General features: G+C 66.1%; 54 protein-coding genes and 4 tRNA genes (2 of these 58 only partly in view). 28 read left to right on the forward strand and 30 right to left on the reverse strand.

All coding sequences use genetic code 11. The annotated features are described in order from the left end of the window. Together ASF32_RS15735 and ASF32_RS15740 are read right to left on the reverse strand one after the other, a co-directional pair. Nucleotides 1-583 carry the 5' portion of a sigma-70 family RNA polymerase sigma factor gene (locus tag ASF32_RS15735; protein ID WP_244478095.1) on the reverse strand. Its footprint begins 182 nt before the window's first position, so 583 of the gene's 765 nt are visible here — the first part of the coding sequence; its start codon is at nt 581-583; its stop codon lies off the left edge, out of view. Nucleotides 584-840: 257 nt separating this feature from the next. After that, nucleotides 841-2232 carry a PLP-dependent aminotransferase family protein gene (locus ASF32_RS15740; protein ID WP_056430196.1) on the reverse strand — a complete coding sequence of 464 codons (1392 nt, stop codon included), beginning with the start codon at nt 2230-2232 and terminating at the stop codon, nt 841-843. Between the two features lie 186 nt (nt 2233-2418). Here ASF32_RS15740 and ASF32_RS15745 point away from each other — a divergent pair, with 186 nt between their 5' ends. The 4 genes from ASF32_RS15745 (at nt 2419) to ASF32_RS24665 (ending at nt 5489) form a co-directional block, all read left to right on the forward strand. Continuing rightward, on the forward strand, nt 2419-2823 hold the full coding sequence (locus ASF32_RS15745) for a DUF983 domain-containing protein (protein WP_056430199.1): 405 nt from the start codon (nt 2419-2421) through the stop codon (nt 2821-2823). Nucleotides 2824-2915: 92 nt separating this feature from the next. Then, nucleotides 2916-4334: a cytochrome ubiquinol oxidase subunit I gene (locus ASF32_RS15750; RefSeq protein WP_056430202.1), complete on the forward strand. Its 1419-nt coding sequence runs from the start codon at nt 2916-2918 to the stop codon at nt 4332-4334. 10 nt (nt 4335-4344) lie between these two features. Continuing rightward, entirely contained in the window at nt 4345-5352 is a 1008-nt protein-coding gene (gene cydB / locus ASF32_RS15755) for a cytochrome d ubiquinol oxidase subunit II (RefSeq protein ID WP_056430205.1), read from the forward strand. Next, nucleotides 5352-5489 (forward strand): DUF2474 domain-containing protein, encoded by a 138-nt coding sequence (locus ASF32_RS24665; RefSeq protein WP_082470398.1) that lies wholly within the window; start codon nt 5352-5354, stop codon nt 5487-5489. Before cydB ends, ASF32_RS24665 begins: the two co-directional genes overlap by 1 nt. A gap of 61 nt (nt 5490-5550) precedes the next feature. On the opposite strand, the gene ASF32_RS15760 is transcribed toward ASF32_RS24665, so the two are convergent. Beyond that, nucleotides 5551-6777 carry a PHB depolymerase family esterase gene (locus ASF32_RS15760; RefSeq protein ID WP_056430545.1) on the reverse strand — a complete coding sequence of 409 codons (1227 nt, stop codon included), beginning with the start codon at nt 6775-6777 and terminating at the stop codon, nt 5551-5553. Nucleotides 6778-6839: 62 nt separating this feature from the next. After that, complete coding sequence (locus tag ASF32_RS15765; RefSeq protein ID WP_056430548.1) at nt 6840-7259, reverse strand: hypothetical protein; 420 nt, start codon at nt 7257-7259, stop codon at nt 6840-6842. Nucleotides 7260-7591: 332 nt separating this feature from the next. On the opposite strand from ASF32_RS15765, the gene ASF32_RS15770 reads away from it, so the two are divergent. Next, entirely contained in the window at nt 7592-8386 is a 795-nt protein-coding gene (locus ASF32_RS15770) for a DUF4239 domain-containing protein (RefSeq protein WP_244483665.1), read from the forward strand. 50 nt (nt 8387-8436) lie between these two features. On the opposite strand, the gene ASF32_RS15775 is transcribed toward ASF32_RS15770, so the two are convergent. The 3 genes from ASF32_RS15775 to ASF32_RS15785 form a co-directional block, all read right to left on the reverse strand. Then, on the reverse strand, nt 8437-8634 hold the full coding sequence (locus tag ASF32_RS15775) for a hypothetical protein (protein WP_056430554.1): 198 nt from the start codon (nt 8632-8634) through the stop codon (nt 8437-8439). Between the two features lie 267 nt (nt 8635-8901). Then, a complete protein-coding gene (locus tag ASF32_RS15780) occupies nt 8902-10005 on the reverse strand; it encodes an alpha/beta hydrolase (protein WP_244483666.1) in 1104 nt (367 codons plus the stop codon). Between the two features lie 304 nt (nt 10006-10309). After that, complete coding sequence (locus tag ASF32_RS15785; RefSeq protein WP_056430211.1) at nt 10310-10819, reverse strand: MarR family transcriptional regulator; 510 nt, start codon at nt 10817-10819, stop codon at nt 10310-10312. A gap of 96 nt (nt 10820-10915) precedes the next feature. On the opposite strand from ASF32_RS15785, the gene ASF32_RS15790 reads away from it, so the two are divergent. From ASF32_RS15790 to ASF32_RS25995, 3 genes are all read left to right on the forward strand, one after another. Continuing rightward, complete coding sequence (locus ASF32_RS15790; protein WP_056430214.1) at nt 10916-12082, forward strand: MFS transporter; 1167 nt, start codon at nt 10916-10918, stop codon at nt 12080-12082. A gap of 16 nt (nt 12083-12098) precedes the next feature. Beyond that, entirely contained in the window at nt 12099-12392 is a 294-nt protein-coding gene (locus ASF32_RS25990) for an alpha/beta fold hydrolase (protein ID WP_200919149.1), read from the forward strand. Between the two features lie 267 nt (nt 12393-12659). Then, nucleotides 12660-12929, forward strand: a complete 270-nt coding sequence (locus ASF32_RS25995) for an alpha/beta hydrolase (protein ID WP_200919150.1) — start codon at nt 12660-12662, stop codon at nt 12927-12929. 118 nt (nt 12930-13047) lie between these two features. Here ASF32_RS25995 and ASF32_RS15800 read toward each other — a convergent pair. The 6 genes from ASF32_RS15800 to ASF32_RS15825 all read right to left on the reverse strand — a co-directional run bounded on the left by ASF32_RS15800 (nt 13048) and on the right by ASF32_RS15825 (nt 20215). Further along, a tRNA-Ser gene (locus ASF32_RS15800) sits at nt 13048-13139 on the reverse strand. Nucleotides 13140-13151: 12 nt separating this feature from the next. After that, nucleotides 13152-13982 (reverse strand): glycosyltransferase family 2 protein, encoded by an 831-nt coding sequence (locus tag ASF32_RS15805; RefSeq protein WP_056430216.1) that lies wholly within the window; start codon nt 13980-13982, stop codon nt 13152-13154. Between the two features lie 100 nt (nt 13983-14082). Then, nucleotides 14083-15621, reverse strand: coding sequence for an AMP-binding protein (locus ASF32_RS15810; protein WP_056430219.1), 1539 nt, complete (start codon nt 15619-15621; stop codon nt 14083-14085). Between the two features lie 123 nt (nt 15622-15744). Beyond that, entirely contained in the window at nt 15745-17127 is a 1383-nt protein-coding gene (locus tag ASF32_RS15815; RefSeq protein WP_056430222.1) for a methyl-accepting chemotaxis protein, read from the reverse strand. A gap of 512 nt (nt 17128-17639) precedes the next feature. After that, a complete protein-coding gene (locus tag ASF32_RS15820; protein WP_056430558.1) occupies nt 17640-19784 on the reverse strand; it encodes an HWE histidine kinase domain-containing protein in 2145 nt (714 codons plus the stop codon). Nucleotides 19785-19909: 125 nt separating this feature from the next. Next, a complete protein-coding gene (locus ASF32_RS15825; protein ID WP_056430561.1) occupies nt 19910-20215 on the reverse strand; it encodes a SelT/SelW/SelH family protein in 306 nt (101 codons plus the stop codon). 271 nt (nt 20216-20486) lie between these two features. On the opposite strand from ASF32_RS15825, the gene ASF32_RS15830 reads away from it, so the two are divergent. The 11 genes from ASF32_RS15830 to rpmG all read left to right on the forward strand — a co-directional run bounded on the left by ASF32_RS15830 (nt 20487) and on the right by rpmG (nt 33825). Further along, complete coding sequence (locus ASF32_RS15830) at nt 20487-21068, forward strand: LemA family protein (protein WP_056430563.1); 582 nt, start codon at nt 20487-20489, stop codon at nt 21066-21068. 7 nt (nt 21069-21075) lie between these two features. Next, entirely contained in the window at nt 21076-21864 is a 789-nt protein-coding gene (locus tag ASF32_RS15835; RefSeq protein WP_056430225.1) for a TPM domain-containing protein, read from the forward strand. Between the two features lies 1 nt (nt 21865). After that, nucleotides 21866-22477, forward strand: coding sequence for a hypothetical protein (locus ASF32_RS15840; protein WP_056430227.1), 612 nt, complete (start codon nt 21866-21868; stop codon nt 22475-22477). Between the two features lie 107 nt (nt 22478-22584). Next, nucleotides 22585-24645 (forward strand): carbon starvation CstA family protein, encoded by a 2061-nt coding sequence (locus ASF32_RS15845; RefSeq protein ID WP_056430231.1) that lies wholly within the window; start codon nt 22585-22587, stop codon nt 24643-24645. A 5-nt stretch (nt 24646-24650) separates the two neighbouring features. Further along, complete coding sequence (locus tag ASF32_RS15850) at nt 24651-24875, forward strand: YbdD/YjiX family protein (RefSeq protein ID WP_056430233.1); 225 nt, start codon at nt 24651-24653, stop codon at nt 24873-24875. Between the two features lie 249 nt (nt 24876-25124). Beyond that, nucleotides 25125-26417, forward strand: a complete 1293-nt coding sequence (locus ASF32_RS15855; protein WP_056430237.1) for a YjgN family protein — start codon at nt 25125-25127, stop codon at nt 26415-26417. Further along, entirely contained in the window at nt 26417-27514 is a 1098-nt protein-coding gene (locus tag ASF32_RS15860; protein ID WP_056430239.1) for a M48 family metallopeptidase, read from the forward strand. The genes ASF32_RS15855 and ASF32_RS15860 overlap by 1 nt, the downstream gene beginning before the upstream one ends. A 159-nt stretch (nt 27515-27673) precedes the next feature. Then, a complete protein-coding gene (locus ASF32_RS15865; RefSeq protein WP_056430242.1) occupies nt 27674-30901 on the forward strand; it encodes an efflux RND transporter permease subunit in 3228 nt (1075 codons plus the stop codon). Continuing rightward, nucleotides 30898-32253: an efflux RND transporter periplasmic adaptor subunit gene (locus ASF32_RS15870; protein ID WP_244478097.1), complete on the forward strand. Its 1356-nt coding sequence runs from the start codon at nt 30898-30900 to the stop codon at nt 32251-32253. The genes ASF32_RS15865 and ASF32_RS15870 overlap by 4 nt, the downstream gene beginning before the upstream one ends. A gap of 123 nt (nt 32254-32376) precedes the next feature. Continuing rightward, nucleotides 32377-33558, forward strand: coding sequence for an MFS transporter (locus ASF32_RS15875; protein WP_056430246.1), 1182 nt, complete (start codon nt 32377-32379; stop codon nt 33556-33558). 99 nt (nt 33559-33657) lie between these two features. Then, nucleotides 33658-33825 (forward strand): 50S ribosomal protein L33, encoded by a 168-nt coding sequence (rpmG, locus tag ASF32_RS15880; RefSeq protein WP_056255359.1) that lies wholly within the window; start codon nt 33658-33660, stop codon nt 33823-33825. Between the two features lie 80 nt (nt 33826-33905). On the opposite strand, the gene ASF32_RS15885 is transcribed toward rpmG, so the two are convergent. After that, nucleotides 33906-34541: a general stress protein gene (locus ASF32_RS15885; RefSeq protein ID WP_056430249.1), complete on the reverse strand. Its 636-nt coding sequence runs from the start codon at nt 34539-34541 to the stop codon at nt 33906-33908. Nucleotides 34542-34591: 50 nt separating this feature from the next. Continuing rightward, entirely contained in the window at nt 34592-34978 is a 387-nt protein-coding gene (locus ASF32_RS15890; protein ID WP_056430254.1) for a hypothetical protein, read from the reverse strand. 397 nt (nt 34979-35375) lie between these two features. On the opposite strand from ASF32_RS15890, the gene gor reads away from it, so the two are divergent. The 5 genes from gor to ASF32_RS15915 all read left to right on the forward strand — a co-directional run bounded on the left by gor (nt 35376) and on the right by ASF32_RS15915 (nt 42632). Continuing rightward, nucleotides 35376-36761, forward strand: coding sequence for a glutathione-disulfide reductase (gor, locus tag ASF32_RS15895; RefSeq protein ID WP_056430257.1), 1386 nt, complete (start codon nt 35376-35378; stop codon nt 36759-36761). Between the two features lie 84 nt (nt 36762-36845). Beyond that, entirely contained in the window at nt 36846-39143 is a 2298-nt protein-coding gene (locus ASF32_RS15900) for an FdhF/YdeP family oxidoreductase (protein WP_056430569.1), read from the forward strand. 82 nt (nt 39144-39225) lie between these two features. Beyond that, entirely contained in the window at nt 39226-39525 is a 300-nt protein-coding gene (locus ASF32_RS15905; RefSeq protein WP_056430260.1) for an RNA polymerase sigma factor region1.1 domain-containing protein, read from the forward strand. A gap of 228 nt (nt 39526-39753) precedes the next feature. Next, on the forward strand, nt 39754-41154 hold the full coding sequence (locus ASF32_RS15910) for a 3-deoxy-7-phosphoheptulonate synthase class II (RefSeq protein WP_056430263.1): 1401 nt from the start codon (nt 39754-39756) through the stop codon (nt 41152-41154). A gap of 119 nt (nt 41155-41273) precedes the next feature. Further along, nucleotides 41274-42632 carry an IS4 family transposase gene (locus ASF32_RS15915; protein ID WP_056430264.1) on the forward strand — a complete coding sequence of 453 codons (1359 nt, stop codon included), beginning with the start codon at nt 41274-41276 and terminating at the stop codon, nt 42630-42632. A 239-nt stretch (nt 42633-42871) separates the two neighbouring features. Here the strand turns inward: ASF32_RS15915 and ASF32_RS15920 are convergent, their stop codons facing one another. The 12 genes from ASF32_RS15920 to rpmI all read right to left on the reverse strand — a co-directional run bounded on the left by ASF32_RS15920 (nt 42872) and on the right by rpmI (nt 53967). Continuing rightward, entirely contained in the window at nt 42872-43615 is a 744-nt protein-coding gene (locus ASF32_RS15920) for an NUDIX hydrolase (protein WP_056430267.1), read from the reverse strand. Further along, complete coding sequence (locus ASF32_RS15925; protein ID WP_056430270.1) at nt 43572-44051, reverse strand: DUF983 domain-containing protein; 480 nt, start codon at nt 44049-44051, stop codon at nt 43572-43574. The genes ASF32_RS15920 and ASF32_RS15925 overlap by 44 nt, the downstream gene beginning before the upstream one ends. A 103-nt stretch (nt 44052-44154) precedes the next feature. Beyond that, nucleotides 44155-46467, reverse strand: coding sequence for a ribonuclease R (gene rnr, locus ASF32_RS15930; RefSeq protein ID WP_056430274.1), 2313 nt, complete (start codon nt 46465-46467; stop codon nt 44155-44157). 138 nt (nt 46468-46605) lie between these two features. Further along, nucleotides 46606-46932, reverse strand: a complete 327-nt coding sequence (locus ASF32_RS15935; protein WP_056430572.1) for a hypothetical protein — start codon at nt 46930-46932, stop codon at nt 46606-46608. Between the two features lie 296 nt (nt 46933-47228). Next, nucleotides 47229-47807, reverse strand: coding sequence for an NADPH-dependent FMN reductase (locus ASF32_RS15940; RefSeq protein WP_056430277.1), 579 nt, complete (start codon nt 47805-47807; stop codon nt 47229-47231). Nucleotides 47808-47928: 121 nt separating this feature from the next. Then, nucleotides 47929-48765, reverse strand: a complete 837-nt coding sequence (locus ASF32_RS15945; RefSeq protein ID WP_056430280.1) for a DUF1186 domain-containing protein — start codon at nt 48763-48765, stop codon at nt 47929-47931. Between the two features lie 38 nt (nt 48766-48803). Continuing rightward, nucleotides 48804-51227 (reverse strand): phenylalanine--tRNA ligase subunit beta, encoded by a 2424-nt coding sequence (pheT, locus tag ASF32_RS15950; RefSeq protein ID WP_056430283.1) that lies wholly within the window; start codon nt 51225-51227, stop codon nt 48804-48806. Between the two features lie 17 nt (nt 51228-51244). Beyond that, nucleotides 51245-51730: a hypothetical protein gene (locus ASF32_RS15955; protein ID WP_056430285.1), complete on the reverse strand. Its 486-nt coding sequence runs from the start codon at nt 51728-51730 to the stop codon at nt 51245-51247. Further along, a complete protein-coding gene (locus tag ASF32_RS15960) occupies nt 51730-52038 on the reverse strand; it encodes a hypothetical protein (protein WP_056146206.1) in 309 nt (102 codons plus the stop codon). The genes ASF32_RS15955 and ASF32_RS15960 overlap by 1 nt, the downstream gene beginning before the upstream one ends. Nucleotides 52039-52060: 22 nt before the next feature. Then, nucleotides 52061-53143, reverse strand: coding sequence for a phenylalanine--tRNA ligase subunit alpha (gene pheS / locus ASF32_RS15965; protein ID WP_056430288.1), 1083 nt, complete (start codon nt 53141-53143; stop codon nt 52061-52063). Nucleotides 53144-53342: 199 nt separating this feature from the next. Beyond that, nucleotides 53343-53717, reverse strand: a complete 375-nt coding sequence (rplT, locus tag ASF32_RS15970; protein WP_018044556.1) for a 50S ribosomal protein L20 — start codon at nt 53715-53717, stop codon at nt 53343-53345. 46 nt (nt 53718-53763) lie between these two features. Continuing rightward, nucleotides 53764-53967, reverse strand: a complete 204-nt coding sequence (gene rpmI, locus ASF32_RS15975) for a 50S ribosomal protein L35 (protein ID WP_018044555.1) — start codon at nt 53965-53967, stop codon at nt 53764-53766. 318 nt (nt 53968-54285) lie between these two features. Here rpmI and ASF32_RS15980 point away from each other — a divergent pair. From ASF32_RS15980 to ASF32_RS15995, 4 genes are all read left to right on the forward strand, one after another. Then, nucleotides 54286-54362: transfer RNA gene (locus ASF32_RS15980), tRNA-Asp, on the forward strand. A 57-nt stretch (nt 54363-54419) separates the two neighbouring features. Next, a tRNA-Asp gene (locus ASF32_RS15985) sits at nt 54420-54496 on the forward strand. A 127-nt stretch (nt 54497-54623) separates the two neighbouring features. Further along, nucleotides 54624-54839, forward strand: a complete 216-nt coding sequence (locus ASF32_RS15990) for a hypothetical protein (RefSeq protein WP_056430291.1) — start codon at nt 54624-54626, stop codon at nt 54837-54839. Between the two features lie 178 nt (nt 54840-55017). Beyond that, the gene (locus tag ASF32_RS15995; protein WP_056430296.1) at nt 55018-55533 is read left to right on the forward strand and encodes a CAP domain-containing protein; all 516 of its coding nucleotides are present in this window, start codon (nt 55018-55020) and stop codon (nt 55531-55533) included. A gap of 25 nt (nt 55534-55558) precedes the next feature. On the opposite strand, the gene ASF32_RS16000 is transcribed toward ASF32_RS15995, so the two are convergent. The 3 genes from ASF32_RS16000 to lon form a co-directional block, all read right to left on the reverse strand. Continuing rightward, a complete protein-coding gene (locus ASF32_RS16000) occupies nt 55559-55813 on the reverse strand; it encodes a hypothetical protein (protein ID WP_056430299.1) in 255 nt (84 codons plus the stop codon). Between the two features lie 45 nt (nt 55814-55858). Further along, nucleotides 55859-55934: transfer RNA gene (locus tag ASF32_RS16005), tRNA-Val, on the reverse strand. Nucleotides 55935-56066: 132 nt separating this feature from the next. Further along, on the reverse strand, nt 56067-56262 hold the end of the coding sequence (lon, locus tag ASF32_RS16010) for an endopeptidase La (RefSeq protein WP_056430302.1). The gene runs 2234 nt beyond the window's last position; 196 of the gene's 2430 nt are visible here — the last part of the coding sequence; its start codon lies off the right edge, out of view; its stop codon occupies nt 56067-56069.

Consider the following 56262-nt stretch of genomic DNA (forward strand, 5'->3'; position numbering starts at 1 on the left):
TCATGCCCTGGGCCGCGACGAGGATCAGGGCCTCCCGCTGCGACGGCGGCAATTTGCCGAGATGCTGCCAGACCCGCTTGAGGTCGCTGCTCGCCTCCTGGGCTGCCGGCGCGGCGACCTGTGCGGCCATGACCCCATCCGCGTCTTCGACCTCGCGCTTCCGCTTGCGGCACTCCGTATAGAAGTGGTTGCGCAGGATGGTGCAGAGCCAGGCCATGAGGTTGCTGCCGGGCTCGAACCGGTGCCGGTTCTGCCATGCTCTCAGGAGCGTCTCCTGTACGAGGTCGTCCGCCGTCGCCGCGTTGATGGCCAGCGACAGGGCGAAGGCCCTCAGACCCGGCAGCGCGGTGAGTAGATCGGCGCTGAAGGCAGCGTAAGCCGCGGCGTCACGCCCCGTAGAAGCCTGGGTGAGGCGCGCAACCAGATCCAACAGGGCCGGCGGCTGCTCCTCGGCGAGAATGCAGGCGTAGAACGCCCTCAGTTCGGAACCCAGATGGACCCGCGCCGCGTCCGGTATCTTTGCCCCGGCAGGACGCTCCGAGGGCTGAGCCTCAGAACCGTGCGCTGGCCTCGAAGCCGTCATTCCCAGATCGCGAGCGCCCATCCATTCCCCCTTTGCCCATGCTATGCCCCATGCGCCGGGCGCATTTGGCAATGCCTGCGGGATGTTTTGGCAAAGGAAAGCTGAACGTTGGCTAAAGGAGTTCTAAACTGAGCGACAAAACCACGCTGTCTCACCGCTTCGGCGATCGATGAGAAGCCCATTCTCGGCCCTGGGCATCAAGGAGTAGCGCGGGCGGGAATGCCCGAACGCCCCGACCGATGCTTGCTTGACTCGTCTCAGACAATGCTCGTGATGGCACCGGGCGGATGCGCCAACAGGTTCGCCAGAAGGCTGAGACCGTAGCGCAAAGCCTCGCCATCGGGGGCGGCCCCGAGGGAAACGCGGATCGCATCGGGTGCCGGGCCGACCGCGAAGGCATCACTCAGAATCACGGACAACCCGCTCTGGCGCGCATGAGCGCCGAATTCTCCGCGTTGCCATGGTGGCGGCAATGGCAGCCAGAGGTGATGCCCGCAGGGATGGGCATGGACAGCGAGGCCCCGCAGGGCCTCCCGAGCAACGGCCTGACGATGTCCATTCTCGTGCCGGATGGCAGCCACGATGGCGTCGAGATCCCCATTGGCGATCCAATGGGAGGCGAGGGCGGCGGCGAGCGGCGAGGCCATCATGCTGATGGCGCGTAGCTCGGCGGCGAGGCGAACCGCTTCGTTCGTGCCGGGTACGGCGACATAAGCGATGCGCAGACCCGGGCTGACGCATTTGGACAGGGTCGCGATATGCCAGGTGATGTCGCCCGCGAATGACGCGAAGGGAGCCGGGGCATCGGGTGGCAGGGTGCCATAGGCGTCATCCTCGATGATCGCGACTCCGTGGGTTCGGGCGATCTCGGCGATCCTTTCGCGTCGATGCGTCGGGATCGTTGCCGTGGTCGGGTTGTCGAGGGTCGGTACCAGATAGAGGGCGCGCGGACGGTGAAGACGACAGCATTCGAGGAACGCGTCCGGGAGGATACCCTCGCCATCGGCTGACACGGGAAGCAGACGAGCCCCACGCCGCTCGGCCGCCATGCGGAGCCCCGGATAGGTCAGGATCGGGACGCAGAGGGCATCGCCGGGTTTCAGCACCACGGTGAGGATCGCGGCGAGCGACGCCTGCGCCCCGCCGGCGACGATGACACGCTGGACCGGCACCGGCCCCAGACGGCGGCCGAGCCAATCCGCCCCGGCGGCGCGATCCGCGAAGTTTCCGGCGCTGTCCTGGTACTGCATCCGGTCGAGGAACCCCGCCGACGCGGAAAGCCGCGACAGACCGCTCTCCATACGCTCCGCGAGCCGGGCCGCCGCCGGCTGGGGCGGCATGTTCATGCTGAAATCGACGCTGCCGGACGGGTCGGCGGTCGCGACCTTCGCCAGCGACGGCGAGGCGGCGCGAATGAAGCTTCCCCGCCCGGCGGACGCATCGATCAGACCCGTCCGCCGCGCTTCTTTGAAGGCCCGCGTGACAGTGGTGAGATCGACGTTGAGATGCTTGGCCAAGCTGCGCTGAGGCGGCAACCGCGTCCCCGGAGGAAGCCGTCCCGAGCGGATATCCTCTGCCAGGATTCTGACGATGGCCAAATATTTCGGCCCCTCCTCGTCCCGTATCGTTGGATTCCACGCCTCCATCATTGCCTCTCGCGACACAGTTTTGTATGCATACATGCAGCATACATAGTTAGGCGACTCATACGACTTCCGTGACGATATGTCCGGTTTATAGGATGTTTGTATGGATATCTAGACCATACAATCAGCTTCGCTGATCCGCATCTCCGCCGCTCGTCAGGATGGCACCGCGAAACAAGGACATCGAGAATGCACAGGACGACAGATCAATCGCTCCTCTCCGTGGGCCTTCGCTGCCGATGCCCCCGTTGCGGGGAGGGACGGCTCTTCGATGGCTTCATCACCCTGAAGCCGAACTGCGAAGCCTGCGGACTCGATTACGGTTTTGCCGACCCGGCGGACGGGCCGGCCTTCTTCATCATGATGTCGATGGCATTCCCCGTCACGGCTTTCGGCATCTGGCTGGAACTCTCCTACGATCCCCCGCTCTGGATCCATGCGGTGGTCACGCTGCCGCTGCTTCTCCTGGCCTGCGTTCCGATCATCCGCCCTCTCAAGGGTCTCTTCATCGCGAGCCAATACATCAACAAAGCCGAGGAAGGACGCTTCGCCGTCCGGGTCGCGCCAAAAGCGGAGCCGGGGACCGGCCGTTGAGCGTGATGACGCAATGGGGCAGGGTTGGTCCCGCAGACTGAGCTGCCGAGTCGTTTCCTGCCCGTTCCCAGCAACCATTCAGGTTGATCGACATGCTGTCGGACTTTGACGCTCTCCTCCTGGCGAGGATCCAATTCGGCTTCACGGTGGCGTTCCACATCGTGTTCCCCGCCTTTTCCATCGGACTCGCGAGTTACCTCGCGGTTCTGGAGGGGCTCTGGCTGGCGACCGGGCGGCAGGTCTTCCTCGATCTGTTCAAGTACTGGATCAAGATTTTCGCCATCGCCTTCGCCATGGGCGTCGTGTCCGGTCTGGTCATGTCCTACCAGTTCGGCACGAACTGGTCGGTCTTTTCGGACAAGACGGGACCGGTGCTCGGGCCGCTGATGGCCTATGAGGTGCTCTCCGCCTTCTTCCTCGAAGCCGGGTTCCTCGGCGTGATGCTGTTCGGCATGTCCAAGGTCGGGCCGAAGCTGCATTTCTTCGCGACCCTCATGGTGGCGATCGGGACCTTCTTCTCGGCCTTCTGGATCCTGTCGGTGAATTCCTGGATGCACACGCCGCAAGGCTACGGCATCAACGCCGCCGGGCAGTTCGTACCGGAGGATTGGTGGGCGATCGTCTTCAACCCCTCCTTCCCGTACCGCCTCGTGCACATGGTGCTGGCCGCCTACCTGACGACCTCCCTCGTCGTCGGCGCGGTGGGAGCCTGGCACCTGCTGCGCGACCGATACAATCTCGGCGCGCGCACGATGTTCTCGATGGCGATGTGGATGGCCGCCATCGTCGCGCCGCTCCAGATCCTGGCGGGCGACGCTCACGGGCTGAACACCCTGGAGCATCAGCCCGCCAAGGTCATGGCGATGGAAGGGCATTTCGAGAGCCATCCGGACGGCGCTCCCCTCATCCTGTTCGGCCTGCCGAACCAGGAAGCGGGCCGGGTCGACTACGAGGTCTCGATCCCCAAACTGTCCTCGCTGATCCTCAAACACGGATTGAACGAGCCGTTGAAGGGCCTCGACACCGTGGACCGCAAGAACTGGCCGCCGGTTCCGGTGGTGTTCTGGTCCTTCCGGGTCATGATCGGCCTCGGGATGCTGATGCTGCTTCTCGGCGTCTGCAGCCTCTTCGCGCGGTACAGGAAGGCCCTCTACGATTGGAAGCCTCTGCACCGCTTCGCCGTCGCCATGGGTCCGGCAGGTTTCGTCGCCGTCTTAGCCGGTTGGATCACCACGGAGGTGGGGCGGCAGCCCTTCACGGTCTACGGCCTGCTTCGAACGGCCGAATCCGCCTCGCCCCTGTCGGCGCCGGCGGTCGGCTCCTCGCTCGTCGCGTTCGTGCTGATCTATTTCGCGGTCTTCGGGATGGGGATCCTCTACATCCTGCACCTGATTGCGAAATCCCCGCATCTCGGCGAGCACGGGATCGAGCCCGGAACACCGATCCGCACCGCCGGCATCACCCCAGCGACTTCGGTCAATCCCGACCGCTCCCTCCAGCCGGCCGAGTGAGGACATCACCATGCTCGCGAGTATCGACCTGACCGTCGTCTGGGCCTTCATCATCGCCTTCGCGGTCTTCGCGTACATCGTCATGGACGGGTTCGACCTGGGTCTCGGCATCCTGTTCCCGGCCTTCAAGCCGGGGCAGGAGCGCGACACCGCCATGAACTCCGTCGCCCCGGTCTGGGACGGCAACGAGACCTGGCTGGTCCTCGGCGGGGGAGGCCTGTTCGCTGCCTTTCCGCTGGCCTACGCGGTCATCATGCCGGCCCTCTACGCACCGATCATCGCCATGCTGCTCGGTCTGATCTTTCGCGGCGTCGCCTTCGAGTTCCGGTGGCGCGACCCCCGGCACCGGGCCCTGTGGGACGTGGCCTTCACCGGCGGATCGGTGGTGGCGACCTTCGCCCAGGGTATCGCCCTCGGGGCTCTGTTACAGGGTATCAAGGTCGAGGGCCGGGCCTATGCCGGCGGATGGTGGGATTGGCTGTCGCCCTTCAGCATCCTCGTCGGCCTCGGTCTCGTCTGCGGCTATGCGCTCCTGGGGGCGACCTGGCTCGTCATGCGCACGGAAGGGTCGCTGCAGGAACGCGCCCGCACGCTCTCGCTCTGGCTCGGCGCGGCGACCATCGCCTCCGTCGCGGCTGTGAGCGCCGCGACGCCGTTCCTGAAAGGCCAGTATTGGGAGCGCTGGTTCTCGATGCCGAACGTCCTGCTCACGGCGCAGGTGCCGGTCCTCGTGGTACTGGCCTCGTTCCTGTTCTTCCATCTCCTCAGAAAAGGTGCCGAGACGGCACCGTTCCTCCTGTCCCTCGGCCTGTTCCTGCTGTCTTTCGCCGGTCTTGGGATCAGCATCTTCCCGGACATCGTGCCGGGGCGCATCACGATCTGGGAGGCGGCATCCCCGCATGCCAGTCAGGTCTTCCTCCTCGCCGGCGCGTCGATACTGATCCCCATCATCCTGGCCTATACGGCCTACTCGTACTGGGTCTTTCGCGGGAAGGTCGACGCATCGGGGTACCATTGATGGTCGATGGCTCGTCCCCCGGAGGTCCGCCCCCGCTGTGGCGGCGGCTCCTCTGGTTCGCGGCGATCTGGGCGGCGAGCATCGTCGCCCTCGGCATCGTCGCATTCGGCCTGCGCACCTGGCTGAAGGCGGGCTAGGGCGGGAAACCCGACCCTCAGTACGCTGCCTGAGGGTCAGTGACGTGAGACGGGGTGCGGATCATGACGGGCTCTTGGTGTGCGTCATGAAGAACCGCACCATCTCCCGGCTGGCATCGGGCCCACGCGGATCGGTGTAGCTTCCGTCCCTGCTTCCACCCGACCAGGCATGGCCGGCACCATGCAGAGCCCAATGCTCGAGCATGGGCCGTCCGGCATCATCCGCCCGGACGGTACGGGTGAAGGCCATCCCCTCCGTGGATTCACCCTGGTTCACGGTTTGGGAGAGCGCCGCGTTTGGCATGGCGAGAGCAAAGACCTGCTCGCCGTTGATCGGCTTCACCGTCTTGTCCGCATCCCCGTGGAAGACGATGGTGGGTATGCCCCGGTCGTCCTTCCGCGCCCTGACGGTGCCACCGCCATTCATGGCCGCGAATGCGCCGGGCATGTCGGTGGCTGCTCCGCAGGGCAACCCGGAATGGACGCCGACGGCTGCAAACACATCCGGATAGGTCGCGGCCATGATCGCCGCCGCCGCCCCGCCGGCCGACAGGCCAGCCGCATAGACCCGGTTTGGTTCGGCCGAGAACTCCCTCACCACCTCCAGCGCGATCCCCGAGATCAGGGACGGTTCGCCGCTTCCGCGTTGCTGGTCGCCGGCATTGAACCAGTTCCAGCACTTCTGCATGTTGGCCGATTGCGGCTGGCCGGGATACGCCACGATGAAGGTCTGCTCCTCGGCCAAAGCGTTCATGCCGGTTCCCAGGGCGAAATCATCCGGGTTCTGGGTGCATCCGTGCAGCATGATCACGACCGGAAGCGCTTGGCCCTCGTAGCCGCTCGGGACATAGACCTTGTAGGTCCGACTGCCCGCCGCGTTGGCGAAACTCCGCTCCTCGAACCGCGCTCCCGCCGGAACCTCGACCGTCGCCCCGCGGGAGGACCTCGTTCCACCTCCGATATCGGGCATGCCTTTCCCGAAATCGGGCATATCGCCCATTTTCGGAAAGCGCTCGCGCAGGGCTCGGATCGTCTCGGCGAGGCCGGGGCGTGCGGAGGCTCGGCCCGCCGAGTGCGCCGCATGGTCGGTGGCGGTTGGGCCGGCGGCGGGGGCCGTCCAGGCGCCGCCGTGGAAAGCGGGCGCCACCATGTCGATGGTCTCGCCGGCCACCTCGTCGCTCGTCGGCGGTACGGATTGTCCCTGCAGCAGGGCCATCGCCTCGCTCAGTTGTCCGGCACGGGTGAGACGTGTCACCTCGGCCATGTCGATCTTGGGAAAAGCTTTCATCATCATGATCCTGGCGGCGCTGGGGCTGTGGAACGACGATCCACGCGGGTCTCTGCGAGGGGTCAGGCGATACGGTCGGCCAAGGCCGCCTTGACGTCGGGACTGGCCTGGAAGGCGCCGAGAACCTGCACGGAGGCGATGGCCTGTCGGGCCAGTTCGGGAGTCACATCGAACGCGATGCTCGCGAGGCCGAGCACCTGAATATGCAACGGGGCGCCCGCGTCCCGCGCGGCTTCGAGGTCGCGGGCGGTATAGTGCGACAGGCCGAGGCTGAGCTGCTTACGGGCGACCGATTGCTTCACCGCATCGCCCTGACGGTCGAGCTGATTGCGCACCGCCGTCCGGATGAAATCGGCACGGTTGGCATAGAATCCATCCCGAACCAGTAGGTCGATCTGCCCGAGATCGACGAAGCCGAGATTGAGGGTCAGCTTCTCGCTGTCCGGCACTTTCGGGCGCACCTCACGAACTCGATCCACCATACCGACCATCCCAGAACCATCCCATTGGATGGTCTATAGATGGTTATCGATGAGATCGGTGCAAGGCCCTTGGCTTCGTCTCCTGTCGTCCGGCTTTAGCATCGACGGTGTGTCGACAGGCTGACGCAACGATGCCGCCTCGCCTTATGGCCACTGCCATGATGAGGACGTGAGCGTCCTGTGAGGTTGATGTTCCGAAATCCGGCGGATGAAGGATGGCCCCGCGCCATCCGAGCCGGTCGTGCCAGAGCCCATCACGGACAGGCGCGAACGCCGCATATCGCTTCGCCGGCGGCTGCTTTATCGAAGTCCGCGCCAACCGACCCGGACCCATGCAGATGCTCACGTTCTGGCTCGATCAGCCGATCTGGTTGATTTTCGGAAGTCTCGCCTGTCTCGTCCTGGCCTGGTGCCTGATGCTGATCGCCCTGACGAACATGAAGCGGACGCGTCCCTTCATCGTCGGTGTTTCGACCGGCATCGCTCCCGCCTTCGTCGGCGTGGTCTCGGTCCTGCTGTCGCTCCTGATTGGCTTTGTCGCCAACGATGCCTGGGAGCGTCAGCGCCAAGCGTCCCGCGTCGTACAGACGGAGAGCGCCCAGGCGCGTGCCGTCTACAATCTGAGCCGATCCGTATCCAAGGATCTGCCGGACTTCCGCATTCTGCTCGCGGATTACATCGAATCGATCGTCGACGAGGAATGGCCCGCCATGGCGAAAGGCGGAAAGGCGTCGTCACGGGCCGACCATGCCTTCGGCAAACTGCTTCAGGCGGTGGTTGCGCCGAATTTCGACGTGGTCGTTGGGAAAGCCAACCATTCGGCCCTCCTCGCAGCGGTGCTCAACCTGCAGACCGCGCGCAGCGAAAGGCTCGCCCTGAGCGAGATGGAGGGCGACGACAGCAAATGGGTGACCCTATTCGCTCTCTCGGCTCTCGCTCTTCTGGTCATCGCCGCCATTCATGTGGAGCGTCCGTCGTCTCAGGCCGCTTCCCTGAGCATCTTCGGCTCCGCGCTGGTGATCACCCTGGGGGTGATCGCCATGCACGAACGTCCGTTCGATGGCCCGCTCGCCCTCGGCCCGAGCTTGTTGGATCAAGTCCGCACGCTCGTCGTAGCCGCCGGCTGAGAGCGACGCTTCGCGCCATATGAGCGGATCCCAGCCGGTCTGCCGTCGGGCTACCGCAGGGTGGGAGACTCCCCGGGCTGAAGAGCGCGCTGCTCATCCGCGTCGCTGACGGCGTTGAGGCGCTCGAGATGCTCGAAAACGTGCTCGAAGGCTTGCGTGACGGCCTGCTCGAAGGAACCGTCGCCCTTGCCCTGGGCGGCTTTGAGCGCGGCCAGGAGAGCCTTGTGTTTCTCGGTGTCGCTCGACATCGCCATCTCCGAGGCCGGGCGGAATGCCGGCTCGAAGGGGCAAGCACGGGGTCGGCGTCGGGTTCCCATGCAGGCGGTGCTACCGGCGAGGCCATGAACTCGTCCGTCGGATTGTCACCGATGATGGCCGGTTTGCGCAGACCCATCCAAGATGGATCGTGAGATCAAAATACCGCGCAGACTTCGCCCCCACAACGGGGGAGGGCGAAGCCTCCATCGACGGAGACCGCCTCCGCGAAAGACCATAGTCCGAGGATGGGAAGGTGGTCAGAGGTCCGACTTCGGGTCGGCTTTGCCACCGCCTCCGGGGATGGGTCCCCCGAGCGTCGCCTTGAACCATGCGACGACCCGATCGATCACCGGCTGCTGAAACCAAGTGAGGTCGCCATGGCCCGCTCCTTCGACCAGCACATAGTCCGCCTTGCCGCCCTTTGCCCGCAGGCCTTCGAACAATTGCTTGCTCTGCACCGGCGAGACGAGCCTGTCGGCGGTTCCGTGCATGATCAGGAAGGGCGGCTCGTCGCCGCCAAGGTGGCCCATGGGACTTGCAGCCAGCGCCTTGTCGGGATCGGCTGAAATCGAAGCACCGGGAAAGTCACGAAAAGCCGGCCCGTTGACGAGAAGCGCCTCCGTCACGGCAGGCGATTGGTGCATGAGTTGGACCGCCGGCGAAAATCCCTCACCGATATTGAGGAGGTTCGAAATTCCGTAGAGGGTGACGGCCGCCTGCACATCAGAGGGCTGATCGAGATGATCGCCCTTGTCGAAGGCTTTCTCTCCACCGGTGACGCCGACCATCTGGGAGAGATAGCCGCCAGCGGAATCACCGAGGACGCCGATCCGGGTCGGGTCTATGCCATACTCGGCCGCGTGAGCCCGCAGGTAACGTACGGCGGCCTTGCCGTCCTCCACCAGCGCCGGGAACCTGTCGGGGACGACACGATACTCGGCGGCGGCAACGACGAAGCCGGCCGCGGCCAGAGCCGAGCGCAGCTCGAAGTATTTCTCATGATCAGCCGAGGTGAAACCACCGCCCGGGAAATACACGATCGCAGGCTTCTTGTCTTTGGTGCGCGGCACGAGCAGCGACATGCGCAATTGCCGGATCGCACGCATCGAACGGATCTGGGAATAGATCACACCACTGATCTGATCGACCTGGCTCCGGTTTCCTTCTACCCGAACGACCTGAGCCCCCTCGGAATAACCTGGCAGCTGGGCGTCGCCTGCCGAGGCCTGCTGGGTAAGAACACTCACAGCGATGACGCCTCCCAAACTAAGGGCCTGGATCATTCTCATGTGATGCGCCTTTGTCGGTTGCGGTGCGACCCTTCTACACCACGAACCGGCAAGGACATGTGTCAGCGCCATAGCCTCAGCGGTGCAGCCGAACGGAAGCGATAGAAGGCCCGTCATCCGTCGCAAGTCGCTCAGGAAGCACGCCGACATGTTCGGAATGTCTGAGATCCAGCGAGGCAATGAGGTCGCGCCATGCGGCCTTCGCTCGCGGCCGAACGCTCGATCCGGCAACGCCGGTCACGATGCCGGCTTAGCTGAGACGCGAAAGAGCCAGGGAGGGGAAATCGACGGCATTCGGAAACCGAACGGTCGTGTACGTCGTCAGCTTGGCCAAGATGGCGGGCCACGCCCGATGATGATGAGCACTACGTCTACGCTATAGCCCTCTAACGCCGTCCGCGTGCTGTTGAGATCGGATCAATTTGCCGAGGAGCGCGGCAAGCTGACCTCGCTCCTGCTCATCCAGACCACTAACGATGCTCTGCTGATTTGCGATGTGAGCCTCTACCGCGCGATCAATCAACGCCAGACCATCGGCTGTCAGCGCCACCAACGTTCCCCGTTTATCCGCCGGGTTGGGCCTCCGCTCGACCAGTCCGCCATTCTCGAGCCGATCGAGGCGATTGGTCATGCTTCCAGATGAAATCATCGCCGCCTCATAGAGCGCGGTGGGCGTGAGCGCATACGGTGTGCCACTGCGCCGGAGCGTCGCCAGCACGTCGAATTCGCCGGGTTGCAGGCCAAATTCCGCAAATAGCGGATTGAGCCGATCCCGCGAGATCAGCAGCGCTGCTTCACCCAGCCGTCCCAGCAGCACCATCGGCCCGATATCGAGATCGGGCCGTTCGCGGGCCCATTGTTCCGCAGCCATTGCAGCCCTGTCCATTCCGCGCCCCTATCTTGACGTCGAGATACATATCTCTATGTAGAGATAATATTGAACGCGGCGACCCTGACAAGGTCATATTGCTCGGAGACCATCATGCGGGAAACATCAGGTCGTATGCTGTTTCCGGCCGCAATCCTGCTCGTCGGCATCAATCTGCGCCCGGCACTGGCCTCGGTCGGCCCACTGCTCGACGCGATCCAGCGCGACACGGGCCTTGGCGACATCGGCGCGAGTCTGCTGACCACGTTCCCGGTTTTATTGATGGGCATCTGCCTGCTGGGAACGGCATGGCTGCGCGGATGGATGGGAGAGAGGGCAGGCATCGCCTCTGGTGTCCTGCTCATTCTCCTCGCCTGCCTGGGCCGCTGGGTGTGGCCGCAGGAGGCAGCTTTGGTGTTGACCGCCATCGTTGGCGGCGTCGGCATCGCCATCGTTCAGTCGCTGATGCCGGGCGCCATCCGCCGTCGAGCGGGACCACGGAGCGGGCGCCTGATGGGCTTTTACTCCACCGCGATCATGGGTGGAGCGTTGATGTCGAGCATGGCGGGAGCCTGGATCGCGCGGGCATTGGGGTGGCCGACCGCACTGGGCATTTGGGCATTGCCTGCCCTCCTCGGGCTGTGCGTCTGGCTTCTGGTACCGCGGGGACCGCAAGAGAGAATAGGATTGGTGCAACGCAGCCCGGTGCACCATGCGCCGCGCGCCTGGCTGTTGATGCTGTTCTTCGGCTTCGGCACGGGTGCCTATACGCTCGTGCTCGCCTGGCTGCCGCCCTTCTACACCCAGCTCGGCTGGTCCGAGCAGGCGGCCGGCGCGATGCTTGGAGCCGTCACGCTGTCGGAGGTGGTCGCAGGCATTACCGTCTCGCTTTGGGTTGATCGATCGCAAGATCGTCGCGCGGTGTTGTTCACCGCGATTGCCGCGCTGCTGACGGGAATGCTCTGCCTCTGCGTGGCGCCACTACAGTTCGCATGGGCGGCGGCGCTGCTGGCGGGGCTCGGCATTGGCGCGCTCTTCCCGCTCTCGCTGATCGTCGCGATGGATCATGGCGACGATGCCGATCAGGCAAGCGCGCTCGCCGGCTTCGTGCAGGGTGGGGGCTATGTCCTCGCCGCCGCGCTGCCGCTGGTCGCCGGACTGCTGCGCCAGCATCTGGCGGACCTCACCCCCGCCTGGTGGCTGATGTCGGGACTGTGCCTCGCGCTCGCGCTCATCGCCGCGCGCTTTCGCCCCGGTGACCGTCTCTTCCTCCGCCTCTGACGACAGGAGTCTTACAATGGCCTTTTACGACACGGCTAGCCGCACCAATTATTTCATCGAATTCGGCGCTGGCCGCCCTATCGTCCTTCTGCATGGCATCAGTAATTCAGGCCGCGCCTGGGGACCACAGATCGCTCCGCTGGTCGAGGCAGGCTATCGGGTGACCGTGCCCGATCATGCCGGGCATGGCGCGTCGGGCAAGCTGACGGCGCCCATAGGCGTCGCCGCGCTCGCGGGCGATATCGAAGCACTGCTCACTCATCTGGATATAGGGCCTGTCGATCTGGTTGGCCTCCACTGGGGGGCATGATCGCGCTGGAGCTTGCGCTCCGAGACCCAGAACGTATCGGCCGACTGGTCGTCGCGAACAGCTTCGACAAGACAAGCACGCCCGTCTTCCACGCGCTGGCGGAAGGCTGGGCGACGATTTTCGAACGCCCCGGTGGTCCGGTCCAACGGTTGGAACAAAGCTGGCCGTCGCTTGTCTCTCCCGCGTTCCAGACGACACCGGAGGGTTTGCGGACCTATCAAGTCCGGCATGGCATAGCGGCGACGGCCGATGGCGCCTCGCTCGCCCATGTTGCGCGCGGCATCCGCGTTCGACGTCACCGAACGCATCGCCTCGCTCGCCATGCCGACGCTTTTCATGGCAGGCAACCTCGATGGGATGTCCCCGCCCGAGACCAGCCATCGCATGGCCGAGCGCGCGCCACAGGGCCGCTACGCCGAAATCGACGGCGCCGCACACATCTCCAACGTCGATTCAGGGGATCGGTTTTCAGCCCGACTGCTGGAATTTCTGGGTGAAGGGACGGAGAGGCCCGATATACCCGGATCAAATGGATAGAAGAATCTGCGGTGCGGGTGGATGGCGCCTGCCCCCACGGACTGCGCCCAATCAGAGACCCGCGGTGGTTGTGTATCGACCGCGCAGAATGGCGCACCATGGCGTAGAAGCGGCTAAATGGCGGAGACGGAGGGATTCGAACCCTCGATACCCCTTTCGGGGTATGCTCATTTAGCAAACGAGTGCCTTCAGCCGCTCGGCCACGTCTCCGTAGGGGTGGCTCTAGAATTTCGCGTCGGACGGGTCAACCCGCTTGGCCGGTTCAATAGGCGGCAACGGGGTGGAAATCAGCGCGCTGCGCCGTTCATAGTGCTTGGCGACCCGGAGATGGCGGGAGATCGCGTAGTTCGCGGCGGTGAGGAAGCCGTAGACGCCGCGGACGAAATGGCGCCGGCCGAGATAGGCCTTCAGGAAATTCAGCGGCAGTTCGACGAAGATCCGCCAGGTGGGAATCGTCACGCCGCGGGCTTCGAGGTCCCGGGCCTGCTGGTCGGAATAGCGGTTGAGCTTGTCGAGCTGATCGCCGAGCGAGCGCACGGAAAAGTGGTGGATGACCCCCTTCAAGCGTCCGACGCTGGCGCCGGGATCGAGCTCCACCCGGTCGTGGACGGGGGAGGGCGAGTAGCGCCCCCTGTCCTTGCGGTAGAGGCGCACGGGATGCAGGGCATAGGCCCAGGGATGGGGCCTCGACTCACCGGGGAAGATCTCCGCGATGGCGATGCGATAGGCCGGGTGGGCGGGTTCGCCGGCAGCGAAGAGGTCCCGGATGGTCCGGGACAGGTCCGGCGGCACCACCTCGTCCGCATCGAGGTTGAGCAGCCAGTCGTGACGGCAGACGGTCTCGGCGAAGCGCTTCTGCGGGCCGTAGCCCGACCAGTCGTTGTGGATCACGCGTGCGCCAAGCGATGCCGCCAGCGCCTGCGTTCCATCGGTGGAGCCGGAATCGACCACGACGAGGTCGTCCGTGAGGTCGCGCACGGCTCGGATGGTCGCGCCGATCCGGTCGGCTTCGTTGAAGGCGATGAGGAAGATCGAGAGCGGCGGCGCGGACATGGGGAGGGCTCTACGGCATCGGCCCGGCTGGCCGATACTGTTTTCTCGACAGTGTCGTCATGGATCGAGGATCGTCCCCCTAGGGCCGGCGGCGTCGTGCTCAGGCCGCGACCGGCTGGTCGCCCAACCGCTTGCGTTGGACCTTCCCGTTGGCGGTGCGGGGAAGCGCCTCCACGAACCGGATCTCGCGTGGGCATTTGTAGGCCGCCAGTCTCTCGGCGCACCAGGCGAGGATCGACGGCCCGTCCGCCTCCGCCCCTGGCCTCAGGACGACGAAAGCGGCGATGACCTTCAGGTCGGCCCGGACGGCGAGCTCAGCGACGCCGACTTCGGCCACGGAGGGATGCAAGCCGACCACGCCCTCGACCTCGTTGGGCGAGACCCGGTAGCCGAGGGCATTCATCAGGTCGTCGTTGCGCCCGTGGAACCAGAGGTAGCCGTCCTCGTCCAAGCTCGCGAGATCGCCGCCCGCGAACCATTCGCCGCGCAGAACCGAGGCTTCTTCGTCGGGCCGGTTCCAGTAGCCGAGCATCAAGCCTGGCTCCGTACGGTGGATGGCCAGAAGCCCGGTCTCGCCTTTGGGCAAAGGCTCGCTCGGCCCGTCCACGGGCAGGATCGCCACGCGGCGCCCGGGCTGGGGCATGCCGGGAGAACCGGGCTTCACCGGAATGGTGGGACCGCTGGAGATGTAAGTGGAGATTTCACTCATGCCGAGCGCCTCGTAGAGCGGCTTGCCGGTCCGCCGCGTCCAGGCCTCCAGCAAGTCGGCGGGCAGGGCCTCGCCAGCGGTGCAGCCGTGGCGCAGCCGGGACAGATCGCAGGAATCGAGATCGGCATATTTCAGGATCTGTCGGTAGACGCTCGGCACGGCGGCAAACAGCGTCGCACCGTGGCGGGCGATGAGACTGGGCCAGATGGCAGGATCACGGGGCCCATCGTAGAGCACGCTCGTGGCGCCGCAGGACCACGGATCGGTGATCCCGACGCCGAGCGTGTAGGTCCAGTTCATGGTGCCGGCATGCAGCATGACGTCGGCCTCCGTCAGCCCCAGCCAATGCGCATGCATGGGACGGCGCCCCCAGATCGCCCGATGGGCATGGAGCACGCCTTTCGGCCGGCTGGTGGTGCCCGACGTGTAGACCAAGGTCGCCGGATCGTCCGCTGCGGTGTCGGCATAATCCGCGACCGGCTCGGCACGCTTCATCAGGGCGATCTCGGAGGGGCCGAGGACGATGCGGCCCTCGGCCTCCGCCGCGTCGAGACGGTGGCCCGCCCCGGTCACCACGACGGCCGCACCGGAATTCTCCATGAGGAACGCGGCCTCCGCCGGCGTCAGTTGTGGCGAGGAGGGGAGGGCCACGAGCCCGGCGGCGAGCGCGCCGAAATACACGAGGACGTAATCCGCCTCGTTGCCCATCCGGATCATCACGCGGTCGCCGCGTGCGAGACCGAGGGACAGAAAGCCGGCGGCAATGCCGCGCACGGCCCGGTCCGCCTCGGCGAAGGTGAGGCGCAGCGTCTCGCCTTCCGCGCCCGCCATGACGAGCGCCGTCTTGCCTCCCCGCAGGCGCGCATTGTCCGCAAGGCAGTGGCGGGCGGCATTGAAACGGGCCGGCAGGGAGGCGTCCGGGTGGATCATTCGAAAGGTTCGGGCTCTCTCGTGGCGATGCGCTCAAGCCATGACGAAACCTGCGGCCGGCAACAAGAGCCGGCCGCAGGATGTCGATGGGTTTGCCTGAGCGTCATCCGCGATGAGCGGCGATTACGCAGCCTTGGTGTCTAGCAACTCGTTGGCGGCGGCGAGCATCGACTTCATGGCAGCGGAAGCGGCCTGATAAGCCGGCGTCCCCACGTCCCAATTGTTCGCGGCGACGGCATCGATCATCTTCTTCGCTTCTTCGAGAGCGGTCTTCTCGGCATGGGCAAGACGGGCCAGCGCCGGGTGATCGCGCAACGGGCCGTTCCGCAACTCCGTGCAGACGCTGTGGTTCGCAATGCCCAGCATCATCGCTTCGGTGGAGGCGGCCGGAGCGAGCCCGACCAGGATGCGGGCCAGCTTGCGCTTCCACATGCCCACATCCGCCGGCAGGCAGACCAGGCCATGAGCGCTGACGCGGCCGCTTTCCGCAGCCAAAGCGGTGCGGCCGAAGCTTTCCGCCTTCACGAGGCGGGTGGTGATCTTGTCGATCTCCTCGTGGGTCTTCGCGGCCTTGCCGGCAATGTTCTGGACGCTGGTGGAGATTTCGGCGGTGGCAGAGCGCTGCTGCGAGAGCATGTGCGAGATCGCCTGATTCAGGTCGCTCGCCTGCGAGATCCGCTCGTTGGTCTGCTCGACCCGCGTCTCCAATTGCTCGACGATCGCCCGGCCGGACGTGACGGCGCTGCGGCTCTCGCCGACGGCCACCGAGATGGCTCCCATTTCGGCCGTGAGGGTGCTGAGCAGGCCGCGGATTTCACCTGTCGACTTGGCGGTCTGGGCAGAGAGAGACTTGACCTCGGCGGCGACCACCGAGAACCCACGTCCGGCTTCACCCGCACGCGCGGCTTCGATCGTGGCGTTCAGCGCGAGCAGATTGGTCTGGGCGGAAATCGACGCGATGGCGGTCGCCATCACTTCGATCTGGGCGATGGCTCGCTCAAGCACCACGACGCGCTCTGAAATGAGCGAGGTGCGGGCTTCGATCTCCTGCATGGCGGATTTCGCCTGGCGTCCGTCGCCGATGCAGGCGCTCATGGCGGTCAGCGCGTCCTGGGCAACGGTGACGACCGTGTCGGACGTCTGAGAGACCTCGGCGATGGATGCCGCCAATTCCTCTGTTGCACCCGCGATCGTCTGCGTGGCGCTCGCCACCTCGCCGACATCGTAGGTCATCCAGCCGATATTGATGGCGGCCTCCGAGGCTTCCTTCGCCATGGACGCGATGGAGGACAGGCTACGCTGCTTATCGTCATCGCCATGGCTGCGAAGGCGTTCGAGGGCGGATTTGAGCCTACCGTCGGGCAGGTCGACGGCGGTCAAACCCTGGCTCGACATCAGTGCTTCGACGGCCGTGCTCAGACGAACCTCATCGGCCTCGATCTGCTGGGCAACGGCAGGCACCGCAGTCGTGTCGGAGGCGGGACGCTTGCGGGAGAAGCCAATCATAAATCTACAACCCTGAGATATCGATAGGGCAATGTAATAAACTCTATTGTTTAATAGTGCCTTAGCATACCCGCTCTCCGCGACCGCCGGAACGCGAGAATGGTCGGCTTCTTTGAGCCAGACGCCAGTCGTCAATGGTAACCAAGCGGCTGGATTCTAATATTTTCTTCTTTCGAACAGTATCCAGTCGGCTCCCCAAAAAACAGGATTACCAATCAAACCGCTGGTTCTTCTCCAGTATCACGCGTAGACGAAAATTGGCTGGCGCATACTCCAACCATGTATGTCGTCTCGCCATAAGAATTGATGTCGCGGCGGCACCGAACAAGAAACATACTTATAGTTGAATTCAATTTCGCCCAGTGTCGCACATGGGAGAGTAACTTTTTTGCGAAGTTCGCGCGCTCGACGTGAGTGACTGCATCGGATCGAAGGGCGAGCCATGGTGGGGCACCGTCCTCACGCGCATGTTCGGGCGAGCGCGCATGACGACTTGTTTTAGGCGCGAGCGATCAGGCCGAGTGAGGGAGAAGCGGTGCGGGTCGTAGCGGGACGAGGCCGGCCTTGCGCTCGAGCAAGGTCGGCGGCGGTACGGGCGCCTCGATCGAGCAGACAACCCCGGTGGGCTCGAACAGGAGCTGAACCTCGCCGGCAAGCTCGCGCGCCAGACTACGCTCGATGAGGCGGGAACCGAAGCCGGTGCGTGTCGGCTGCGTCACGGGCGGTCCGCCGTTTTCGCTCCAGCGCAGAAGGAGGCGGGTCTCCACGTCTTTAATGACTGACCAGGTGATTTTCACAGTCCCGCCCTCTTGCGAGAGCGAGCCGTATTTGACCGCGTTGGTGCCGAGTTCATGCAGCGCCATGGCGATGGAGAGCGCAAGCCGAGGTGGCAGGCGCAATTGCGGCCCGGACACGATGAAGCGGGATTGGCCCGCCCCGGTGGAATCGAGGGGAGCGATGGCATCCGCCACCACGTTGCCGAGTTCCGCCCCCTCCCAGCTTTCGCGGGTGAGCACATCGTGCACCCGGGCGAGGGCGAGCAGCCTCGCCTCGAACGCGGCCTTTGCCGCCGCCGCCTCCGCTGTGTCGAGGCCGCGCAGGGATTGCATGGCGATGGACTGGACGGTCGCGAGCGTGTTCTTCACGCGGTGGTTGAGTTCGTGGATGAGGAGCAGGAGATGCTCCTCCGCCCGCTTGGCGTCGGTGATGTCGACGTTGCAGCCGGTATAGCCGAGGAAGGCCCCGGTATCGTCGAGGCGTGGCACGCCTTCGCAACGCAGCCAGCGTACCTCGCCGTCGCGATCCACCACCCGGACCTCCGCCCTCACGGGAAGACGCTCGGCAAAGGCCTCGGAGAACTTGGACGTGAACGCCGTCTGGTCGTCCGGATGGACGATCGTCTGCCACCCGCCGGCCGCCAGCGCGCTGGCGGGTTTTCCGAACAGATGGTCGAAATGCAGGTTGGCGAAGCTGATCTCGCCAAGCTCGTCGGTCATCCAGATCAATGCGGGGGCCGAATCCGCCATGTGCCGGAACCGCGCCTCGCTCTCGCGCAGGGCCGAGAGCCCGCGCTCCGTCTCGGCGAGCGCCGTATCGCGCTCTTCGCTTCGCGTGCGCAGGCGCAGAGATGCGTCCGCCAGAACGTCGCCGAGGCGGCGGATCTCGTGGATCGGCGAGGTGATGCGCGGAATCGCTTCGCCACGGGCGAGCGCCGGGCCGGACGCCACGAGCCGGCGCAATGGCTGCGAAACCTTCGACCAGAGATTGATGGCGAGGATCGACGACGTCGCCAGGACGAGGAGGCCGAAGCCGGTAAAGGCCCAGATCCATCCGCGCAGCCGCGCGTCCACGAGCGCCTTCGGAATCACGGCGCTCACCGTCCACCCGGTGAGGCGCGAGCGCGCCTCGACGACCGTGACGGGGCGCATGTTGAAATCCTTGCCCTCCCAGACTCCCGGCGTGTCGGTCTGGCGCTGGCGAAGAGTCGCCAGGCGCGGCCGCCCGACGATGGAGGCCGGGTCGGGGATACGGGCGAGGGCGATCCCATCCCGGTCCGAGACCCCCGTCATCCAGCCCTGGACGTATTCCCGGCTCAGGATGCCCTGGAGCCGGTTCACCGGCGCGAGAAAGCTCAGCAGGTAGACGACTTCGCCCTCGTTCTGCACCGGGACGGCGATGGCGTAGGTCGCCCGGTCGGGCATGCTGCCCGACAGGATGCCGGAGATCATGGCCCGCTGCGTTCCGGATGTCAGCTCACGGTCGAAGGGCAAGGCGGTCTTCGGCAATGGGGCCCCGCGCGGGACCGACGTATTGACCAGTTGCTGCCCGTCCGGTTGGCGCAGGAGGATGTCGAGCCCGACGGTTTCGCGAACGAGGCGTGCCTGGGCGTCGAAATTCTCGAACTCCGCATCCTTCAGGCGGGGCGACGTCGCCAAGGTCTGCAGCACGGAGACGAGGCCCGCCGTGTCGCGGTCGATGGACAGGGCGATGCCGCGAACGTTCTCGCGGGCATCCTGTTCGAACCGTGCCCGCTCTGTTCCGGCATAGCGAAACAGCAGGATCGCGGTGAACAGAAGCCCGGGCCCGATCAGCGCCACGACGAGGGCGATCAGGTAGACCTGGGTCGAGAAGCCTCGATCCCGGATGCGTGCGAACAGCCGGCCAGGTGCCGTGCCCTGCCACCCACCGGTTCTCGTCCGTTCGAAAGCAGGTTCCATTTCGCTCTTGGACTCGGCGCTCTTCGGCTCTTGGTTCTTGATCTTGGCTTTCTCCGTCTCGGCGTTCATGGCCTATCGATGTGACCGAGATCCCGGCTCGGCGCCAGCCGATCGCGGACGCGCTGCTTCAAGGTCTTCACGTCGGGAAATCCCCCGTCCCGCGTTCGGTCCCAGATCGTCTCCGACCCGCAGACGATGATGAAGACGCCGCCTGTCCCCGGCACGAGGGCGACTTCGCCGACCTCGTCGCGGAAAGTGGAAAGAAGCTCCTGCGCCATCCAGCCGGCACGCAGGAGCCACTGGCACTGCGTGCAGTAGGTGATGGAAACCCTCGGTTTTTCGACCCGGGGGGTAGGTGGCAGTTCATCCATGGCCGGCACAGCGACCCATGCACGCTGCCTTGTCAACCTGCCCTCGTGGGAGTTCGACCACGGGATGTGCGTGGAGTTTCGTCGCGGACGCATCGCGATCCGGCCTTTCACCGGCGGTATCACGCCCTATCTCAACATGCGTCGCCGGGCGGCAGGGGCGTGGACGCGCCATGCCGCGCCCGTCCACGAGGAGCCCCCGATGTTGTCAGTTCTGCGTCCCGACGCCACCGCGACCTTCGCGCCTTCGCCTCGACCCTCGGTGTTTCGCCGCATGCGGTCCGCGCTCGTCGCCGTCGCCCTGGCCACGACCCTCTCGGGCTGCGGCGCGATCAACCGGGTGCCCACGCTGGAGGAGAGCGCGAAATCCTCGTGGAGCGAGGTTCAGAATCAGTATCAGCGCCGTGCCGACCTGATCCCGAATCTCGTGGAGACTGTGAAGGGCTACGCGCAGCAGGAGAAGGATGTCCTCGTCGGTGTCACGGAAGCCCGCGCCAAGGCCTCCAGCGTGAAGGTCGATGCCTCCACGGTGTCCGATCCCCAGAAGTTCAAGGAATTCCAGGACGCGCAGAATCAGCTCTCCGGCGCCCTCGGGCGGCTCCTCGTCACCGTGGAGCGCTATCCCGATCTGAAGTCGAACCAGAACTTCCTCGCGCTGCAATCCCAGCTGGAAGGCACGGAGAACCGGATCGCCGTCGCACGCCGCGACTATATCGGCGCCGTCCAGGCCTACAACACCGAGGTCCGCACCATCCCCGGCCGCTGGATCGCCGCGTGGTTCTATCCGGAATCGAAGCCGATGGAGACGTTCACGGCGACGCCCAATTCGGACAAGCCTCCGTCCGTGAAGTTCTAGCGCGGTGATGAGGGCGGCGTTTCTTCGAGGGCGCGCGCTCGCGCCGGTCCTGGCGTTCGTCCTCGTCGTCCTGGCGGGGATGGTGCTGCTGGCGCGCGGCGAGGCTCTGGCCGCAGAGCCGACCTTCCCGTCCCTCAGCGGTCGCGTCGTGGATGCGGCCGGGATCCTCAAGCCGGACGAGATATCGGCACTGGACGCACAGCTGAAGGCCTACGAGGAGAAGACCTCCGATCAGGTCGTCGTCGCGACGGTGCCGAACCTGCAAGGGCTGACGATCGAGGATTACGGCAACCGGCTGTTCCGCTCCTGGGCCATCGGGCAATCCAAGACCAACAACGGCGCAATTCTGCTGGTAGCGCCAAACGACCGTAAGGTGAGGATCGAGGTCGGCTACGGCCTCGAAGGGGCGCTGACCGACGCCTTGTCGAAGGTCATCATCACCACGTCCATCACGCCCCGCTTCAAGACAGGCGATTACGGCGGCGGCATCAAGGCCGGAATCGATGCCATGCTGTCGATCCTCAGCGGCGATGCCGAGGAATGGCAGCGCAGGGGCAAGGTACGCAGCGACGAGGCCGAGCCGTCCCATGTCATCGGCTTCATCATCCTGTTCCTGCTGATCCTGTTCGTCGTCTACCGGATGAATCGCGGCCGCCCGGGTAGCGGATTCATCATCCTTCCCGGGCCATCGTCCGGCGGCTGGAGCGGTGGCGTCTCGGGCGGCTTCGGTGATGGCGGCGGCTTCTCGGGCGGAGGTGGCTCATCGGGAGGAGGCGGCGCCTCCGGGGATTGGTAGGATGCTGAGCGACACCGACAGGACGCGGATCGCCGGAGCGATCGCCAAGGCCGAATCGACGACATCGGCGGAGATCGTCGTTCTCGTCGCCGCCCGCGCCGGGCTGTACCGGTCCGCAGCCCTTGTGCCGGCGCTGGCCCTCGGGCTCGCGGTGCCCTGGCCACTGATACTGTTCACGCCGTGGAGTGCGGCGTCGATCGCCCTGACGCAGGCTGCGGTCGTTCTCCTGGCGCTTGCCGCAGCCTCCCATCCGCGAACCCGTCTCGGCCTCGTTCCCCGCTCGATCCGGCGGGCGCGGGCCCATGAGGCGGCGACGAGGGAATTCGCCGCGCGCGGACTGGCCGGGACGCGCGGGCGAACGGGCATCCTCATCTATCTCGCCATCGCCGAGGGGCATGCCGAGATCGTCGCCGATACGGGCATCGCCTCGCGCATCTCCCCGGCGGCGTGGTCGTCGGCGATCGACTCGCTTCTCGCCTCGCTCCGACGGCGCGAGGCGACGGAGGGCCTCGTCACGGCCGTCGAGTCCATCGGCGCCATCCTCGAGCGACACCTGCCGCGCCGGCCGGGTGATATCGACGAGTTGCCGAACCGGGTGATCGTCACGGACTGACAGCGTCCGCGTCTTTGTATTTTTCTCCTCTGGCCCCGAAAGAATTTTTGAGCCAGAAGAGCCTTGACGATCCGCCATCAAGGACGGGTCGCGGGAGCGAGACGTCGATGAGTGCGATACAGAAGCACGGGCCATGGGCCCTTGTCGGTGCGTTGGGCGCGGCAGCCCTGGCGATTGTCGCCACCAGCCGTGGCGAATCGATCAACGCCTTGTGGATCGTCGTGGCCGCGGTCTGCGTCTACCTCATCTCCTACCGGTACTACTCGCTCTACATCTCCGAGAAGGTGATGCGCCTCGACCCGGCGCGCGAGACACCCGCTCACCGTCACAATGACGGGCTCGACTACGTTCCCACCAACAAGACCGTCCTGTTCGGCCACCATTTCGCGGCGATCGCAGGCGCGGGTCCCCTCGTCGGCCCGGTCCTGGCCGCGCAGATGGGCTACCTGCCCGGCATGCTCTGGATCCTGGCCGGCGTCGTGCTCGCCGGCGCGGTGCAGGACTTCATGATCCTGTTCATCTCCATGCGCCGCGATGGGCGCTCCCTGGGTGAACTGATCCGGGCCGAACTCGGTGTGATCCCCGGCGTGATCGCGCTGTTCGGCACTTTCATGATCATGGTGATCCTGCTCGCCGTCCTGGCGATGATCGTGGTCAAGGCGCTGGCCGAGAGCCCCTGGGGCACCTTCACCGTCGCGGCCACGATCCCGATCGCCATCCTGATGGGCCTCTACGCCCGCTTCGTCCGGCCGGGCAAGATCGGTGAGGTCTCGATCCTCGGCTTCATCCTGCTCATGGCCGCCATCATCGGCGGCGGCCAGATCAACGAACACCCGGTCTGGGGCCCGGCCTTCACCTTCACCGGCACCCAGCTCACCTGGATGCTGATCGGCTACGGCTTCATCGCCTCGATCCTGCCGGTCTGGCTCCTGCTCGCCCCGCGCGACTATCTCTCGACCTTCCTCAAGATCGGCACCATCATCGGCCTCGCGCTCGGCATCGTCGTCGTCGCCCCGCACCTGCAGATGCCGGCCATGACGAAGTTCGTGGACGGCACCGGCCCGGTCTGGGCGGGCTCCCTGTTCCCGTTCCTCTTCATCACCATTGCCTGCGGCGCGGTCTCCGGCTTCCATGCGCTCATCTCGTCGGGAACGACGCCGAAGCTCCTCGACAACGAAATGGACACCCGCTTCATCGGCTATGGCGGCATGCTGATGGAGAGCTTCGTCGCGATCATGGCGCTGGTCGCCGCGAGCGTGATCGATCCGGGCATCTACTTCACCATGAATTCGCCCGGCGCCCTGCTCGGCACCTCCGCCGAGACGGCGGCGGCTGCGGTGACCAATCTCGGCTTCCCGATCACACCCGAGGTGATCACCCAGACCGCCAAGGACGTGGGCGAGCATTCGATCATCTCGCGCACCGGCGGCGCTCCGACCCTCGCCGTCGGCATGGCCCACATCATCTCGTCCGCCATCGGCGGCAAGACGATGATGGCCTTCTGGTACCATTTCGCGATCCTGTTCGAGGCCCTCTTCATCCTCACTGCCGTCGATGCCGGCACGCGTGCGGGACGCTTCATGCTGCAGGATCTGCTCGGCCTGATCTCACCGACCTTCAAGGACACCACGGCCTGGGCACCCAGCATCCTGGCCACGGCACTTTGCGTCTCGGCCTGGGGCTACTTCCTCTACCAGGGCGTCACCGACCCGCTCGGCGGCATCTACACCCTGTGGCCGCTCTTCGGCATCTCGAACCAGATGCTGGCGGCCGTGGCGCTGACGCTCGCCACCGTGGTGATCTTCAAGATGAAGCGTGAGCGCTACGCCTTCGTCACGATCATCCCCACCGTCTGGCTGCTGATCTGCACCCTCAATGCGGGCTGGCAGAAGATCTTCTCGGCCGACCCCAAGATCGGCTTCCTGTCCCATGCCGACCGGTTCTCGGCGGCGATCGCCGAGGGCAAGGTGCTGGGTCCGGCCAAGAACATGGTCGACATGCACAAGATCGTCTTCAACGACCGGATCGACGCGGCACTCGCCGTGATGTTCGTCGGCCTCGTCGTCGCCATCGCCGCCTTCGGCATCATGGCTTGCGTCAAGGCCTATCGCGCCGAGCGCTGGACGGCCCTCGAAAGCGGCGGCCCCACCGCCGTCCCGGCGGAGTAACCGATATGGCGCTGTCGTCGATGGAACTACGGGATCGGCTGAAGACCTTCTCGAAATGCGTCTGCGACGGCGCCCGCCTGATGGTGGGGCAGGGCGACTACGAGGCCTATGCCGCCCATATTCGCCGGACCCATACCGATCAGGAGCCGATGAGCGAGCGGGAATTCTACCGGAATAGGGAGAATGCCCGGTTCGGTGTGGGTAACCGGAACGGATTTCGCTGCTGCTGATCCAGTCTATCCCCTTCGGTGACGACCCCTTCGGCGAGACAGATCTTCCTCTCTATCGCGATCATGCGACGAAGACGTTTCGGGCTCCGGTCTCGGAGTTGAAATTCCAAGACCGGAGCGGGGCTTTTTAACGACGTCGGCGGCCCCATACTTCATCGGTGCAAGAGCATACCGATCTAAAGTCGTATCGGCGGGTGGCCTCATCTGGGACGATAGGCTTATATGTCGCCTCCCGAGAGAGGAGGTCTCATGTCGCAGCCGCCAATGACCGAGACGCGATCCGGGATGGACCGCTCCGGCGCGATCACCTTCGACAGGACACTCAGGGGCCTCACCGGCGTCGCCGTCCGTGGCTTCCTCCTGTCCCTCGTCACCTTCGGCATCTACCGATTCTGGTACGTCACCGAATTGCGGCGCTACTTCTGGAACAGGACCGTCGTCGACGGCAGCCCGGCCGAGTATTCCGGGACCGGCAAGGAACTGTTCCTCGGCTTCCTCGTCGCCGTCGCCATCCTGATCCCGGTCTACGTCCTGATCTTCGTCGCGACGATCTCGGCGCCCTGGCTCGCGGCCTTCGGCAGCCTCCTGTCCTTCCTCATCCTCTTCGTCCTCGGCCAGTTCGCGGTCTATCGCGGCCGGCGCTACCGCGCCTCGCGCACCCTGTGGCGTGGTATCCGCCTCGGCCAGGACGGATCGGCGATCACCTATGCGCTCATGGCCATCGGCTGGTCGCTGCTGACGCTCCTGACCCTCGGCCTCGCCTTCCCCTTCATGCGGGCGAGCCTAGAGCGGTACCGGATCAATCACACCCTGATCGGGTCGAGCCGGATGGAATCGACCGCGCGCGGGCGCTCGCTGCTGCTTCCCTGGCTGGCCTTCTACGTGGTTGTTTTCCTGCCCATCGTCGGAGCGCTGCTCGCCTTCCTCGTGGCTACCGATTTCAACATTCCCGACGACCTGTTCGTCCCCAAGGAGGGGGGCAAACCCGGCGAGACGGAGTTCAACAGCGATTACGACGGCACGCCCATCGCCACGTTCGGGGCGCTTCTCCTCAGCACGCTCGGCATCACGTTTCCCCTCGGGCTTCTGCTCATCCCCTTCTACCGGGCGCGGGAGACGCGGCTCTTCATGAACGCGGCCAGCCTCGGCTCCGTGCACCTTTCGTCCACCCTGAAGGCCCGCCAGTTCTACTGGCCCTATTTCGTCTACCTTCTCTCCGTGATCGGCTTCGTCCTGATCCTCGGCCTCGTCATCGGCGGCGGCGGTCTGCTCCTGCAGACCCAGGGCATGGAGAGCGGATTCCACTGGATGCTCGTCCTCGGCATGGTGTTCGGCTATCTCGGCGGCGCGCTGTTCTTCGCGGTGCTCTATGTCCGGGTCATCACGGCGCGGCTCTGGGCGGCGGTCGCGACGACGACGGTGGTCGAGAATGCCGGCGGCCTCGATGCCGTGCTCGCGTCGAGCCGGCGGGTGGGCAGCGGACTCAACGAGGGCCTCGCCGACGCGCTCGATGTCGGCGGCGCGCTCGAAGTGGGGTTCTAGTGCCGGCACATGCGGTCTACGGCACGTACTCCGATGGCTTGAGCGCCAGGGCCCATCCGGTGACCCTGGTCCTCGAGGACAGCCTGGAGATCACCGGGCAGGACCTACGCCTCGCCTGGACACTCGCCGACCTCGCGGCCGGCGACACGGCGGCCCCGCTCATGCGGGTCGGCCCGGCGGGACGTGCCGAGCGGGTCGAGTTCACCGACGAGGCCCTGGCCGCCGCGCTGAAGGATCGCTGTCCGGACCTATACCGATCCGACCCCTCCGCCTCGGGCGGTCGCCTGCGCCTCGTCCTGTGGTCGATCGCGGCCGGGATCTCGGTGATCGGTCTGGCGATCTACGGCGTCCCGGCCATCGCGGTGCGTCTGGCGCCCGTCGTCCCGGCAGCGATCGAAGCGCGGCTCGGCGGGGCGGTGGACGGGCAGATCGGCAAGATTCTCGGCGACCCGCCGGTCTGCAACGATGCCCCGGCGCGAGCCGTCCTCGACCGGCTGATCGAGCGGATGACGGCGAATGGCGGCCTGCCGGTCGATCCGGCGATCACCGTCAGGCGACACGCCATCGCCAATGCCCTGACCCTTCCCGGCGGGCGGGTCGTCGTGCTGTCGGACCTCATCGATCAGTCCCGCACGCCCGACGAATTTGCCGGCGTGCTGGCTCACGAATTCGGCCATGTCGCCGCGCGCGACCCGATGCGGGCTCTGCTGGCGGCGAGCGGAAGCTCGTTCCTTCTCAGTCTCGTGCTGGGCGACCTGACCGGCTCCACGATCCTCGTCGCGGTAGGCCAAGCCGCTATTTCGGCCGGTTATTCGCGCGAGGCGGAGAACGCGGCGGATACCTATTCGGTGGAGGTCATGAGCCGGTCGGGCGGGGATGCCACGGCGCTGGCGACGATCCTCGAACGCATCGCCAAGGACGACGAGAAGGCCGAGTTCGCGAGCCTGCTCCGCAGCCATCCCTTCACGAAGGAGCGCGCCAACCGCATCCGCGCGATGGCGGGCACGGAGACGGTCGGCCGGCGCATTCTCGACGAGACCGAATGGGCAACGCTCAAGGGCATCTGCCGCAACGTGCCGGCCAAAACCGCGAAATAGGCGCGGTCCTGGGCGGAGCGTATTCGCGCACCGGTTACATCCGGAAACAAATATCCTGCCCCGGTCCGCCGATTGCGTCGCGGCGTCACGTCTACAGCTGACCTCGTGGCGTGCGACGAACGTGGTACACCAGCCCGAACAGGTTTGCGCGGATACCATATGGGCCTCGTCCAGTATGCTCTGAAGTTTCGCATCACGGTCTACGTCCTCGCGGTGCTGATGATGCTCGGCGGCGCGGCCTCGGTGATCGTGGCGCCCAAGGACGTCCTCCCGACCGTGGATATTCCGGTGGTCGTGGTGGTGTGGACCTATACGGGCCTTTCGACCTCCGAGATGGAGCGTCGCATCACGACCTATGCGGAGTTCTCGCTCTCGAACAACGTCAACAACATCGCTCGGATGGAATCGACGACGCTGCAGGGCACCGCGATCCAGAAGGTCTATTTCGACCAATCGGTGAGCATCGATCTCGCCATCGCCCAGACCGTCTCGGCGATGAACTCGATCCGTTCGACCATGCCGCCGGGGGTGCAGCCGCCCATCGTCCTGCGGTTCTCGGCCTCCTCCGTCCCGGTGATCCAGCTTTCGCTCTCCTCTACCAGCGAGAGCCTGACCAAGGTCTACGATTACGCGCAGTACCGCATCCGCCAGCGCCTGACCCAGGTGCCGGGCTCGACGCTGCCCTCGCCCTTCGGCGGCACGCCGCGCCAGATCATGGTCGATCTCGACCTTCAGGCCCTGCGTGCTCTGGGCCTGACGGCGCTGGACGTCACCAACGCCATGACGGCGCAGAATCTCACCGTGCCCTCCGGCCTCGCCAAGATCGGCGAGCAGCAATACCCGATCCAGCTCAACGCCACGCCGGACGCCATCGAAGCGCTCAATCAGGTGCCGATCCGGGTGGTCGGCGGACAGCCTGTGCTGGTGCGCGACGTCGCCAATGTCCGTGACGGAGGCCCGCCGCAGGTGAACATCGTGCGGGCCGACGGCCTGAACTCGGTGCTGATGCGCATCTTTAAGAACGGTACCGCCTCGACCCTCGACGTCGTCAACAACGTGAAGAAGGCCCTGCCGGACATCCGCGCCGCCGCCCCGGAGGGAATGGCGCTACGCGAATTGTTCGATCAATCGGTCTTCGTCTCCGCCGCCATCGAGGGCGTGATCCACGAGGCAGTCATCGCCGCCGCGCTGACCGGCCTGACGATCCTGCTGTTCCTCGGCTCATGGCGCTCCACCATCGTGGTGCTCGTCTCGATCCCGCTCTCGATCCTGACCTCGCTCGCAATCCTCACGGCGTTGGGCGAGACCATCAACGTCATGACGCTTGGCGGGCTCGCCTTGGCGGTGGGCATCCTCGTGGACGACGCAACGGTGGCCATCGAGAACACCTACCGGCTGTTCGAGGAGGGCGAGCCGTTCCGAAAATCCGTGGTGGAGGGCGCGGCCGGCATCGCGAAACCCGCGCTGATCTCGACGCTCTCCATCTGCGCCGCCTTCGTCTCGGTCTTCGCCCTCACGGACACGCCGAAATACCTATTCACGCCCCAGGCGCTCGCCGTCGTCTTCGCGATGCTGACCTCCTACGTCCTGTCCCGCACCCTGGTGCCGGTGCTGATCGACGTGCTCGTGGCGCGGGAATACGAGGAGCATCACGGCAAGGGTGGGCAGTCTCCGCAGCGGGGCCGCATCGCCCGTGCGCTGGGCTGGGCATTCGGGCCGATCTTCCGCCTCGCGGGCTGGTTCCGGCAGGGATTCGAAGCCCGGTTCGCCCGCTTTCACCGTAGCTATCTCGGCCTGCTCCACGTGGTCCTGCGCCGCCGCGTCGTCACCCTCGCCACCGTGGCGGTGATCTTCGCGGGCACGGCAGGCCTGTTCGGTTTCGTCGGCCAGGATTACTTCCCACAGGTCGAATCGAGCCAGATGACGCTGCATCTGCGCACCCGTCCGGGCATGCGCATCGAGACGGCGGTGCAGACCTTCGCCGAAGTCCAGACCGTCGTCCGCGAGGTCATCCCCGAGGGCGAGATCGACCAGGTTCTCGACAATCTCGGCCTGCCGGCGAACAACTACAATTTCGCCTTCTCGGACGGGTCGTTCGTCGCCAACAACGACGGGCAGATGCTCATCAACTTGAAGGAAGGCCACGGCTCGGTCGCCGGCTACACCAAGCGATTGCGCGAGGTGTTGCGCGAGCGCTTTCCCGACCTGATCGTCTATTTCCAGCCCTCCGACATCATCACGCAGATCCTCAATTTCGGAACGCTGGCGCAGATCGACATCCAGGTCTCGGGCCGCAACACCGCCAAGGACCTCGCCGCCGCGCAGAACATCGTCCGTCGCCTCAAGGAGACGCGCGGGGCGGTGGACGTCCACCTCCACCAGATCGTCGGCACGCCGCAATTCTTCGTAGACGTGGACCGGCGCCTCGCCTCCGAGCTCGGCCTCACCGAGCAGCAGATCGCGCAGGGCCTCAACGTCTCCCTGTCGGGGTCCTTCCAGGTGACACCGAATTTCTGGACCGACCCGAAGACCGGCATCCCCTACCAGCTCTGGGTCCAGACCCCGGAATATCGCAACGACAGCCTCACGGCGATCCAGAACACCCCGCTCCTCGTCAGCGGCAATTCCGATGCGCCCGGCGTGCTGACGCTGCTCTCCAGCGTCTCGACCATGCGCCGCGAGGGGTCGCAGACGGTGATCAACCACGTCAACACGCAGCCGACCTTCAACATCTACGCGGCGGTGCAGGATTCCGATCTCGGTTCGGTGGCGAAAGACATCCGCCGAATCGTCGAGGAGGAACAGAGAGCCCTGCCGGCCCCGGACAAGATCACCGTGCGCGGGCAGATCGAGAACATGCAATCGGCCTTCTTCCGCATGGGAATCGGCCTCTCCATCGCCCTGGTGGCGGTCTACTTGCTGATGGCGGTGAACTTCCAGTCTTGGGGCGACCCGCTCGTGGTGCTGGCGGCGCTCCCGCTCGCCTTCTGCGGAATCGTGGCCAGCTTGTTCATCACCGGCACGACCTTCTCGATCCCGTCGCTGTTCGGGGCGATCATGTCGGTGGGCATCGCTTCCGCCAATTCCATCCTCCTCGTCACCTTCGCCAAGGAGCACCGGGAGGCCACCGGCTGCAGCGCGACCGAAGCCGCGCTCCTGGCGGGCGAGACCCGGCTGCGGCCAGTGCTGATGACGGCAGGCGCGATGTTCCTCGGGTTGATCCCGATGGCCCTGGGGACGGGGGAGGGCGGCGAACAGAACGCGGCGCTGGCCCGCGCCGTCATGGGCGGCATCGCCATCGGTACGCCCTCGACCTTGCTCTTCGTGCCCTTCCTCTACACCCTCCTCAGGCGGGGCGAGGTCAAGCCGCTTCAGGATTACGCATGAGCGGGAACAGCCCTGGTGACGCGATCGATGAGAAGACCGGCACGGTGACGGCTCCTGATTCGAGTCATGGTTCGAGTCATGGATCGGGGCGAGACCCGGAGGAGATCCCGCCGCCGCCGGGGAAGGGGCCGTTCCTCGTCGCCGGGCTCATTGCCGTCGGCCTGCTCGGCTGGGGTGGTTACGGCCATTGGCAGAAGGCCGCCGCGGCGCAAGAGACGCAGCGCAAGGCGAGGGAGTTCGTGCCGAAACTGCGGACCATCGCGGTGGAGCGGGCCGACCAGCCCATTGACATCACCCTGCCCGGACAGACCGACGCCTTCGCCAGGGCGTCCCTCTTCGCCCGTGCCACGGGCTACATCGCAGAGCGCCGGGTCGATATCGGCACGCGGGTCAAGCAGGGCGACATCCTCATCCGCATCGCCGCCCCCGATCTCGACCAGCAGCTGGCGCAGGCCCAGGCGCAGGTCGGCCAGCTCGAAGCCCAGCTGCTCCAGGCGAGGGCCATGGTCGATCAGGCGAAGGCCAACGTGAATCTCGCCACCGCCACCAACAGCCGCACCTCGACCCTCGCCGTGCAGGGCTGGGCTTCGAAGCAGAACGCGGACAATTCCCAGGCCAGCGTCCTGAGCCAGGGCGCGAGCCTCGCCTCGGCGGAAGCGGGGGTGAAAGTGGCCGAGGCCAACATCAAGGCGCAGCGCGCCACCGTGGACCGCCTGAAGGCACTGACCGGCTTCAAGGACGTGATCGCCCCCTTCGATGGTGTCGTGACCGCCCGTAGCGTCGATGTCGGCGATCTCGTCCAGGCGGACGGCACCGGCACCGCCCTGCTGTCCATGGACCGGGACGACGTCCTGCGCGTGGTCGTCAACGTGCCCCAGAATCTCGCCGTCGGGGTGAGTCCGGGCGTCGCCGCGACGATCAAGGTGCCCCAGATCCCGGACCGGACCTTCTCCGGCAAGGTCGAGCGAAGCTCCGTCGCCCTGCTGACCTCGTCCCGAACCCTGACCACGCAGGTGGACGTTCCCAACCGCGACGGCAGCCTGCGGCCCGGCCTCTACGTCTACGTGACGCTGAAGGTGCCGCGGACGGCGAGGAACACGGTCATCCCGGCCGAGGGCCTCGTCTTCAATCAGCGCGGCACCCAGGTCGCGATCTCCCGCGAGGACGGCACGGTGGAATGGCGCGGCGTCCATATCCAGCGCGACCTCGGCACCACCATCGAGATCGACCAGGGATTGGACGGGGGCGAGCAGATCGTCCTGAGCCCGCCCGTCGACCTGCGCGATGGGCAGAGGATGGAGCGCCAGGCACCGAGGCAGGAGGGAAAGCCCCTGAAATCGGCGGCGCGATAGCACCGGCTGGCCGGGGCGCAGGCCAGCCCAGCCGTCCGGCAGGTTCCGTCGAAGGCGGATGATGGCGTAGAGCCTCACCGTTCGGTGCGCCCGCTCGCGCCTCCCCCGGAACGCCCCACGATCATGCTCGACCGCCCCGCCTCGGACACTCTCGATCGCGCTCATGTGGCGGCGATGAGCGCCGCGATCACCTGTGTCGCGGTGGTCGGCATCGGCCTAAGCCTGTCGATCCCGCTCCTCTCCCTCGAGATGGAGCGCATGGGCGTGTCGAGCACGGTCATCGGCATCAATACGGCCCTGGCGGGTCTCGCCAGCATCGTCACCGTGCCGTTCGTGCCGCGTCTGGCCGCCCGGATCGGCGTCGTACGGCTTCTCATTCTCGCGATCTTCATCGGCGCGGCCTCCCTCATCGGGTTCAAGCTGCTCCACGATATCCGTTGGTGGTTCCCCCTCCGCTTCGTCTTTTCGGCGACGCTGGGCGTGCTCTTCGTCCTGTCCGAGTTCTGGATCAACGAGGTCGCGCCCCCGGCCCGGCGCGGCCTCGTCATGGGCATCTACGCGACGGTCCTGGCCCTCGGCTTCGCGGTGGGTCCGACGCTCCTCGTCCTCATCGGCACACAGGGCTACGCGCCGTATTGTGCGGGCGCCGCCCTGTTCCTGCTCGGCACCGTGCCCATCGCTCTGGCGCGCGGTCTCTCCCCCGAGATCGAAGGGTCCGGTAGTCGCGGTGTGCTCGGCTATGTCCGGCTGGCCCCCGCCGCCATCTTCGCGGCCCTCGTCTACGGTGCCGTCGAGACCGGGGGATTCGCCATCCTACCGCTCTACGGCCTGCGGATCGGGCTCGATGCGGAGAGCGCCGCCGGGCTCGTCAGTATGCTCGCTCTCGGCCACGTCCTGTTCCAGATCCCCTTCGGCCTCCTGGCCGATAGGTTCGACCGTCGCCGCCTCCTCCTCGCCTCGGCCCTGGGTGGCGCCATCGGCGCGGCCTTGATCCCGGCGGCGTCGGCATCCCCTTTCTGGCTCGCCATCCTGCTGCTGATCTGGGGCGGCCTGACCGGCACGCTCTACACGGTCGGCCTGGCCCATCTTGGGGCCAGCGTGCGCGGGGCCGAACTCGCCGGCGCGAATGCCGCCTTCCTGATTTTCTACAATGTCGGCCTGATGGTGGGGCCTCCGATCATTGGCGGCGGCATGGACCTGATGCCCCCTCAGGGCTTCGCCCATGCCATGTGCGGCGTGCTCGTCGCCTATGCCGGCCTCGTCCTGTGGCGGCTTCGGAAAACCGCCTCGGCCTTGACGAAGTGAGCCCGATGAGGCAATGACCGCGCGGAATTCAGCCGGTCCGTGCCGGCCATTTTGCGTTTCGCTCAAGCGGAATGCCGCCACCTTCAGGAGCACCGCGCCATGGCCAAGGCCGTCACCGTCAAGATCAAGCTCATCTCGACCGCCGATACGGGCTACTTCTACGTTACGAAGAAGAACTCCCGGACGCAGACCGAAAAGCTGTCCATGAAGAAGTACGACCCCGTCGTGCGCAAGCATGTCGACTTCAAAGAAACCAAGATCAAGTAAGCTTCGTCTCCCCTTCGAGACGGCATGAAAAAGCCGCCCTTTCGGGGCGGCTTTTTCCGTTCGTGGATGGGTCGTCTCGGTTAGAGCGAGGCGGTGGGGTAGGAGCGCACGCCGGTACGGTTGCCCGGGACCGTGGTGGCCTCGGACGGCGTGGCGCTCGGCGCGGTCCAGCCTTCGGCCTTCCAACCCTCTGCGCGCTCGGTCACGTTCACCGAGCCGTGCTCCTCGAGAACGTCCATCACCAGCGACGCGCGGGCATCGTCGGCCTTGACGGTCACGAGGGTACCGCCGCGACGCACGCCTTCGCTGTAGGTATGCGCATCGGCCTCGCTCAGACCGGCGCCGGTCAGGCCGCCGACGAGACCGCCGGCCGCGGCACCGATGCCGGCACCGGCGAGCGTCGTCACGAGCCAACCGGCGGCCACGACGGGACCGACACCGGGGATCGCCAGCAGGCCGAGGCCCGTCAGGAGGCCGGCCGCGCCGCCGAGGAGCGTACCGACGCCGGCGCCCGTCCCGGCACCGGTCGATGCCGTCTCGGCGGTGTCGGTGCGGGTATGATCGCCGGTCGCTACACGTCCGGCATGCCGGTCGTTCTCGTTGCTGCTGACGATGCTGATGTCGCTGTGGCTGATGCCCGAGGCTTCGAGCTTGGCGACGGCCTTGCTGGCATCGTTATAGGAATCGTAGAGTGCGGTAATGGTCTGGTTTGCCATGGGATCGTTCCTCTCAATGTATCGACAAGTCTGCGACGTCCGAGATGTCGCTACTGAGCAGCGACGTTGCCCTTGAAGTCGACGCCGACGGTGACAGGCTTCCCGTTGAGCGTTGCCGCCCCGCGCCAGATGCCCTTGTCGTCCTTCTTGAGTTCCTTGACGTCCTTGTAGCCGGCCTGTTCGAGGCGGCTCCGGGTCTGGCCCTCGGTGAAGCTGTTCGCGCCTTCTTCCAGCTTGGCGTTGGTAGCCGCCTGGGTGGTGGCGGGGTTCTTCGCATCGGGCTTGTCGGTGTTCGGGCGCGTCACGGATTCTTGGCCGCCAGACTTGGCGCTGGTCTCGGCATCCGTGGCGGGCTTGCCGGTCACGGTGGTCTGAGCATAGGCCGTGCCCGAGCCTAGAAGTGCCACAAACGCGAGTGTAGCCAGCTGATGTCGCATGTTATTCTCCCTCGATCGGACCTATTCAATCCGGAAGGAAGCGAAAGCGTTCCGTCGAGATGTCGCAACGCATCATCTCGAAGCGTGGCTTTATCTCGAAGGGAAATTGATTTTTCTATTCGCCCTCTCCCGCACCTGTTCCATTTCGTTGGCTAGATTATTGTTCCATGAAATTACGACAGCACCTTCGCTTGCTCGGCCCGAAGCTGTCGCCGGTCTCTGGATCGCCGATCTCGACCGGCCCGATCCGTGCCCTCAGTGACGAACCGAAGCGGAAGCGTTGAATTTCGACGCGCGGCGATGACGGGCATCGTGTTCCTGCGATAGAGCGGACAGAACCAGCCCCGCGTTCCGCCAGGATCGCCGAACCTGCATCCGTCGCTGTGAGGAGCCTGCCATGACCGACGAATTCGATGTCGATCTGTTCGTCATCGGTGGTGGCTCGGGGGGTGTGCGCGCAGCACGCATCGCCGCCGGCTACGGCGCCAGGGTCAGTCTCGCCGAAGAGTACCGGATCGGCGGCACCTGCGTGATCCGCGGCTGCGTCCCGAAGAAGCTGATGGTCTATGCCGGGCGCTTCGCCGACGAGTTCGAGGACGCGGCCGGTTTCGGCTGGTCGGTGAGTGAGCCGCATTTCGATTGGAGCGTGCTGAAAGCGCGCCGGGACGCCGAGGTCTCGCGCCTCGAATCGATCTACGACACCAACCTCGAACGGATGAACGTCACGATCATCCCCGAACGGGCCGTCATTGAGGACGCGCATACGATCCGCCTCGTCGCCTCGGGTCGCCGCGTGCGCGCGAAGTACATCCTCGTGGCGGTGGGCGCGTATCCGGTGAAGGTGCCGGTCATTCCCGGCGGCGATCTCGGCATCACCTCCAACGAGGTCTTCGAACTCAAGACCCTGCCGAAGCGGATCCTGGTCATCGGAGGTGGCTATATCGCGGTCGAGTTCGCCAGCGTCTTCGCGCATCTCGGCTCGCGCACGACCCTGCTGCACCGGGGCGACCGCCTGCTACGCGGGTTCGACGATGAGGTCCGCGACGCCCTCGGCCTCGCCTATGAGAAGCGCCTGGATCTTCGGCTCAACCAGACGGTGGAGCGCCTCGAACGGGGTGAGGGCGGCATTGCCGCGACTCTCGGCGACGGCAGCGTCCTCGAGGTCGATCAGGTTCTCGTCGCCACCGGGCGCAGGCCGGCGGTCACCGGCCTCGGCCTGGAGGCCGTGGGGATCGAGACCGACGAGAGCGGTGCGATCCCGGTGGACGCCTTCTCGCAGACAAGCGTGCCTTCGATCTACGCGGTGGGCGACGTCACCAACCGCGCCGCCCTGACGCCCATCGCCATCCGCGAGGGCCATGCCTTCGCCGACACCGTATTCGGCGGCAGGCCGTGGGCGGTGAACCACGAACTCATCGCCACCGCCGTGTTCTCGACGCCCGAGATCGGCACCGTCGGCCTCACCGAGGAGCAGGCGCGCGAGCGGTTCGAGACTATCGATGTCTACAAGTCGAGCTTCCGCCCGATGAAGGCGACGCTGTCCGGCAGCGCCGAGCGTGTCCTGATGAAGATCATCGTGGACTGCGCCAGCGACCGGGTGCTCGGCGTCCATATCGTCGGCCACGATGCCGGGGAGATCATCCAGGCCGTCGCCATCGCGGTGACGATGGGAGCGACGAAGGCCGATTTCGACAGGACCATCGCGGTCCATCCCACGGCGGGCGAGGAACTCGTCACCATGCGGGTGCCCGCCGTGACCAAGCGGCCGGAAGGAGTGGGTTAGAGCCGCACCCCGGAACACGCACTCGGCGCCGCCGTTGGGCTCTGAACCGATTCATCGGCAAAGGCCCAGCGAATGACCGACAAGATGGCGGAGCCGAAGATCGAGGCCTATGACGGGCCGGCCGGCGGCTGGGGCTCGGCGCAATCTCTCACCGAAATTCTTCTGCGGGAAGAGATTCCCGTCTCCGGCGCGGCGCTGCTGATGAAGCAGAACAAGCCGGACGGCTTCATGTGCGTGTCCTGCGCCTGGGCCAAGCCCGCCAAGCCGCTGACGTTCGAATATTGCGAGAACGGCGCGAAGGCGACGGCCTGGGAGCAGACCGCCAAGCGCTGCGGACCCGACTTCTTCGCCAAGCACACGGTGACGGAACTCCGCAGCTGGACGGATTACGCCCTGGAGGAGCAGGGCCGGCTCACGCATCCGATGCGCTACGACCCGGCGAGCGATCGTTACGTGCCGGTCTCCTGGAACGAGGCGACGGCGGCGATCGGCCGGGAATTGCGCGCCCTCGATCCGAAATCGGTGGTGTTCTACACGTCGGGCCGCGCCTCGCTGGAGACGTCCTACATCTACGGGCTCTTCGCCCGGATGTACGGCAACAACAACCTGCCCGACTCGTCCAACATGTGCCACGAGCCGACCTCCGTCGGGCTGAAGGCAGCGATCGGCGTCCCCGTCGGGACGGTGGTGCTGGACGATTTCGAGACGACCGACCTGATCCTGTTCTTCGGCCAGAATGTTGGCTCGAACGCGCCCCGGATGCTGCACCAGTTGCAGGAGGCCCGCAAACGCCGGGTTCCGATCATCACCTTCAACCCGCTGCGCGAGCGCGGATTGGAGCGATTCACCAACCCCCAGTCGGTGGTGGAAATGGCGACAGGCCACGCCACCGAGATCTCGACCCAGTACCATCAGGTCAAGGCCGGCGGCGATCTCGCGGCGATCACCGGGATGTGCAAGGCGCTTATCGCAGCCAACCGGGAGGCGCTGAAGGTCGGGCGCCCCGGCATCCTCGACCGGAGCTTCATCGACGAACACACCCATGGGTTCGACGCCTTCACGGCCTATTGCGAGTCACAGGATTGGGCGGCCCTCGAAGGCCGGTCGGGTCTCACCCGCGCTGCCATCGAGGCGGCGGCCACCGTCTATGCCCGCGCGCGTGCCGTCATCGGCGTCTACGGCATGGGATTGACCCAGCATCGCAAGGGCACGGAATCCGTGCAAATGCTCGTGAATCTCCTCCTCCTGCGCGGGAATATCGGGCGGAAAGGCGCCGGGCCCTCTCCGGTTCGGGGCCATTCCAACGTTCAGGGCCAACGCACGGTGGGGATCACCGAGAAGCCGGAACTCGCGCCGCTGGACATGCTGAAGGAGCAATACGGTTTCGAGCCGCCGCGCGAGAAGGGCCTCAACACGGTGGAGGCCTGCGAGGGCATCGTCTCCGGGGATGTGAAGGCCTTCGTCAGCCTCGGCGGCAACTTCGTCCGCGCCGTGCCCGAGACGGTGCAGATGGAAGAGGCGTGGCCGAGCATGCGCCTCACCGTGCAGATCTCGACCAAGCTCAACCGCTCGCACCTCATCAACGGCGAGGTCGCCTATATCCTGCCCTGTCTCGGCCGGATCGAGATCGACACCCAGGCGAGCGGTCCGCAGGCGGTCTCGATGGAGAGCTCGACCTCGTGCTTCCATGGCTCGCGGGGCAAGACCAATCCGGTAAGCGAACAGGTCCGCTCCGAGCCGTGGATCGTCGCCGAGATCGCCAAGGCGACCCTGGAGCCGAATCCAAACGTTCCCTGGGACGCATGGGTCGGTGATTATTCCCGCATTCGCGGGGCCATGGAGGCGACCTACCCCTCGGTGTTCCACAATCTCGAAGGCCGGATGTTCGAGCCGGGCGGCATCCACAAGCCCCTGGCCGCCCGCGAACGCCGCTGGGAGACGGAGACCGGCAAGGCCAATTTCACGGTTCCCGAGGGGATCGAGGCCGATCCCGACATGCCGCTGCGGAGCGCCGAGGCCCTCGACCTCATCACGTTGCGCTCGAACGACCAGTTCAACACCACCGTCTACGGCTACGACGACCGGTTCCGCGGCGTGAAGGGCACCCGGATGGTGCTGTTCATGAATGCCGCCGATATCGCCCGGCTCGGCTTCGCCGATGCCCAGATCGTCGATGTGACGACGGTCGCCGACGATAGAGTCCGTTCGGTGAAGGGACTTCGCATCGTCGCCTACAACATCCCGCGGGGGAATTGTGCGGGCTACTACCCGGAGCTCAACCCGCTCATCCCGCTCTGGCACCATGACGAGCAATCGAAGACGCCGGCCGCCAAGGCGATCCCCGTGACCATCGCCCGCTCGGCCTCGACCCTCCAGGGTTGAGGTCGCCGCGTCCTCCGGCGCCTGGAGGTCGGTGATATAACGCTCACTTGTTTCGAGCGGCTTCCGCGCTCCATAACGGGACATGGCACAGAACGACGACGCGCATGACCGGCGCCAGGCGATCATCGACCGAATGCTGGAACAGGCGCTGTTTCCGGACGTCGAGCGTCGCCTGCCGAGCCACGATGCCCTGCCGGAGGATATGCGCGAGACGGTGGACCGTCTTCTCGCCAAGGCCGAAGCGCAGCGTGCGCGCCGCCTGACCTACGAGGATCTGGAGGAGGCCCTGCCTCCGCGTGACGTGACGGCCGAGGATCTCGAAGCAATCTTCTGGATTCTGTCGGAGCACGGCATCGCCGTGGAGGACGGGGAGGGCGAGTAGCAACCTCCTCTCCGGGCATCCCGCGGAGCACGCGGCGTCTTGAGTCGACGACGGCCAATCTCCATCTCCTGGGTCGACCTTGGCCTTATCGGGCGGGACACTCTCGCGACCGGCGGAACCGGCCGGTGCGTATCCCTCGCTTCTCTACGAGAACCGCTCTATAAGCCCCGCTCTTCGCGAGGGATTCCCCTTTCGTGAAGCCGGCCGAGAGGTGGACGGGAGATCATCATGGGCGAGCGTTGGACATCGAAGACCGGTTGGACGCCGACATCCTGGCGCAACCTGCCGATCCAGCAGGTACCGGCCTATCCGGATGCCGCTGCGCTCCAGACGGTCGAGACCCAGCTCGCCAGCTTTCCGCCCCTCGTTTTTGCAGGTGAGGCGCGCAAGCTGAAATCGGCGCTCGCCCGCGTCTCCACCGGCGAAGCCTTCCTGCTCCAGGGCGGCGATTGCGCCGAGAGCTTCGACGAGCATTCGGCTGACAACATCCGCGATTTCTTCCGCGTCTTCCTGCAGATGGCGCTGGTGCTCACCTTCGCGGGCGGCTCGCCGGTGGTGAAGGTCGGGCGTATCGCCGGGCAGTTCGCCAAGCCGCGCTCCTCGCCCACCGAGACGATGGATGGCGTGAGCCTGCCGAGCTACCGCGGCGACATCGTCAACGGCATCACCTTCACCGAGGAGGCGCGCATCCCCGATCCGCGCCGGCAGTTGGAGGCGTACCGCCAGTCGGCGGCGACGCTCAACCTGCTGCGCGCCTTCGCCACCGGCGGCTATGCCAACCTCGAGAACGCGCATCGCTGGATGCTCGGCTTCGTCAAGGACAGCCCGCAATCCTCACGCTACCAGGACGTGGCGGAGCGGATGAGCGATGCCCTCGACTTCATGCGCGCCATCGGCATCAACCCCGAGACGCATCAGGAAGTCCGCACCACGGATTTCTTCACGAGCCACGAGGCGCTCCTCCTCGGCTACGAGGAAGCGCTGACCCGCGTCGATTCCACCAGCGGCGACTGGTACGCCACGTCGGGCCACATGCTTTGGGTCGGCGACCGCACCCGCCAGGCCGACCATGCGCATATCGAGTATGCGCGCGGGATCAAGAACCCGATCGGACTGAAATGCGGGCCGTCGATGACCTCGGAAGGGCTGATCAAGCTGATCGACCAGCTCAACCCGGAGAACGAAGCCGGCCGCTTGACCCTGATCTGCCGCTTCGGCGCGGACAAGGTCGGCGAGCATCTGCCCGGGCTGATCCGCACGGTGGAGCGTGAGGGCCGCAAGGTCGTGTGGGTCTGCGACCCGATGCACGGCAACACCATCGCGGCCGGACGTTACAAGACGCGTCCGTTCGAGCGAGTAATGACGGAGATCGAAGGCTTTTTCGGCGTCCACCGGGCGGAGCAGACCGTCGCCGGCGGTATCCATCTCGAGATGACCGGCAAGAACGTGACGGAATGCACCGGCGGCGCCCGCGCGCTGACGGCCGACGACCTGCAGGATCGCTACCACACCTATTGCGATCCCCGCCTCAATGCGGAGCAGGCGTTGGAAGTCGCGTTCCTCACGGCCGAACTGGTGAAGCGCGAACGCGCCGAAATCGTCCGCCCGCGCCTCGACGCCGCCGAGTAGCTGGCGCTCGTATCTACTAACGAAAAAGCCCTCTCCCCCTTGTGGCTACGGGCTACACAGGTTTTGCCTGAGCGTCCTTTTGAGCGTTGTCGCTTTTTCCCCTGGATGAGGAGGAGCGCATGTCGGGTTTCGGAGGCGGGAACGCGTTGACGCAGGCGCGGGGGTCGTGGTTGTTCGAGCGGATCGTGGAGACCGGGAGTGTGGTGCTGAGCGTGGTGGGGGGCGATCATGCCGGCACGGCCGCGGCACACCGCTACCTGGCCTCGCCTCAGAGCAGCGTTCCCACGGTCCTGTCGGCCCTGCGCGAGCGGGCGGTGGCGGCATGCCGGGGACGGCGTGTGGTGGCGGTGCAGGACACGACGGCGGTGAGCTTTGGCGAGGCAGGCGGGCGGCACGGTCTGGGGCCGGGCGGCGATGGCCGGCATCCGGGCTTCTTCCTGCATCCGGTGGTGGCGGTGGATGCGCAGGACGAGGCCGTGCTCGGCCTCGTCGATGCGCAGGTCTGGACGCGCGGGGCGGCGCCGGTGGCGCTGCGCTGGAACCGGGGCGTGAGCGAGAAGGAGAGCCGGCGCTGGCTGGTCGGGACGCAGGCGGCGGACACGGCGCTGGCGGGGGTGGCCGAGCAGGTGGTCTCGGTGGCCGATCAGGAGGCGGATCTCTACGAGCACTTTGCCGATCACGCCGGGCGCGCGGTGCCGGGCAGCGCCCTGCTGGTTCGGGCACGCCACGACCGGGTGCTGGTCGAGGGCGGACGGATGCTGGCGGTGTCGCAGGACTGGCCGGTGCTGGCGCGGGAGGCCGTGCCCATCCCGGCCACGCCCGGCCGGGCGGCGCGCACGGCACAGGTGACGCTGCGCGCGGGCCGGGTGGGCCTGCCGCGCCCCCGCAGTACCGGGCCCGGAGCGCCGGCCGCTCTGACGCTGGGGCTGGTGCGGGTGGACGAGGTTGGGGGGCCCGCCGCGGGCGGACTGTGTTGGCATCTGCTGACGACGCTGCCGGTGGAGACGGCGGCGCAGGCCGCGGAGGTGGTGCGCCTCTACCGTCTGCGCTGGCGCATCGAAGAGGTGTTCCGCGCCCTCAAGAACGACGGCCTGCAACTGGAGGCGACGCAGATGCGGGTGCCCTCGAAACTGTTCCGGCTCAGTGTGCTGGCGCTGGGGGCGGCGGTGCGGATCCTGCAGCTGGTGGACGCCCGCGATGGCGGAATGCGGCCGATGAGCGACGTGCTCGACGCGAGCACGCGCCCGGTGGTGGCGGCCCTGGGACAGAGCCGGGAGCGGGCGACGGCGCGCCAGCGCAACCCTCACCGGGCCGGGTCCCTGGCCTGGCTGAGTTGGATCGTGGCCCGCTTCGGAGGCTGGAACTGCTACGGCAAGCCGCCAGGACCCAAGATCATGGCACGCGGCTGGGCAAGCTTCACCGCAGCCCTCACCGGAGCCCTCATCGCTCAGACAGAGCAAAACCTGTGTAGCCCGTAGCCGGTCGGGGGAGAGGGCTTTTTCATGTCATGCCCGCCGATGAGCCGGCTCATCGGCCTCGGCGGCACGTCCCGTTTCAGTTCCGCTCAGTGCAGCCAGGACGTGAAGAAGTAGATCAGCAAAATGATCGGCAATGGGATACCGATCAACCACAACAATCCGCCTTTCAGCATCGTCATACTCCAGCTACATCATCGTTTGATCAACTGAATGTGAGCGGATACGGTTCCTGCAGGCGCCTACAGAACCTCCCTGACATGCTTGCCGCTGCGCTCGTAGAAGAACGGGATCGGCAGGTAAGGCGCGAACCCGCCGGCGATCTGCAGCTCCAATTCGTCGAGGACGACGCGGGTGATCCGCGGCAGGTCGAGGTTGCGCGCTTCGGCGAAACTCACCCAGGCGAGCTCCACCAGTTCGGATGTCGGCGTGACGATCCCCAGCTGCTCCGCCGCCACGGCTTTCCGGTCGATGGTGAAGAAGCGGGTGTCGAACCGGCGCGGTCGGCCGGGGGGCGTAATCGCGCGCGCCACCAGGTGGAGCGATTCGAGGTCCGGCAGGATTCCGAACTCCTTGAAGGCCGACCAGCTTCCCTCCGGCGCGGTGTCGGGCGGTCCGTATTCCTTGGTGCCCAGGAAAAGTCCGGTCTCCTCGGAGGTCTCGCGGATCGCCGCCAGTGCGAGCGCCCGCCCGAGGGAATGCGAGGCGCGCGGCACGCGCTTGGCCAGGGCATCTTCCGCGCGCGTCGACAGCGCTCCGGCGACGCTCATGCGCCGGTCTCCGGGCTCGATCCTCCCGCCGGGGAAGACGAACTTGCCGGGCATGAAGGCGAGGCCGTCATGGCGCTTACCCATCAGGAATTTGGGCTGGCGCGCCGTGCGGTCGATGATGATGAGGGTGGCCGCGTTGCGCGGCCGTAGGGTGGCCGGGCGCCGTCGAGGCTCAGAGGCGGCCGAGGCCGGGGGTAGGATTGTCGCTTGGTCCAAGCTGAACCTCCTCGGATCGCGCAATTGCCACGCTTGTCCCCGTCGGTAGCGTGGCAAAGCCTCCCATGCCAAGGGCGTACTGCAATCCGACCACCGCGCCCTTCACCGGCTGCAGCAGGGCAAGCGCCGATCCGAGGGTCACGATCGGCCAGAACGAGAGCTGAAACCACAATGGTACGTCGTAATTCGTCTCGAGTTCGAGAATGAAATAACCGACGATATGGCCGATGATGAAGATCACCACGTAGGGCGGAAGGTCGTCGGCGCGGTGGTGGTGGAATTCGAGCCCGCACGCGTCGCAGGAAGGACGGACCTTCAGGAACTTTCCGAATAGCTTGCCCTCGCCGCAATGCGGGCAGCGGCACAGGAAGCCGCGCGCCATCGACTTGACGAGGCCGACACGCTCTCCGGGCAGGGTCTCGACGCTCTCGGTCATGGCGATCTACCTTCCGCTTCGGATGTCCAACGCCGCAACCTCATCGCCGAGGTTGGGGCTGGGAAGACCAGTTCCGACGAGGCCCGATCCTACACCAGCCGCCCTAGCGGCGCGACCCGCGGTGGCGCGACCCGGTGTTGCGGATGCCGGCCGGCCTGCCGGGCGGGCCGGCCTTGTGGAAGCTTGGCGAGCGCGGAGTTCTCGTCCCTCCGGCTCCCGGCCTCGTCTGGCCTTCGGAGAGCAATTCGAAGCGGAGCGCTCCGGCGACGGCCGCCGCCTCCACCAGCCTTACCTCCACCCGGTCGCCGAGGCGATGGGTCTCGCCGCTGCGCGAGCCGACCAGGGCATGCCGCGCCTCGTCGTGGTGGTAGAAATCGTTGCCGATGGTGGAGATCGGCACGAAGCCGTCGGCACCGGTCTCGTCGAGCTTGATGAAGAGCCCGGCGCGGGTGACGCCCGAGATCTGGCCGGTGAAGGTAGCACCGACCCGGTCGGCGAGATGATGCGCGATGAGCCGGTCGATGGTCTCGCGCTCGGCCGCCATGGCGCGACGCTCGGCGGCCGAGATCTGCTCACCGATCTGGTCGAGGGCGCCCACCGTCACGTCTGAGGACAAGCCGTCCGACCCCAGCCGGCATGCGGCGATCAGCGCCCGGTGGACGATGAGATCGGCATAGCGCCGGATCGGCGAGGTGAAATGGGCGTAGCGCCTGAGATTCAGGCCGAAATGCCCGAGATTCTGCGCTGCATAGACGGCCTGGGCCTGCGAGCGCAGCACGACCTCGTTGATGAAGATCGCGTGCTCGGTCTCGGCCACGGAGCCGAGGATGCGGTTGAACAGGGCAGGGCGCAGGGCACCTTCCTTGGGGATCTTGATGCCGATGGAGGCCAGAACCTCGCCGAGCGCGCGCATCTTCTCCAGGGCCGGCTCGTCATGGACGCGGTAGATCAGCGGCTGCTTGGCCTGTTCCAGGGTCTCGGCGGCGGCCACGTTGGCCTGGATCATGAACTCCTCGATGAGCCGGTGCGCGTCGAGACGGGCCGGCACCACCACCCGGTCCACGGCCCCGTCCGGCGTCAGCAGCACCTTTCGCTCCGGCAGGTCGAGGGCGAGGGGGCCGCGTGCCTCGCGCGCCGCCGTCAGGGCCGCGTAGGCGGCCCAGAGCGAGCGCAGGATCGGTTCTAGCAGCGGCGCGGTCGTCTCGTCGGTGAATCCGTCGATGGCCGCCTGCGCCTGGGCGTAGGACAGCTTGGCGCGCGAGCGCATCATCACCCGGTGGAAGCTGTGGCGCTTCTTCACGCCGTCGGGGCCGATCACCATGCGCACCGCGATGGCGGGCCGATCCTCCTTTTCCCTCAGCGAGCAAAGATCGTTGGAGATGCGCTCCGGCAGCATCGGCACGACGCGGTCCGGGAAATAGACTGAGTTGCCGCGCAACAGCGCCTCGCGGTCCAGCGCCGAGCCGGGGCGGACATAGGCGGCCACATCGGCGATGGCGACGGTGACGACGAAGCCGCCCTGATTGGCCTCGTCCGGGTCCGGCACCGCCATCACGGCGTCGTCATGGTCCTTGGCATCGGGCGGGTCGATGGTCAGGAGCGGCTCGGCGCGCCAATCTTCACGGCCCTTCATCCCCACCGGCTCCACCGCGTCGGCCTCGGCCAATGTGTCGGCGGCGAAGACGTGAGGGATGTGGTGGAGATGCAGGGCGATGAGGCTCACGGCACGCTCCGAGCCGAGCGACCCGAGGCGTTCGGTGACGCGCCCACGCGGCAGGCCGAACCGGCTCTCGCTGACGAGGCTGACGCTGACGAGGTCGCCGTCCCGCGCCTCGCCTTCCTCGCCGGCCGGGATCGCGATCTCGCGGCCCTGCGCCCGCTTCTCAACGGGCACGATGCGACCGCCATCGGGGCCGGAGCGGTAGACGCCGATCACCTCCGCCTTGTTCTTGCCGATCACCTTGATGACACGGCCGGAATAGCGCCCGCTCTCGCCGGGAATGAGTTCGACGCGCAGAAGGGCGCGGTCCCCGATACCGGGGGCTGCGCGACCCGGCTTCTTGCCGCTGCGGGGTGAGGAGACCAGAATCTTCGGCGGGGGGCCCTTCGCATGGTCCCATTCCACCGGAACGGCGAAGAAATCGCCATCGCGATCGCGCGACTTGATATCGGCCAGCGTCACCGGCGGCAGCCGGCCGGGCGGCACCAGCCCGGCGCGTCCGCGCTCGATCTCCCCTTCCTCCTCGATCTCCTTGAGGATTCGCTTCAAGCCGATGCGATCGGCACCCTTGATGTTGAACGCCGCGGCGATCTCGCGCTTGCCGACCTTCTCGGTCGCCTGCGCGATGAAGGCGAGAATCTGCTCGCGGGAGGGAAGGGCGCTCTGCCCGGGGTTGGGATTGATGCGTCTGGCCAAATGTCTCTGGGCTCGAACTCGTCTAACCCGCCGCTCATGTCTTCGCGGCGAGAGGTCGAAAAGCCTCAGGCTCGGGCCTTTCCACATCCGTTAACATGGGACCGCGCGAGGCCGGGGGCAATGTTCTTCCGATGTTCATCAACCGGTGGACGCGGAACCGACGATCCGCTCCACCCCGGCATCGATGTCGAAACCCGGATCGGTGATGTCGGCGAGGCTGAACGGGCAGGCGACCGGCAGCGTGAACGAGACCCGGGTCTCCGAGGCGCGAAAATCGGGGGCCTCCGCCTCGCGGACGGCCAAGGTCCAGATCCCGTCGATCTTCAACCCCGCCACCGCCGACGGGTCCGAGGCGAGCACGGCATGGGCGCGCCTCGCCTCGTCACGCCAGCGAAGACTCGCCGCGTCGTCGGAGATCAGTGCCGCCTTCACGAGACTGGCGAGAAGGGTCTGAAGAATCGTCATCTTTGCTGCGGCCTCCGGCATCATGGATGGTCAACGCGCAAAACCCGCGCCGGGCCACGCATCGGCGGATCCCCGGCACGGAGCACCACCGTCAGAGCCCGTTTGAGTCGCTTTTCCAACGCTCTACCTCATCCTGAGGTGCCGCGTAGCGGCCTCGCAGGAGGCTTCAGGACACCGCGCCAACTGGAGGACCCCCTCAAAGCCCGCTGACGCGGGCACCTCGGGATGAAGCGTCTGCTGGGATGATCGACCCTGGCATCAGCATCCGACGAGACATGCGATCGAACAGACCCCAATCAGTAGGGCGTGCCCTTGGCGCGCTGCGCCTTGAGGGCCTCGGCGTGCCAGACCAGCTCGTCGAGGAACCGCTTGGCGGCCTTGCCCAGCCATTCCTCCTGCGGCACGCCCTCTTCGTCGAGCACCTTGTGGATGCGAGGGATCGGCAGCAGCGACGCGATGCTCGGTGCACCGAGCTCGGCCATCATAGCCCGGAGCTGCATCGCCGCGCGGACGCCGCCATATTGGCCGGCCGAGTAACACACGATGGCCGAGGGCCGCCAGAAATACTCTTCGAGGAAGTGATCCAGCGTGTTCGAGAGGGCCGGCGGGATCGAATGGTTGTACTCGGCCGAGACGACCACGAACGCATCCGACCGGCGGTAGAGCGTGGCGAGGTCCTCGAGCACCGGAGGCGCCTCGCCCTTGGGATATTCCTTGTACATCTTGTCGAGGAGCGGCAGCTTCAACTCGGCCGGGTCCACCAGCGGAGCCTCGATGCCGCGTTCCCGCAGGCGCGCCACGAGGAAGCGCGCCGCGCGCAAGCCCTGGCGTTCGCTGCGGACGGAACCGAGGATGACGGGGATCACGAGGGACATGGCGCTGCTCCGGCAAAGATGAACGCGGGTTCGCTCATCGTACCGCCGTTGGCGAATGCTGTCGCGTCCGTGCGTCTGGAAGCGCCGGATCTTTACGGTCCGGGCCGATCCTGGCTCTTCGTCAGGCGGCGTTGAGGCAGCACTTCTTGTACTTCTTCCCGCTTCCGCACGGGCAGGGATCGTTCCGGCCGATCTTCACCGGATTGCGGATTGGAAGGCCCGCCCCCTCGGCGGTCCAGGCCAAGGCCCCGATCGGGTCGTCGAACGTGCCGTAGTGCTGTCCGTCGAACCGCTGCATGTCGTTGGGCTTCGCGGTCGCCCGGCGCAAGGTGGTGTGAAACCACCCTGCATCGCTGAACTCGTCGCTCAGGCGGCCGTCGGCCCTGGCGGCCGTGCTCCGCAGGGCGAGATCCGCGTAGCCGAGGAGCGCGATGGTCTCCTCCCAGCCGACCCAGGCGACGTCGCCCTCGACGGCGGCGCGCTTGTCGTCGAAGCGGACGAGGAGATCGTGGGTCTGGGTCCGGTCGATCCGTCCGGTCTGGGTCAGGTAGGCAAGGGCGGCGAAGACCTCGTTGCGGGCAAAGCCATCCACTGTCGAATCGAGCAGCAGCGCATGCATCGGCGCGACGTCGCCGTCGAACAGGCTGGTGAGCACCTTCGCCATGGTGGTGGTCAGCGCGTCGCCGAGGAGGGCGTCGAGCCCGTCTGAATCCTCACGCCGCAGGATGGTGAGAAGCGGAGTGAAGGCCCGCGTCTCGCCGACCGCCGCCAGGATGTGTACTCCCCAGAACAGCAGGTTGCCCTGCGCCTCGTCGAGCTCCTTGCCGTCTGCCGCCAAAGCGAGAACGGCGAGGACCGGTTCGGCGATGTCGGCCGGGCTCGCCAGGGCCTGAAGCATCGCCTCCTTCGGCAGATGCTTGGCGGCCGACAAGACGTCGATCAGTTCCTGGTTCGCCATGTGATCGGCTTCCTTGTCTGAGGTTCCGAGAGCCGGCCTCAGCCTCTCAAAGTCGCGCCGGTCTTGCGGGCGACCTCGGCCACGATCTTGGCCGTCACGGCCTCGATCTCCGCATCGGTCAGGGTCCGCTCCACCGGTTGGAGCCTCACCGCGATGGCGACGGATTTCGCGCCCTCGGGAATGCCCGTCCCCTCGTAGATGTCGAAGACGTCGATTCCCGCGATGAGCTTGCGCTCGGCAGCTTGCGCCGCCTTCACCACGTCGCCCGCCGCAACGTCGCGCCCGACGACGAAGGCGAAGTCGCGCGAGATCGCCTGGAAGTCGGAGAGGGCCAGCGCAGGCTTCACCTTGGTGGGGCGGTATTTCGGCAGGGGGATCGTATCCAGCGTGATTTCGAAGGCCACGAGCGTGCCCTTCAGGTCCAGAGCTTTCATCACCCGGGGATGGATCTCGCCGAAATAGCCGATCTGGTTCTTCGGCCCGAACTGCATCGTGCCGGAGCGTCCGGGATGAAGCCAAGCGGGGCCACCCGCCACGAGCTGGAGACCGCCGGTCGGTACGCCGAGGGCGGTGAGGAGCGCCAGCGCGTCGGCCTTGGCCTCGAATGCATCGACGGTGGCGGCGGCCCCCGACCAATGGCGGCCGGCGCCGTCGTGGCGTGCCGTTCCCCGGCGAATGGCCGTGGCGCGGATCGACTGGCCCTCGGGCTGGTCGGTCTCGAAGCATTGCCCGACCTCGAACAGGGCGACGTCGCCATAGCCGCGGTCGGCGTTGCGCTGGGCCGCCCGGAGCAGGCCCGGAACGAGGCTCGGGCGCATGTCCGAGAGATCGGCGGCGATGGGGTTGGCCAGCGCCAGATCCGCCTTGCCGCCGCCGAACAGGACGGCGTCGTCATGCGGGATGAACGACCACGTCACCGCCTCCACGAGGCCGCGCGTGGCCAGCGCCCGCTTGGCGAGGCGCGTGCGCTTCTGCAGGGGCGTCAGCGTCGCCTTGGCGATGGCGGCATCGCCGCGCGTCAGCGGCTTCGGCTCAATCCGGTCGAGGCCGGCGATGCGGATGATCTCCTCCACGAGATCGGCCTTGCCTTCCACATCCGAGCGCCAGGACGGGGTGAGAACCTTCACCCGGTCGCCCGAGCCGGCCACGTGGAACCCGAGGGTCTCCAACGTCACCTTCATCTCGGCGCGGGACAGCTCGATCCCGGCGAGCCGGCGGGTCTCGGTCCAGGGAAAATCGATGACGCGTTCCGTCTCGGGCAAGTCACCGGCGATCACCGCCTCGCTCGCCGTGCCGCCGCAGATCTCGACGACCATGCGGGTGGCGAGGTCGAGCCCCGGCAGGGCGAAAACGGGGTCGACGCCGCGCTCGAAGCGGTAGCGGGCATCGGTGATGATGCCGAGGCGCCGGCCGCTCTGGGCGATGTTCACCGGGTCCCACAGGGCGGATTCGATGATGACGTCCACGGTGGCGTCGTCGCAGCCGGAGGCCTCGCCGCCGATGATGCCGCCGATGGATTCGGGGCCGTTCTCGTCGGCGATGACGACGATGCCGTCATCGAGCGCATAGGTCTTGCCGTCGAGCGCCTTCAGGCTCTCGCCGTCGCGGGCGCGACGGACCGTGAGAGCGCCCTTCACCTTGGCCGCGTCGAAAACGTGGAGCGGGCGTCCGCGATCGAAGGTGAGGTAGTTGGTGATGTCGACGAGAGCGTTGATCGGGCGAAGGCCGATGGCGCGCAGGCGGGCCTGCATCCAGTCGGGGGAGGGGCCGTTCTTCACGCCGCGCACGAGGCGCAGGGCGAAATAGGGGCACAATCCCTTGTCCGCGGGCTCGAAATCGAGGGCGACCGGCACGGGGCACTCGCCCTCGCCACGCACAGGCGGCATCGGCTCGCGCTTCAAGACGCCGATGCCGGCAGCCGAGAGATCGCGGGCGATGCCGTGGATCGAGGTACAATCCGGGCGGTTCGGGGTGAGGTTGATCTCGATGACCGGATCGTCGAGCCCGGCATAGAGCGCGTAGGCCTGGCCGGTCGGGGCGTCCGCCGGCAGATCGAGGATGCCGCTGGACTCATCGCCGAGGCCGAGTTCGGCGCCCGAGCACAGCATGCCGAGGCTCTCGACGCCCCGGATGTTGCCGACCGCCAAGGTCTTGTCGAGACCGGGCACGTAGGTGCCGGGGGGCGCGAACACCGTCTTCATCCCGGCGCGCGCATTCGGCGCTCCGCAGACGACCTGCACGGGCTGCCCGTCACCGGCATCCACGGTGCAGACACGCAAACGGTCGGCATTGGGGTGCTGTTCGGCCGTGAGCACATGGGCGACGACAAAAGGCGCGAGCGCCGCCGCCTTGTCTTCGATGCCTTCGACTTCGAGGCCGATCCGCGTCAGCGTCTCGGAGATATTCTCCAGAGACGAATCGGTGTCGAGGTGCTCCTTGAGCCAGGAGAGGGTGAATTTCATGAGTTCGTCTCTTCGGCTCAGAGGGGCCGGGTTCTGGCGATCAGGAGAACCGCAAGCTTCTTGCGGTCGAGCGTCGTGAGAGATTCGATCAACGTCACGGTCTGTTCCGCAAGCTCGATGTAGCGCAACGTCTCGTCATGACGAACCTTCAGAGTAGGCGGCGAATAGTCGGCGGCGTTTCGAGCTTCCTGCAAACTCAGGAAGTTATTGCCGATATCGGTAACGGTCGGTCCGATCAGGTTCGCATCCCGGCTGTTGAGACGCTTCTTTGCCGTTCCATGATCGAGCAGGCGGTAGATCGGTTCGACGATGTCGTTCTCCTGGGTCCACCCGATCAATTCACTCGCGCAAATGAAGCAGAGAGCGTGAAAGACAGAATAGTAGGCCCCGCTGACCGCCCGGCGCATCGCCGCTTTGCGCAGGTTCACCCGGCCGCGCGTGTCCGCGAGCGTGCGGGATGTTTCCAGGAGATCGTAGACGAGTGGATTTCCGAGCCTCGGCATCAATGCCGGTCCGGCATTGGTTCCGATGGGTCGTCGCCGAGCACTTCGTCATCCGGATAATCGTAGCGGATGTACGGAAATCGCTCCTCCCCCTTATCGAGCAGCCGTTTCCGTAGAGCCGACAGAGCCCTGGTCGAAGCGTCTCCGCTGGTCACCCCTGCCTTCGGCCTGAAATGCGCCGTCACATGAAGCGAGGGCTCACCGTCGAAGTCGGGAGCCGGACGAACATCGGCGCTCTCGAACCCGTGTGGTCCGAGCGTTTCCCGCAGCACCTCGTTGGCGACCTGTCGGATCTCCTGCTCGGTCATGCACGATCCCTCCCTCGGCATCCTAACTCGTCAGCCCGGCCACCAGGCTCGGGATATCGAGCGGGCGGAAGCCGTAATGCTCCAGCCAGCGCACATCCGCCTCGAAGAACGGGCGCAGGTCGGGCGTGCCGTATTTCAGCATGGCGATCCGGTCGATGCCCATGCCGAAGGCGAAGCCTTGGACGAAGTCCGGGTCGTAGCCGCAATTCCTGAGCACGTTCGGATGGACCATGCCGCAGCCGAGGATTTCGAGCCAGTCGGTGCCCTCACCGAAGCGGATCTCGCCGCCTTTGCGCGAACACTGGATATCGACCTCGGCCGACGGCTCGGTGAAGGGGAAGAAGGACGGCCGGAAGCGCATCTTCACCGCATCGACCTCGAAGAAGGTGCGGCAGAACTCCTCCAGCACCCATTTCAGGTTGGCGATGGTGGCGCTCTTGTCGATCACCAGCCCCTCCACCTGATGGAACATCGGCGTATGGGTCTGGTCGGAATCGTGCCGGTAGGTACGGCCGGGGCAGATCACGCGGATCGGCGGCTCCTGGGACCGCATGGTGCGGATCTGGACCGGCGACGTATGGGTGCGCAGCACCTTGCGCTGGCCGTTGCGGTCGGGCGCCAGGAAGAAGGTGTCGTGCATCTCGCGCGCCGGATGGCCGGGCGGGAAGTTGAGAGCGGTGAAGTTGTAGTCGTCGGTCTCGATGTCCGGGCCTTCGGCCACCGAGAAGCCCATATCGGCGAAGATCGCGGTGATCTCGTCCATGACCTGGCTGATCGGATGGATGCGCCCACGCGCTTCCGGCGCCTCACGCACCGGCAGGGTGACGTCGATCCGCTCCGCCGCGAGGCGGGCTTCGAGGGCGGCCTCTGTGAGCGCCTCGCGCCGCGTGGCGATGGCGCCCTGCACCCTGTCGCGCAGGCCGTTGATGAGCGGACCGCGCTCCTTGCGCTCCTCCGGCGTCATGCTGCCGAGGGTCTTCAACAGGTCGGAGATCGAGCCCTTCTTGCCGAGCGCAGCGACGCGCACGGCGTCGAGGGAGGCCTCGTCGGATGCGCTCCCGACCTGTCCGAGCAGATCGCCTTCGAGGGTTTCGAGATCGGTCATCGGTTCAAACCACCGGTTGGCATCTGGCCTTCGGATCGTGTGCGGCCCCCGCGAGCGGTTTTGCGGGTAAGCGCCGCCAATGCAAGCGCGCCTGCCGACGATCCTTTGCAAAAGACGAAGGCGCGGCACCTCTCGGCCCGCGCCTTTCGCATCGACGAATGAGAGGGCGTGTGAACGCGCCTCAGGCAGCCTTCACGAATCAGGCAGCCTTGGCGAGGTCCGGAAGAGCGGCCTTGGCCTTCTCCACGACGACCGCGAAGCTGGCCGGCTCGTGAATGGCGAGCTCGGACAGAGCCTTGCGGTCCACCTCGATGCCGGACTTCGCGAGACCGTTGATGAAGCGCGAATAGGTCAGGCCGTGCTCGCGGACAGCGGCGTTGAGGCGCTGGATCCAGAGAGCGCGGAACGTGCGCTTCTTGTTCTTACGATCACGGTAGGCATACTGCATGCCCTTCTCGACCGCCTGCTTGGCGATCCGGATCGTATTCTTGCGCCGGCCGTAATAGCCACGGGCGGCCTTGAGGACTTTCTTGTGCTTTGCGTGACTGGTCACGCCGCGCTTGACGCGGGCCATGGGTTCTCTCCTGGATTACGAAAACAGTATCGGCTGCGGCGAAGGATTACCGGCTGTTGGGCAGGAAATACTTCTTCACGTTGGCAGCATCGCCCTCGAACAGGGTGGTGGTGCCGCGCAGGTTGCGGATCTGCTTCGTCGTCCGCTTGATCATTCCGTGGCGCTTACCGGCCTGGGCATACATGACCTTGCCGGTGCCGGTGATCTTGAAGCGCTTTTTCGCGCCCGACTTGGTTTTCAGCTTGGGCATTTGGCTCTCCTGAACGCGCATGCCCTCCGACCCTGGGACAGGTCGAAGGCGTGCGCTCGGTTGATGCTTCTGATGGAGCAGCACGAACCGCCACGGCAGCCCTATCGGCCGGGCGGTTCAACGCGAGGGGGCGTATGACAGAAAAGAGACGTGGTTTCAATGGCGGCTGCGCTCGCCGGGTCGTCGCCTCTCGCCCCCGAGCGCTCGGCAAAGCGACCGCCGTCGGATTTTCCATGGAAATGCTGCGTCCGGTTGCTTGACAGGCCGGGGTGCGGAAACTAGACCCCCGACACCGCCGGAAACGGGGCGGGACGCCGTGCGGGCGTAGCTCAGTTGGTTAGAGTGCCGGCCTGTCACGCCGGAGGTCGCGGGTTCGAGTCCCGTCGCCCGCGCCACGTCCATCATCGGCCTGCATCATGCGGGACGATCCGAATGCCCGGCTACCCAGATACGCGGGCGTAGCTCAGTTGGTTAGAGTGCCGGCCTGTCACGCCGGAGGTCGCGGGTTCGAGTCCCGTCGCCCGCGCCATTCTCAAGAATTCACGCATCCGATGACGCAGCCTCCAAACGGGTTGCTTTGCGTGATGACCTCGACATGGGGCATTCGTGCACTAGCCTTTTCCCGAGCGTGACTCGCGAAACGGGCTGTCCGAACCATGGCGGGCTTCTTCTTCCTGTACTTCACCGCCTGCATGGCGAACGCACCGGATACCTGTGAATCGAAGCGTCTTCCGCTCGACGTCGTCGATGCGCGAGGATGCATCCGCGTAGCACAGCCGCAGCTGGCGCGATGGGTCGACACCCATCCCGATTACCGCATCACCGCGTGGCGCTGCGGGTCGCCGCCCCGCGATCTCGGTACGCGGATCTGACGCGAATCGGCACCTTCTCGCGCATCGATCAAGTTTCTTCGCCAGAGTGCAATGGCGTGGCGGATCGGACACACCGGCCCGTGCCGCGATCCCGTTCGCGCCGCCGCCGCGATTTCGCCCCATCGCACCGGGATGGCGAAGCCGACGACATGGCAGCGCAGCGAACCGGCACCGAGCGATGATGGCTTTCCCCCTTTCACCCATTCTGTCGCGGCTGGGCGCCATCGTCCTTTTGGGGAGCCTGCTGGCGGTGGGCGGCTGCGGCGGACCGACGATCCTGCCCGATGCCGACAACCTCACGAGCCCGGTGATCCTGGACGAGAATGCCGCCGCCGCCGCGATCTCCCGCTACAGGGCGTCGCACGGGCTCGGCCCGGTGGTGCTGGATTCGAGCCTGATCCGGGCGGCCTCCTACCAGGCGGAATCCAATGCCCGGGCCGGCAAGCTCAGCCACGAGATCGGTGGCACGTTCGATTCGCGCATGGCGCGGGCGGGATTCGGCCGCTCCTTTGCCGCCGAGAACCTCAGCGCCGGTTCGAATACGTTCGACGAGGTGCTGGCACGCTGGAAAGCCTCATCCGAGCACAACAAGAACATGCTGATGCCTCAGCTGAAGCGAATTGGCATCGCCCGCGTCGATGCGCCGGGTACGCGCTACAAGCGCTTCTGGGCCTTGGTCCTCGCCGGAAACTGAGGCGCATACGTCCTCGCCGCGCGGCTCAATCCGGGATCTGGTCCGCTTCGGTCAACCCGTCCTGGATGCTGCGAATGATCGTGCGCATCTCGGGGATCATCGCGATGGCCCTGGCGATCCGCAACGCCTCCTCGCGGGTCATGAGGCCGGTTGCCTCTCGCTTCTCGGGCTCGTCGGAGAAGTATGTCCACGCGACGGCCGCTCCGTCCGCATCCTCGACGCAGAAACTCTCGACTTTCTCGACGACGAGCCAGGGGGTGGGGAAGCCGCGCGCGGTCATCGCTCGTCTCTGTTGCCGGGAAGCGTAGGGGGAGGGGCAGCGGGATGGTGGGCGGTGACGGGCTCGAACCGCCGACCCTCTCCGTGTAAAGGAGACGCTCTACCAACTGAGCTAACCGCCCGGTGCGCGCCGCATCGTTAATCCAAGCATCGTCGGGATGGCAACCCTCCTCGGCACGAGGCCGGTGGAGGACCATACGAAAAGGCCCCGGGGAAACCCCGGGGCCTTTCCATTTTTCACCCGCGGATGACGCTCAGTGAGCGATCACCGTGGTCGGCTCGTCCTCGCCGACCACCGGACGGCGGGCGACCGGGAGCGGCTCTTCCCACTCGATGCGCTCGGGCACCCTCACAAGAGCGTGCTGAAGCACCTGGTCCATCCGGGAGACCGGGATGATCTCCATCCCGTTCTTCACGCTGTCGGGCACCTCGGCGATGTCCTTGGCGTTC

It is taken from the genome of Methylobacterium sp. Leaf91, assembly GCF_001422815.1.
Classification (GTDB): domain Bacteria; phylum Pseudomonadota; class Alphaproteobacteria; order Rhizobiales; family Beijerinckiaceae; genus Methylobacterium.

Bases quoted from the DNA above. Each gene is read 5' to 3' on its own strand.
- ASF32_RS15740 (WP_056430196.1), bottom strand. From the start codon at position 2,232: ATGATGGAGGCGTGGAATCCAACGATACGGGACGAGGAGGGGCCGAAA.
- ASF32_RS15745 (WP_056430199.1), top strand. From the start codon at position 2,419: ATGCACAGGACGACAGATCAATCGCTCCTCTCCGTGGGCCTTCGCTGC.
- ASF32_RS15750 (WP_056430202.1), top strand. From the start codon at position 2,916: ATGCTGTCGGACTTTGACGCTCTCCTCCTGGCGAGGATCCAATTCGGC.
- cydB (WP_056430205.1), top strand. From the start codon at position 4,345: ATGCTCGCGAGTATCGACCTGACCGTCGTCTGGGCCTTCATCATCGCC.
- ASF32_RS24665 (WP_082470398.1), top strand. From the start codon at position 5,352: ATGGTCGATGGCTCGTCCCCCGGAGGTCCGCCCCCGCTGTGGCGGCGG.
- ASF32_RS15760 (WP_056430545.1), bottom strand. From the start codon at position 6,777: ATGAAAGCTTTTCCCAAGATCGACATGGCCGAGGTGACACGTCTCACC.
- ASF32_RS15765 (WP_056430548.1), bottom strand. From the start codon at position 7,259: ATGGTGGATCGAGTTCGTGAGGTGCGCCCGAAAGTGCCGGACAGCGAG.
- ASF32_RS15770 (WP_244483665.1), top strand. From the start codon at position 7,592: ATGCAGATGCTCACGTTCTGGCTCGATCAGCCGATCTGGTTGATTTTC.
- ASF32_RS15775 (WP_056430554.1), bottom strand. From the start codon at position 8,634: ATGTCGAGCGACACCGAGAAACACAAGGCTCTCCTGGCCGCGCTCAAA.
- ASF32_RS15780 (WP_244483666.1), bottom strand. From the start codon at position 10,005: ATGGCGCTGACACATGTCCTTGCCGGTTCGTGGTGTAGAAGGGTCGCA.
- ASF32_RS15785 (WP_056430211.1), bottom strand. From the start codon at position 10,819: ATGGACAGGGCTGCAATGGCTGCGGAACAATGGGCCCGCGAACGGCCC.
- ASF32_RS15790 (WP_056430214.1), top strand. From the start codon at position 10,916: ATGCGGGAAACATCAGGTCGTATGCTGTTTCCGGCCGCAATCCTGCTC.
- ASF32_RS25990 (WP_200919149.1), top strand. From the start codon at position 12,099: ATGGCCTTTTACGACACGGCTAGCCGCACCAATTATTTCATCGAATTC.
- ASF32_RS25995 (WP_200919150.1), top strand. From the start codon at position 12,660: ATGTTGCGCGCGGCATCCGCGTTCGACGTCACCGAACGCATCGCCTCG.
- ASF32_RS15805 (WP_056430216.1), bottom strand. From the start codon at position 13,982: ATGTCCGCGCCGCCGCTCTCGATCTTCCTCATCGCCTTCAACGAAGCC.
- ASF32_RS15810 (WP_056430219.1), bottom strand. From the start codon at position 15,621: ATGATCCACCCGGACGCCTCCCTGCCGGCCCGTTTCAATGCCGCCCGC.
- ASF32_RS15815 (WP_056430222.1), bottom strand. From the start codon at position 17,127: ATGATTGGCTTCTCCCGCAAGCGTCCCGCCTCCGACACGACTGCGGTG.
- ASF32_RS15825 (WP_056430561.1), bottom strand. From the start codon at position 20,215: ATGGATGAACTGCCACCTACCCCCCGGGTCGAAAAACCGAGGGTTTCC.
- ASF32_RS15830 (WP_056430563.1), top strand. From the start codon at position 20,487: ATGCGGTCCGCGCTCGTCGCCGTCGCCCTGGCCACGACCCTCTCGGGC.
- ASF32_RS15835 (WP_056430225.1), top strand. From the start codon at position 21,076: ATGAGGGCGGCGTTTCTTCGAGGGCGCGCGCTCGCGCCGGTCCTGGCG.
- ASF32_RS15840 (WP_056430227.1), top strand. From the start codon at position 21,866: ATGCTGAGCGACACCGACAGGACGCGGATCGCCGGAGCGATCGCCAAG.
- ASF32_RS15845 (WP_056430231.1), top strand. From the start codon at position 22,585: ATGAGTGCGATACAGAAGCACGGGCCATGGGCCCTTGTCGGTGCGTTG.
- ASF32_RS15850 (WP_056430233.1), top strand. From the start codon at position 24,651: ATGGCGCTGTCGTCGATGGAACTACGGGATCGGCTGAAGACCTTCTCG.
- ASF32_RS15855 (WP_056430237.1), top strand. From the start codon at position 25,125: ATGTCGCAGCCGCCAATGACCGAGACGCGATCCGGGATGGACCGCTCC.
- ASF32_RS15865 (WP_056430242.1), top strand. From the start codon at position 27,674: ATGGGCCTCGTCCAGTATGCTCTGAAGTTTCGCATCACGGTCTACGTC.
- ASF32_RS15870 (WP_244478097.1), top strand. From the start codon at position 30,898: ATGAGCGGGAACAGCCCTGGTGACGCGATCGATGAGAAGACCGGCACG.
- ASF32_RS15875 (WP_056430246.1), top strand. From the start codon at position 32,377: ATGCTCGACCGCCCCGCCTCGGACACTCTCGATCGCGCTCATGTGGCG.
- rpmG (WP_056255359.1), top strand. From the start codon at position 33,658: ATGGCCAAGGCCGTCACCGTCAAGATCAAGCTCATCTCGACCGCCGAT.
- ASF32_RS15885 (WP_056430249.1), bottom strand. From the start codon at position 34,541: ATGGCAAACCAGACCATTACCGCACTCTACGATTCCTATAACGATGCC.
- ASF32_RS15890 (WP_056430254.1), bottom strand. From the start codon at position 34,978: ATGCGACATCAGCTGGCTACACTCGCGTTTGTGGCACTTCTAGGCTCG.
- gor (WP_056430257.1), top strand. From the start codon at position 35,376: ATGACCGACGAATTCGATGTCGATCTGTTCGTCATCGGTGGTGGCTCG.
- ASF32_RS15900 (WP_056430569.1), top strand. From the start codon at position 36,846: ATGGCGGAGCCGAAGATCGAGGCCTATGACGGGCCGGCCGGCGGCTGG.
- ASF32_RS15905 (WP_056430260.1), top strand. From the start codon at position 39,226: ATGGCACAGAACGACGACGCGCATGACCGGCGCCAGGCGATCATCGAC.
- ASF32_RS15910 (WP_056430263.1), top strand. From the start codon at position 39,754: ATGGGCGAGCGTTGGACATCGAAGACCGGTTGGACGCCGACATCCTGG.
- ASF32_RS15915 (WP_056430264.1), top strand. From the start codon at position 41,274: ATGTCGGGTTTCGGAGGCGGGAACGCGTTGACGCAGGCGCGGGGGTCG.
- ASF32_RS15925 (WP_056430270.1), bottom strand. From the start codon at position 44,051: ATGACCGAGAGCGTCGAGACCCTGCCCGGAGAGCGTGTCGGCCTCGTC.
- ASF32_RS15935 (WP_056430572.1), bottom strand. From the start codon at position 46,932: ATGACGATTCTTCAGACCCTTCTCGCCAGTCTCGTGAAGGCGGCACTG.
- ASF32_RS15940 (WP_056430277.1), bottom strand. From the start codon at position 47,807: ATGTCCCTCGTGATCCCCGTCATCCTCGGTTCCGTCCGCAGCGAACGC.
- ASF32_RS15945 (WP_056430280.1), bottom strand. From the start codon at position 48,765: ATGGCGAACCAGGAACTGATCGACGTCTTGTCGGCCGCCAAGCATCTG.
- pheT (WP_056430283.1), bottom strand. From the start codon at position 51,227: ATGAAATTCACCCTCTCCTGGCTCAAGGAGCACCTCGACACCGATTCG.
- ASF32_RS15955 (WP_056430285.1), bottom strand. From the start codon at position 51,730: ATGCCGAGGCTCGGAAATCCACTCGTCTACGATCTCCTGGAAACATCC.
- ASF32_RS15960 (WP_056146206.1), bottom strand. From the start codon at position 52,038: ATGACCGAGCAGGAGATCCGACAGGTCGCCAACGAGGTGCTGCGGGAA.
- pheS (WP_056430288.1), bottom strand. From the start codon at position 53,143: ATGACCGATCTCGAAACCCTCGAAGGCGATCTGCTCGGACAGGTCGGG.
- rplT (WP_018044556.1), bottom strand. From the start codon at position 53,717: ATGGCCCGCGTCAAGCGCGGCGTGACCAGTCACGCAAAGCACAAGAAA.
- rpmI (WP_018044555.1), bottom strand. From the start codon at position 53,967: ATGCCCAAGCTGAAAACCAAGTCGGGCGCGAAAAAGCGCTTCAAGATC.
- ASF32_RS15990 (WP_056430291.1), top strand. From the start codon at position 54,624: ATGGCGGGCTTCTTCTTCCTGTACTTCACCGCCTGCATGGCGAACGCA.
- ASF32_RS15995 (WP_056430296.1), top strand. From the start codon at position 55,018: ATGATGGCTTTCCCCCTTTCACCCATTCTGTCGCGGCTGGGCGCCATC.
- ASF32_RS16000 (WP_056430299.1), bottom strand. From the start codon at position 55,813: ATGACCGCGCGCGGCTTCCCCACCCCCTGGCTCGTCGTCGAGAAAGTC.